The sequence below is a fragment of the Planktotalea arctica genome (genome assembly GCF_002105285.1).
Classification (GTDB): domain Bacteria; phylum Pseudomonadota; class Alphaproteobacteria; order Rhodobacterales; family Rhodobacteraceae; genus Planktotalea; species Planktotalea arctica.
This window is the reverse complement of the sequence record NZ_MUHR01000012.1, coordinates 1-57,531: the sequence shown is the minus strand read 5'-3', so window position 1 is coordinate 57,531 and position 57,531 is coordinate 1. Positions and strand designations below refer to the sequence as shown.

General features: G+C 57.9%; 52 protein-coding genes (1 of these 52 only partly in view). 27 read left to right on the top strand and 25 right to left on the bottom strand.

Going from position 1 to position 57,531, the window contains the following annotated elements; genetic code table 11:
* The 6 genes in view from B9P63_RS12685 to B9P63_RS12660 are tightly spaced (at most 9 nt apart) and all read right to left on the bottom strand, a layout consistent with a single transcriptional unit that may run on beyond the window.
* Window positions 1–720 carry the 5' portion of an SDR family NAD(P)-dependent oxidoreductase gene (locus tag B9P63_RS12685; protein ID WP_085309576.1) on the bottom strand. 531 nt of this gene lie to the left of the window's left edge, so only the first 720 of its 1,251 coding nucleotides appear in the window; it begins with the start codon at window positions 718–720; the stop codon falls past the left edge of the window.
* Window positions 717–1,886: a thiolase family protein gene (locus B9P63_RS12680; protein WP_085309373.1), complete on the bottom strand. Its 1,170-nt coding sequence runs from the start codon at window positions 1,884–1,886 to the stop codon at window positions 717–719. Before B9P63_RS12680 ends, B9P63_RS12685 begins: the two co-directional genes overlap by 4 nt.
* Window positions 1,883–3,487 (bottom strand): AMP-binding protein, encoded by a 1,605-nt coding sequence (locus B9P63_RS12675; protein WP_085309371.1) that lies wholly within the window; start codon window positions 3,485–3,487, stop codon window positions 1,883–1,885. Before B9P63_RS12675 ends, B9P63_RS12680 begins: the two co-directional genes overlap by 4 nt.
* Window positions 3,484–3,957, bottom strand: coding sequence for an aromatic-ring-hydroxylating dioxygenase subunit beta (locus B9P63_RS12670; RefSeq protein ID WP_085309369.1), 474 nt, complete (start codon window positions 3,955–3,957; stop codon window positions 3,484–3,486). Before B9P63_RS12670 ends, B9P63_RS12675 begins: the two co-directional genes overlap by 4 nt.
* Entirely contained in the window at window positions 3,954–5,285 is a 1,332-nt protein-coding gene (locus B9P63_RS12665) for an aromatic ring-hydroxylating dioxygenase subunit alpha (protein WP_085309367.1), read from the bottom strand. The genes B9P63_RS12670 and B9P63_RS12665 overlap by 4 nt, the downstream gene beginning before the upstream one ends.
* Before the next feature lie 9 nt (window positions 5,286–5,294).
* A complete protein-coding gene (locus tag B9P63_RS12660) occupies window positions 5,295–6,239 on the bottom strand; it encodes a PDR/VanB family oxidoreductase (RefSeq protein WP_085309365.1) in 945 nt (314 codons plus the stop codon).
* A gap of 152 nt (window positions 6,240–6,391) precedes the next feature.
* Here B9P63_RS12660 and B9P63_RS12655 point away from each other — a divergent pair, with 152 nt between their 5' ends.
* The 9 genes from B9P63_RS12655 (at window position 6,392) to B9P63_RS12615 (ending at window position 15,839) form a co-directional block, all read left to right on the top strand.
* Window positions 6,392–6,880 (top strand): MarR family winged helix-turn-helix transcriptional regulator, encoded by a 489-nt coding sequence (locus B9P63_RS12655; RefSeq protein ID WP_085309575.1) that lies wholly within the window; start codon window positions 6,392–6,394, stop codon window positions 6,878–6,880.
* 130 nt (window positions 6,881–7,010) lie between these two features.
* Entirely contained in the window at window positions 7,011–8,030 is a 1,020-nt protein-coding gene (locus B9P63_RS12650; protein WP_085309363.1) for a TRAP transporter substrate-binding protein, read from the top strand.
* Between the two features lie 85 nt (window positions 8,031–8,115).
* Window positions 8,116–8,622: a TRAP transporter small permease gene (locus B9P63_RS12645; RefSeq protein WP_085309361.1), complete on the top strand. Its 507-nt coding sequence runs from the start codon at window positions 8,116–8,118 to the stop codon at window positions 8,620–8,622.
* Window positions 8,615–9,928, top strand: a complete 1,314-nt coding sequence (locus tag B9P63_RS12640; RefSeq protein ID WP_085309359.1) for a TRAP transporter large permease — start codon at window positions 8,615–8,617, stop codon at window positions 9,926–9,928. Before B9P63_RS12645 ends, B9P63_RS12640 begins: the two co-directional genes overlap by 8 nt.
* A gap of 54 nt (window positions 9,929–9,982) precedes the next feature.
* A complete protein-coding gene (locus B9P63_RS12635) occupies window positions 9,983–10,444 on the top strand; it encodes a MarR family winged helix-turn-helix transcriptional regulator (protein ID WP_085309357.1) in 462 nt (153 codons plus the stop codon).
* A 9-nt stretch (window positions 10,445–10,453) separates the two neighbouring features.
* Window positions 10,454–12,604, top strand: coding sequence for a thiamine pyrophosphate-dependent enzyme (locus tag B9P63_RS12630; protein ID WP_085309355.1), 2,151 nt, complete (start codon window positions 10,454–10,456; stop codon window positions 12,602–12,604).
* Window positions 12,601–14,136, top strand: coding sequence for an indolepyruvate oxidoreductase subunit beta family protein (locus B9P63_RS12625; RefSeq protein ID WP_085309353.1), 1,536 nt, complete (start codon window positions 12,601–12,603; stop codon window positions 14,134–14,136). Before B9P63_RS12630 ends, B9P63_RS12625 begins: the two co-directional genes overlap by 4 nt.
* Before the next feature lie 18 nt (window positions 14,137–14,154).
* Complete coding sequence (locus B9P63_RS12620) at window positions 14,155–14,841, top strand: D-lyxose/D-mannose family sugar isomerase (RefSeq protein WP_085309351.1); 687 nt, start codon at window positions 14,155–14,157, stop codon at window positions 14,839–14,841.
* Window positions 14,829–15,839: a GlxA family transcriptional regulator gene (locus B9P63_RS12615; RefSeq protein WP_245830666.1), complete on the top strand. Its 1,011-nt coding sequence runs from the start codon at window positions 14,829–14,831 to the stop codon at window positions 15,837–15,839. The genes B9P63_RS12620 and B9P63_RS12615 overlap by 13 nt, the downstream gene beginning before the upstream one ends.
* Here the strand turns inward: B9P63_RS12615 and B9P63_RS12610 are convergent.
* Together B9P63_RS12610 and B9P63_RS12605 are read right to left on the bottom strand one after the other, a co-directional pair.
* A complete protein-coding gene (locus tag B9P63_RS12610) occupies window positions 15,836–17,284 on the bottom strand; it encodes a sensor histidine kinase (RefSeq protein ID WP_085309349.1) in 1,449 nt (482 codons plus the stop codon). The genes B9P63_RS12615 and B9P63_RS12610 overlap by 4 nt on opposite strands.
* Window positions 17,284–18,021, bottom strand: coding sequence for a response regulator transcription factor (locus tag B9P63_RS12605; RefSeq protein ID WP_085309347.1), 738 nt, complete (start codon window positions 18,019–18,021; stop codon window positions 17,284–17,286). The genes B9P63_RS12610 and B9P63_RS12605 overlap by 1 nt, the downstream gene beginning before the upstream one ends.
* A 234-nt stretch (window positions 18,022–18,255) precedes the next feature.
* On the opposite strand from B9P63_RS12605, the gene B9P63_RS12600 reads away from it, so the two are divergent.
* The 5 genes from B9P63_RS12600 (at window position 18,256) to B9P63_RS12580 (ending at window position 23,455) form a co-directional block, all read left to right on the top strand.
* Window positions 18,256–19,500: an ABC transporter substrate-binding protein gene (locus B9P63_RS12600; RefSeq protein WP_085309345.1), complete on the top strand. Its 1,245-nt coding sequence runs from the start codon at window positions 18,256–18,258 to the stop codon at window positions 19,498–19,500.
* Between the two features lie 60 nt (window positions 19,501–19,560).
* The gene (locus tag B9P63_RS12595) at window positions 19,561–20,433 is read left to right on the top strand and encodes a carbohydrate ABC transporter permease (RefSeq protein WP_085309343.1); all 873 of its coding nucleotides are present in this window, start codon (window positions 19,561–19,563) and stop codon (window positions 20,431–20,433) included.
* On the top strand, window positions 20,426–21,319 hold the full coding sequence (locus B9P63_RS12590) for a carbohydrate ABC transporter permease (protein ID WP_085309341.1): 894 nt from the start codon (window positions 20,426–20,428) through the stop codon (window positions 21,317–21,319). The genes B9P63_RS12595 and B9P63_RS12590 overlap by 8 nt, the downstream gene beginning before the upstream one ends.
* A gap of 6 nt (window positions 21,320–21,325) precedes the next feature.
* On the top strand, window positions 21,326–22,423 hold the full coding sequence (locus tag B9P63_RS12585) for an ABC transporter ATP-binding protein (RefSeq protein ID WP_085309339.1): 1,098 nt from the start codon (window positions 21,326–21,328) through the stop codon (window positions 22,421–22,423).
* Window positions 22,424–22,525: 102 nt separating this feature from the next.
* Window positions 22,526–23,455, top strand: a complete 930-nt coding sequence (locus B9P63_RS12580; RefSeq protein ID WP_085309337.1) for a carbohydrate kinase family protein — start codon at window positions 22,526–22,528, stop codon at window positions 23,453–23,455.
* A 4-nt stretch (window positions 23,456–23,459) separates the two neighbouring features.
* Here the strand turns inward: B9P63_RS12580 and B9P63_RS12575 are convergent, their stop codons facing one another.
* The 5 genes from B9P63_RS12575 to B9P63_RS12555 form a co-directional block, all read right to left on the bottom strand.
* Entirely contained in the window at window positions 23,460–24,806 is a 1,347-nt protein-coding gene (locus B9P63_RS12575; RefSeq protein ID WP_085309335.1) for a TRAP transporter large permease, read from the bottom strand.
* Window positions 24,806–25,444: a TRAP transporter small permease subunit gene (locus tag B9P63_RS12570; RefSeq protein ID WP_085309333.1), complete on the bottom strand. Its 639-nt coding sequence runs from the start codon at window positions 25,442–25,444 to the stop codon at window positions 24,806–24,808. Before B9P63_RS12570 ends, B9P63_RS12575 begins: the two co-directional genes overlap by 1 nt.
* Window positions 25,445–25,519: 75 nt before the next feature.
* Entirely contained in the window at window positions 25,520–26,539 is a 1,020-nt protein-coding gene (locus B9P63_RS12565; protein WP_085309331.1) for a TRAP transporter substrate-binding protein, read from the bottom strand.
* 93 nt (window positions 26,540–26,632) lie between these two features.
* Window positions 26,633–29,068 (bottom strand): GcvT family protein, encoded by a 2,436-nt coding sequence (locus B9P63_RS12560; RefSeq protein WP_085309329.1) that lies wholly within the window; start codon window positions 29,066–29,068, stop codon window positions 26,633–26,635.
* A gap of 83 nt (window positions 29,069–29,151) precedes the next feature.
* Complete coding sequence (locus tag B9P63_RS12555; RefSeq protein WP_085309327.1) at window positions 29,152–30,120, bottom strand: LysR family transcriptional regulator; 969 nt, start codon at window positions 30,118–30,120, stop codon at window positions 29,152–29,154.
* A gap of 63 nt (window positions 30,121–30,183) precedes the next feature.
* On the opposite strand from B9P63_RS12555, the gene B9P63_RS12550 reads away from it, so the two are divergent.
* Window positions 30,184–31,701, top strand: a complete 1,518-nt coding sequence (locus B9P63_RS12550) for a trimethylamine methyltransferase family protein (RefSeq protein WP_085309325.1) — start codon at window positions 30,184–30,186, stop codon at window positions 31,699–31,701.
* Here the strand turns inward: B9P63_RS12550 and B9P63_RS12545 are convergent.
* The 5 genes from B9P63_RS12545 to B9P63_RS12520 all read right to left on the bottom strand — a co-directional run bounded on the left by B9P63_RS12545 (window position 31,693) and on the right by B9P63_RS12520 (window position 37,122).
* Window positions 31,693–33,345, bottom strand: coding sequence for a thiamine pyrophosphate-dependent enzyme (locus B9P63_RS12545; RefSeq protein WP_085309323.1), 1,653 nt, complete (start codon window positions 33,343–33,345; stop codon window positions 31,693–31,695). The genes B9P63_RS12550 and B9P63_RS12545 overlap by 9 nt on opposite strands.
* A 143-nt stretch (window positions 33,346–33,488) precedes the next feature.
* Complete coding sequence (locus B9P63_RS12540; protein WP_085309321.1) at window positions 33,489–34,574, bottom strand: M24 family metallopeptidase; 1,086 nt, start codon at window positions 34,572–34,574, stop codon at window positions 33,489–33,491.
* 277 nt (window positions 34,575–34,851) lie between these two features.
* The gene (locus B9P63_RS12535) at window positions 34,852–35,148 is read right to left on the bottom strand and encodes a hypothetical protein (protein ID WP_085309319.1); all 297 of its coding nucleotides are present in this window, start codon (window positions 35,146–35,148) and stop codon (window positions 34,852–34,854) included.
* A gap of 68 nt (window positions 35,149–35,216) precedes the next feature.
* Window positions 35,217–35,444: a hypothetical protein gene (locus B9P63_RS12530; protein ID WP_085309317.1), complete on the bottom strand. Its 228-nt coding sequence runs from the start codon at window positions 35,442–35,444 to the stop codon at window positions 35,217–35,219.
* A gap of 256 nt (window positions 35,445–35,700) precedes the next feature.
* Window positions 35,701–37,122 carry a hypothetical protein gene (locus B9P63_RS12520; RefSeq protein ID WP_139816259.1) on the bottom strand — a complete coding sequence of 474 codons (1,422 nt, stop codon included), beginning with the start codon at window positions 37,120–37,122 and terminating at the stop codon, window positions 35,701–35,703.
* Window positions 37,123–37,266: 144 nt separating this feature from the next.
* Between B9P63_RS12520 and B9P63_RS12515 the strand changes: the two genes are divergently transcribed.
* Window positions 37,267–40,896 carry an ATP-binding protein gene (locus tag B9P63_RS12515; protein WP_085309311.1) on the top strand — a complete coding sequence of 1,210 codons (3,630 nt, stop codon included), beginning with the start codon at window positions 37,267–37,269 and terminating at the stop codon, window positions 40,894–40,896.
* On the opposite strand, the gene B9P63_RS12510 is transcribed toward B9P63_RS12515, so the two are convergent.
* Complete coding sequence (locus B9P63_RS12510; protein ID WP_085309571.1) at window positions 40,857–41,882, bottom strand: LacI family DNA-binding transcriptional regulator; 1,026 nt, start codon at window positions 41,880–41,882, stop codon at window positions 40,857–40,859. The genes B9P63_RS12515 and B9P63_RS12510 overlap by 40 nt on opposite strands.
* 141 nt (window positions 41,883–42,023) lie before the next feature.
* On the opposite strand from B9P63_RS12510, the gene B9P63_RS12505 reads away from it, so the two are divergent.
* From B9P63_RS12505 to B9P63_RS12455, 11 genes are all read left to right on the top strand, one after another.
* The gene (locus B9P63_RS12505) at window positions 42,024–42,209 is read left to right on the top strand and encodes a hypothetical protein (RefSeq protein ID WP_085309309.1); all 186 of its coding nucleotides are present in this window, start codon (window positions 42,024–42,026) and stop codon (window positions 42,207–42,209) included.
* Between the two features lie 33 nt (window positions 42,210–42,242).
* Window positions 42,243–43,391, top strand: coding sequence for a TRAP transporter substrate-binding protein (locus tag B9P63_RS12500; protein WP_085309307.1), 1,149 nt, complete (start codon window positions 42,243–42,245; stop codon window positions 43,389–43,391).
* Between the two features lie 124 nt (window positions 43,392–43,515).
* Window positions 43,516–44,028 carry a TRAP transporter small permease gene (locus B9P63_RS12495; protein ID WP_085309569.1) on the top strand — a complete coding sequence of 171 codons (513 nt, stop codon included), beginning with the start codon at window positions 43,516–43,518 and terminating at the stop codon, window positions 44,026–44,028.
* A gap of 12 nt (window positions 44,029–44,040) precedes the next feature.
* Window positions 44,041–45,369, top strand: coding sequence for a TRAP transporter large permease (locus tag B9P63_RS12490; RefSeq protein WP_085309305.1), 1,329 nt, complete (start codon window positions 44,041–44,043; stop codon window positions 45,367–45,369).
* A gap of 11 nt (window positions 45,370–45,380) precedes the next feature.
* On the top strand, window positions 45,381–46,688 hold the full coding sequence (gene hisD / locus B9P63_RS12485; RefSeq protein WP_085309303.1) for a histidinol dehydrogenase: 1,308 nt from the start codon (window positions 45,381–45,383) through the stop codon (window positions 46,686–46,688).
* 9 nt (window positions 46,689–46,697) lie between these two features.
* On the top strand, window positions 46,698–47,459 hold the full coding sequence (locus tag B9P63_RS12480; protein ID WP_085309301.1) for an SDR family NAD(P)-dependent oxidoreductase: 762 nt from the start codon (window positions 46,698–46,700) through the stop codon (window positions 47,457–47,459).
* The gene (locus B9P63_RS12475; RefSeq protein ID WP_085309299.1) at window positions 47,456–48,439 is read left to right on the top strand and encodes an alcohol dehydrogenase catalytic domain-containing protein; all 984 of its coding nucleotides are present in this window, start codon (window positions 47,456–47,458) and stop codon (window positions 48,437–48,439) included. The genes B9P63_RS12480 and B9P63_RS12475 overlap by 4 nt, the downstream gene beginning before the upstream one ends.
* A 13-nt stretch (window positions 48,440–48,452) precedes the next feature.
* Window positions 48,453–48,866: a universal stress protein gene (locus tag B9P63_RS12470; protein ID WP_085309297.1), complete on the top strand. Its 414-nt coding sequence runs from the start codon at window positions 48,453–48,455 to the stop codon at window positions 48,864–48,866.
* Window positions 48,867–48,920: 54 nt separating this feature from the next.
* The gene (comD, locus tag B9P63_RS12465) at window positions 48,921–49,427 is read left to right on the top strand and encodes a sulfopyruvate decarboxylase subunit alpha (RefSeq protein ID WP_085309295.1); all 507 of its coding nucleotides are present in this window, start codon (window positions 48,921–48,923) and stop codon (window positions 49,425–49,427) included.
* Entirely contained in the window at window positions 49,424–49,978 is a 555-nt protein-coding gene (gene comE, locus B9P63_RS12460) for a sulfopyruvate decarboxylase subunit beta (protein WP_085309293.1), read from the top strand. Before comD ends, comE begins: the two co-directional genes overlap by 4 nt.
* Complete coding sequence (locus B9P63_RS12455; protein WP_085309291.1) at window positions 49,978–51,084, top strand: alpha-hydroxy acid oxidase; 1,107 nt, start codon at window positions 49,978–49,980, stop codon at window positions 51,082–51,084. The genes comE and B9P63_RS12455 overlap by 1 nt, the downstream gene beginning before the upstream one ends.
* Here the strand turns inward: B9P63_RS12455 and mnhG are convergent.
* The 6 genes from mnhG to B9P63_RS12425 are packed head-to-tail and all read right to left on the bottom strand — an operon-like array spanning window position 51,081 to window position 57,040.
* Window positions 51,081–51,461 (bottom strand): monovalent cation/H(+) antiporter subunit G, encoded by a 381-nt coding sequence (mnhG, locus tag B9P63_RS12450; RefSeq protein WP_085309289.1) that lies wholly within the window; start codon window positions 51,459–51,461, stop codon window positions 51,081–51,083. The two genes, B9P63_RS12455 and mnhG, sit on opposite strands and share 4 nt — an antisense overlap.
* Entirely contained in the window at window positions 51,458–51,745 is a 288-nt protein-coding gene (locus B9P63_RS12445; protein ID WP_085309287.1) for a K+/H+ antiporter subunit F, read from the bottom strand. Before B9P63_RS12445 ends, mnhG begins: the two co-directional genes overlap by 4 nt.
* Window positions 51,742–52,242, bottom strand: a complete 501-nt coding sequence (locus B9P63_RS12440; RefSeq protein ID WP_085309567.1) for a Na+/H+ antiporter subunit E — start codon at window positions 52,240–52,242, stop codon at window positions 51,742–51,744. Before B9P63_RS12440 ends, B9P63_RS12445 begins: the two co-directional genes overlap by 4 nt.
* 4 nt (window positions 52,243–52,246) lie before the next feature.
* Entirely contained in the window at window positions 52,247–53,788 is a 1,542-nt protein-coding gene (locus B9P63_RS12435; protein ID WP_085309285.1) for a monovalent cation/H+ antiporter subunit D, read from the bottom strand.
* Entirely contained in the window at window positions 53,785–54,159 is a 375-nt protein-coding gene (locus B9P63_RS12430) for a Na+/H+ antiporter subunit C (protein WP_085309283.1), read from the bottom strand. Before B9P63_RS12430 ends, B9P63_RS12435 begins: the two co-directional genes overlap by 4 nt.
* A 1-nt stretch (window position 54,160) precedes the next feature.
* Window positions 54,161–57,040: a monovalent cation/H+ antiporter subunit A gene (locus B9P63_RS12425; RefSeq protein ID WP_085309281.1), complete on the bottom strand. Its 2,880-nt coding sequence runs from the start codon at window positions 57,038–57,040 to the stop codon at window positions 54,161–54,163.
* Window positions 57,041–57,531 lie beyond the last annotated feature (491 nt).

Genomic DNA, 57,531 nt, shown 5'->3' with positions numbered 1-57,531 from the left:
ACCAATTTCTGCGCTTAGCTTGGCGATAGAAGATGTGTCCGTCACATCAAGCGGCAGGATAGACACGTTTTCCATTCCCTCAAACGCTTTGCGCTCTGGCCAGCTAAGCCATGCTTCGGGTTCGCCCAGAAACACATGGCTCGCCCCCGCGTTCAACAGCGCATGCGTTAGCGCCAAAGCCATCGGCGCGCGCGCATTACTGATCAGGATACGTCGTCGCTTGGGATCACAGGACATGGCGCGCAGCGTTGGATCGTCTTGCATGTGTTCGCTTCCTTTAAGCGGCAGCGCGATCAACACGCCCTGCCCTGCCTTATCCAGTTTCAGCGCCATTTTAACGCTATCGCCGCGACCCACTTCGCCGTGCAAATGGCAATTCAGCGTAGGTCCTGCATCCAGCCTTACCGATCCCATGCGCCATGGCATGCGTTCACGAAAATATGGCTCGGGCGAGACACGAATGGTTGTTTCCGCTAGAATTGTGCCGCTCGGGTCAACGTCTTGCCAGGGCAAATCATCGCTTAGGCATTTGTGGCAGGCATCGCGCGGTGGATATTGCACGGCAGCGCACGCAGCGCAGATCTGCAAGCCAAAGCGCCCTTGCGCGGCCATAACGCCCAACCCCAGCGATGCACGTGAACGCGCCATGGGTGGCAAGGTCGGTACGAGCGTGCGCTTTTGCGGGTCTTTCTTTGGCGGGAACGGCAGTGCGTTTGTCATGCGCTTGCCCCCGTGATGATCGCGGCGGACGAACATAACCCGCGATCATAATTGATCACCCCGAAGCCCGACACCAACGCGCGGCGCGCCGCGTCAACCTGCGTTACACTCGCTGTGCCCGTCACTTGACGGATCGCCTCGACAAGGCCAAGATAACCACCCGCCGCGCCCGCTTGCCCGACCGAGAGCTGCCCGCCCGACGTGTTATGGGGGAAATCCCCCCCGATGGTCAGGTCATGTTTTTGCACAAATTCCGCTCCCTCGCCTTTGGCACAAAAGCCGAGGTCCTCGAATTGCATCATGCAGATTACAGGATAGTCGTCATAGGTTTGCAGCAGATCAATCGCTTCTGGGCCATGACCGGCCATTGACCAAAGATCGTCGATATCCACCGCCCAGCCGCCGCGCAGCTGGATCGGATCATCGGGAAACGCATTGGTGCGCTCGATCGTGCTGGCAATGCGCGCAAAGGGCAGGCCTTTGGCAATCGCCGCTGCCTCTCGCATCATCACAAAAGCCTCAGCGCCGGCGCAGGGCATAACGCAATCGAACAGACCGATGGGATCGGAAATCATCCGCGCATCCATGTATTGATCAAGACTTAGGGGCTTTTTCATAACAGCTTGCGGGTTGCGCAGGGCATTGGCACGCTGCGCCACGGCGATGCGCCCAAAGTCCATCCGCGTAGCGCCGAATTCGGCCATATAGGCGTCTTGCAAAAGTGCGAAACTGGCGTTGGGCCCCCCGAAACCATAGGGGAATGTCGCGTCCATTGCGAAACGCGAAAAGGCGCTCAACAAGTTGCGAAAGCTGTCGATGCGGTTGGTGTCGCCGGACACACAAGCGACGGCGTCCACATCGCCCGCTTGGATCGCACGTGCAGCGCGGCGCATGGCGATCACGCCGCAGGCCCCGCCCATGGGAACCGTGTCGAGCCAACGCGGCGAAATGCCAAGATGCTGGGTGAGGCCAACAGGCGTGTCGGGCGCGAGGGTGAAACTGGAGACGGACAGACCGTCAATTTCTCGGGGCGTCATCTGAACCTTGCCGAGCGCTTCACGCAAGGCTTTGGCGATCCACCAATGGGCAGTCTCATTCGTGTAGCGAACGTAGGGAACCGAGACTGGCGCAGTCAGAACGACCCCCTCGTAGGATTGGCGATTCATGCTTTTATCCGCTTCTTGAGATGGCGCAAATCAATGGTTGCGGGATCGCCTAGCAAAGTATTCGCAAGTGTTTTCAGCGTCGCACGTTGCAGTTTTTGCGTGGCTGTGACGGGCAATTCTTCGACGAATGCGATATAGCCCGGTGCTTTGTAGTAAGCGAGCTGGCGCAAGCACCACTGCGTAATTTCTATAGCCATTTCAGAGGTTCCAGCGCCTTTTGGCACGATACAGGCAAAGACTTCATCGCCGCGAATTCCATCAGGGACAGCAGCGACCGCGACACTTTTGATTGATGGATGCTTGGCCAACGCACTCTCGACCTCGACCGCTGCGATATTCTCGCCCGAGCGGCGGATCACGTTCTTTTTGCGATCCACAAAATACATGGTGCCATCCGCTTCGCGGCGCACGATATCACCTGTGTGGAACCAGCCGCCTTGCCACGCTTCATCTGTTGCAGCCTGATTTTTGAAGTATCCCGCGAAGAAACCTTTGCGCGGATCCGCACCTGCGGCACGCACCAGTAGCTCGCCGTGATCACTGTCCTTGCCCGCGTCATCCACAAGGCGCGCCTGCACTTTTTCATCAGGGCTACCAATTGAGCTTTTGCCAATCACACGCGGCTCGCGGTTGGCGCAGATCGTGCCGCCTGCGCCTGTTTCGGTCATGGCCCAGCCCTCGGAAAGCGGAAAGCCGAAACGCTGCTCGAAGGCGGCATGGAGCTTGGGGTCAATGCCTGCACCAAAACCAAACCGTATCGTATGGTTTATATCTTGCGCACTCGGCTCTGCCCCCATCAGCATGGAGGGCATCACGCCTAGGTAGTGCAGGCAGGTCGACTTGGATCGTCTGACGCTGTCCCACCATGTGCTCGGATGGAAGCGGTCCAGCGCTGTGAGGCAGCCACCCACGGCAACCATCGCCATGAAGGAAAACGCCATGGCGTTCATGTGGAAGATCGGGAGCGGGGTGATCATCCGTTCATGATCCGTGGTGATCGCGCAAATACCCGTTGCGGCGCTGTACCAGCGGCCTGCCTCGATGAAATATTCATTCGTCAGGATGCAGCCTTTGGGCTGGCCTGTGGTGCCCGATGTGTAGAGAAGCGCCGCCTCTGGATCGCCACCACGCGCCGCGATGCACATGTCGGTTTGGGCGTGAGGAAGAGAGCCGTGAGGCTCCATGACGGCCATGTCCACACCCGCACTTTTGGCGGCCTTGCGCAGCTCTTTGCTGCGATGTGCAATGCAGATCGCAAGCACGGGTTCCGCATGGTTGATCATGTAGGACAGTTCTGCTGCGCGCAGATCGGGATTGATCGGAACGACTGAAACTCCAATCGCATTGCACGCGAGAAACCAGAGGAAATAGTCGGGACGGTTCTCTAGCAGCAGCATGACGCGCTGGCCTTTGCGATAGCCTGCCGATTTGAGTTGCGCCACGTAGGAGCCAACCTGCACCAGTGCCCTAGCGTAGCTGATCTCACCTGCCTCGATATCATAAATCTGCGCTGTTTCAGGCATCACGTTCAGGAATGGGCGATCTGGCCACTGCGCTGCACTATCGCAGAACGCGCCGTAAACGGTGTCCGCCGTGATCATGGCAAAAGCTGGATGTTGCGAAACGCGGCATCGCTGTTCAGCAGATCAACGCGCTTGTTCGCGATGCGCAGCGCGCCGTCCACCAAGGCAAGGTCGTGCCGCGCGGTCAAGGCGAGCAATTGTTGCTCGTCCAGCCGCGTTTCGACGTAGTGCATGGAGGTGTTGGTCACAAAGGTATCGCCGTTCATTTCATCCACGAAGGGGCGCTGGATCACGTGGTGGCAGCGGCTTTTGGGCTTTTGCGAAAACGTGCGCGCACCGTTCAGGCGCTCGACCCGCAACTTGAGCATAAACATATCTTCATAGAGCAAGGAGGTCTGATTGATCGGGTCGGTTTGCTTGTATTCCAGCGGCATCCAATAGTGCCCATCTGGCAGCCAGAGCGCGAGCCATTCGCTATAGCGCCCCTCATCGAGCATGCGTGCTTCATCGTAGATAAAGTCGATAATTTGCTCCTTGGAGACACTCATGTCCTTGCCCTCCCCCCATAGGTCATGAACTTGCGCCACGCATCGAACTGGTTGCGCATTTGTCGCTCTGTCGTGCCATTCAGAACCGCCTCTTGCGAGAAATCCTCGTCCTCCTCCAGTAGGCGCTGGATATTGACCCATTCCATGCCATTCGCGTGCAAACCTTCCTGCGCGCGCTCGTACATTTCCAGATCATCATGGCCAACGATAGAGGTCGGCGCGTTGATCATGCGGTTATACATCGCCGTACGCGCGGTTAGCTCGTCCGGCGCGCCCACAAGGCGGTAGATGTAGCTTTCTACGATGGTTTTATCGGCAGCGAGCGGGATAAAATTGCGCAATTGCTGGATCGGGCCTTTGATCATGATATTGGGGAAATAGACCGTGTTGTGGCGGTTTTCGCCTAGAATTTCTTTGGCCTTTTCTTCGCCATAGGCCGCGCTCATTGCCTCGAAGTAGCCCGCAATGGCGGAATAATCCGAGTGGATCGAGTGGTTTACGCCCGTGTGCCCATGCCCGTTGGGCCATGTGCGGATGCCCATGCCCTCGAAAAACTCGTAAGGGCTCATGAAAGGCGCGATAATTTCCATCGCAGCAGGTTTTGGCGCGCCCTCTGGCAGGTCCAATTCCTCATAGAGTTTGACCGCCGTCCCCGCGCTGGACTCGTGGGCGACCATAGGGTGACAGGTGTCCGTCTGGTTCTCCACCAGCATTTTCCAGTTGCAGTGATGCAGATAGCGCAGGGGCGAGCCGACTACTTCGAGCCGACCCTCGGGCGAGCGATCGACCATGTTGTCGAGCGAGGAAAGGCTATCGCCAAAGAACTCCTCGAAGCTGATCCCCGCTTCGGCAAGGCGCGCGAAGATGAAGCCACGGTAGTTCTTGACCGCGCCGACGGCCTTCATGCCTTTGCCGCTATCGGTCTTTTCAAGCCCAGTGCCCTCATAACCCTTTTTCAGCGGAATCGCGAGCAGGCAGCCATCGGTTTTGAACGACCATGCGTGATAAGGGCAGCGGAAAAACTTACCCGTATTGCCTTGGCGATCAATGACAATCTTGGTGCCCTTATGAGGGCAGCGATTGTAGAGCACATGGATTTCATCCGCCTTGTGGCGCACTTGAATGACCGGTTGATCGCCGATCTGCGTGGCGAAGTAATCGCCTTTTGCGGGGGTCTGGCTTTCGTGGCCGACAAAGACCCAGGCGTTGGTAAAGACATGGCGCATTTCCAGCGCATAGACCTCTTGATCGATATAAACATCGCGGTGGACCTGATGGGGCTGTACCAGATTGGCGGCAGCGTTCGGATTGCCAGTGTAGATACCCATGTCGTCCCCCTAAATATCCAAGATCAAACGCGCGGATTTCGCACGGCTGACACAGATTTGCATGACCTCGCCTGAGGCGCGCTCCGCCTCGCTCAGAACGACGTCGCGGTGATCGGGCACCCCCTCAAGAACATCACATTGGCAAATGCCGCAATCGCCACGTTGGCAATCATACATCACATCCACGTCGTTTTCTTCCAGAACATCAATGATGGTTTTACCCGCCGGAATGGTGAACACGCGGCCATCGTTGATCTGCACGTCGAAGGCCGTATCGCCCGCCTCTGCGGCGACCGCCTCGAACAGTTCGAAATGGACACGCCCGGGGGCGATGCCCGCCGCCTCGGCCTTGGCGCGCACGCCATCTATCATCCCGCGCGGACCGCACACATAGAGCTGGGCCGCATCAAGCGAGGCGATGACCGCGTCCAGATCCAGAGCGCCATCGCGATCATCAAAGTGCAAACGCATCTGCGCACCCAGCAGCGCTTGCAAGTCGCGCGTATAGGCCATGTCGTGCTCGCTTCGGCCTGCGAAAATCATCGAGACTTGCTGATCAGCGGCGCTTAGTGCGCTGGCCATGGAGATCATCGGCGTGATCCCGATCCCCCCCGCGAGCAGCACCGCCGGCTGCGAAATGTCCACAGGAAAATCATTTTTCGGAGCGCTGAAACTGAGCGTGTCGCCCACCAAGAGCCCGTGCATGAAGCGCGAGCCGCCTGCGCCCCCGTCCTCGCGCTGCACGGCGATACGATAGAGTGCAGGCGCACGGTTTTGCGCATCGAAACTGATCAGCGAATAAGAGCGCGTACCGCCCTCGGGCAGATCAAATTGCACATGCGCGCCAGCCTCGAAATCCGGCAAGGCTGCGCCGTCCACAGCGCCAATCCCGAACGCGGTGATGCGATCACTGAGCGCCGTAACCTCCAAAACCTTGCCTGTAATCTTTTGCATGCTGGCTCCTCCACTGGTAAACAATATGAATTTTCATATAATATCGGTCAAGGTATTTTTATCCAATGTGCACTGCGCTCGGGCATTGACTCTAAACGCGGCGCGCCGTGTGGTGGTCTTGTAATGGCTTTGAACAATGCAAGGCGCAGCATTTGAAACACTTCAACACCACAGATCAAACGGACCAGCCGCGCAAGACTGGTTTTGTCGATGACTACCTGCTCTATCTGCTCGCGGCGGCCAGCGACGCTGCCAGCGCGCAGTTTCATGCCCATGTGCGAAAGGCAGGCCTTCGGGTACCCGAATGGCGCGTGCTGGCCTGCCTGAACGATCAGGACGGCGCAATGATCACGCATTTGGCGCAGATCGCTCTGGTCGAGCAATCACGCCTCACCCGCATCATCGTGCAAATGGAGGAGCGCGGCCTTGTGCAGCGCGCAAACGATCCATCCGACGGGCGGCGCGTGCGCATCTACCTGAGCGATGCCGGACGCAGCTTGATTACATCGGTGATTCCCGAAGCGCGCGCGCATGAGCAGGCACTTCTGGCGCAACTGGGCGAGGATGGCGGCACTGCATTGAAGCAGGCCCTGCACAGATTACTGGAAACGCTGGCACAACAGAAAGGGGGCGACAATTAACCGACCAAGCGGTCTAGAAAACAGTTTGCAAACGCCAAAAAATATGCTTGCATGAAAATACATATATTTATTTCGAGCGGTGAAACACACCGCCAGGCCACCGTAACTTGATCAATGGGAGAACGATCAGATGAGTAAATTCACCAAAATTCTAAGCAGCGCAGCGCTAGCGATCACCACCGCCACAAGCGCATTTGCCGCCGATAACATCACCATTTCCACTTGGCTGCCGCCGACACATCCCGTGAACACGGGCATGTTCGCGCAGCTCAGCGAAATGATGGCAGAGGCGAGCGGCGGCAAGATCACCACCGAGCTCAAGAGCGGCCTTGCTTCTCCGCCCGCGCAAATGGACCTTGTTCTGGACGGCGCAGCGGACATCGCAATCTTGTTCCATGGCTACACGCCGGGTCGCTTCGTCGGCACGAAGCTGGTGGAAATTCCCGGCTATACAGGCAACGCCGAAGCGGCCTCCGTCGCGCATTGGCGTGTGCATGACGCGATGCTGAAGGATCTGAACGAGCATCGCGGCGTCAAAGTTATCGCCCTTACGACGCACGGCCCGGGGCAAATCCACTCGAACAAGGCCGTGACGACGCTGGCTGATCTGAACGGTCTCAAGACGCGCCTCGGCGGCGGCGTTTCCGCCGATGTGGGCGCAGAGCTTGGCCTTGTGGGCATTCAGGTCCCAGCGCCCAAAGTCTACGAAACGCTGGACAGCGGCGCGGCGGACGCAGTCGCGATGAACCTTGGCGAGCGGATCGGCTTCAGGCTCAACGAGGTGGCCAAGAACGTCTATGAAATGCCCGGCGGTCTTTATCGCGGCTCTTTCTCGGTGATCATGAGCCAGGAGAAGTTCGACAGCCTGCCTGCCGACGTGCAGGCTGCGCTGGACGAGTCCGTCTTTGGCGAAGCAGCATCGCGCATGATGGGCGCGGTCTGGGATGAAAGCGACGATGCCGCGCGCAAGTTGACGATGGAAACGGCGGACAACACTATTGTTGAAGCCAGCGCAGAAGATCAGGCCGCCTTCGCTGCGATCGCGGATAAGGTACGCGCCAAGATCATCGCGGAAATCACCGAAGCGGGCGTCGACGGCCAAGCAGCCTACGAGATGATGGTCAAGGAAATGGCCGCCGCATCGATGTAAGCGCAGCGCTATGACCAACGCGGGCGCGCCCCTTTAATAAAGGCGCGCCCGCTTCTACATCCACCCCTTGCAAGGACGCCGCCCCATGCAGCCCGCATTCCGCTTTCTCAAGGCGCTCTCGCATGTGCCGATGATCGTCGCCTCCATCGCGCTTTTCGCGTTGATGAGCCTGACTTTTGCCGACGTGCTGATGCGCTCGATCTTCAACGCGCCGATCGAGGCTGCGACCGAATTGATCCGCATGGGCATCGCGCTGGTGGTCTTCGCCGCCCTGCCCGTTCTATCGGCGCGCAACGGTCATATCGCGGTCGATCTGCTGGACGGCCCGTTTCAACGCTGGGGGCTGGAACGCGCGCGCGACGCGGTGGTCGCCCTTGGCTGCGGCGCGATGCTGTGGTGGCCCGCAGGGCGTATCGTCGATCTGGCAGAGCGCGCGCGCGGCTACGGCGACGTCACCGAATACCTCGAAATCCCGACCTTTTACGTGGCCTATTTCATCGCAGCGATGACCTATGTCACTGCGTTCGCACTGTTGGGGCGCGGCTTGCTTCATATTTTCGCACCAGACACGTTGAGGCCTCATCATGGTTGAATCCGCAATCGGCTTTGCCGCCGTCTTTATACTCGTCCTGCTGCGCATTCCGATCGCTTTCGCGATGGGCCTCGTGGGGATGATCGGGCTTGCCTATGAAACCAGCTATCGCGCTGCGATTTCCATGGTGGGCCGCCTGCTGATCGACACCTCGCAGGATTACGGCCTCTCGGTGATCCCGCTGTTCATTCTGATGGGCCTGTTCGTCAACAAAGGCGGGATCAGCCGCGAGCTATACAATGTCTCCAACGCCTTCCTCGGACATTTTCGCGGCGGCCTCGCGATGGCGACGATCGTCGCCTGCGGCGGCTTTGCGGCAATCTGCGGATCGTCCCTTGCCACGGCGGCGACCATGTCAAAAGTCGCGATGCCGGAGATGCGCAAATATGGCTATTCCGACAGCCTTTCCACCGCCTCGATCGCAGCGGGCGGAACCCTGGGCATTCTGATCCCGCCCTCGGTCATTCTGGTGATTTACGGATTGCTGACGGAAACCTCCATCGGCCAGCTTTTCGTGGCGGGCATCATTCCCGGTATCTTGGGCATCCTTCTCTACCTCGTCGCGGTGCGCATCACAGTCGCGCGCAACCCCGAATCCGGCCCTGCGGGTCCGCGTACAAACTGGCGCGAGCGCGCAAGCGCGCTGAGCCATGTCTGGGCGGTTTTGCTGCTGTTCGGCCTTGTCATCGGCGGCCTTTACGGTGCCCTGGATTTCTGGCCGCTCCACCTCGCCTTTTCCCCGACCGAAGCGGCGGGCATGGGCGCAGCGGGTGCCTTCCTGATCGCGCTCGCGCGCGGCGGCATCAACTGGAGCGCGATGCGTGAAGTTCTGGAGGAAACCACACTGACCACGGCATCCTTGTTTGCAGTCCTCATCGGCGCTTGGATTTTCTCGAACTTCGTCAACCTTGCAGGCCTGCCCGAAGGATTGCTGGCACTCGTCACCGCGCTGGAGTTGGGGCCATGGGTCGTGATGGGCATGATCATCCTGATCTACCTGCTTTTGGGCTGCATTTTCGAGAGCATGTCGATGCTTTTGCTCACTGTTCCGATCTTTTTCCCGCTGGTGACAAGCCTTGGCTTTGATCCGGTCTGGTTCGGTATCGTCGTGGTGGTCGTCGTGGAAATCAGCCTGATCACCCCGCCTGTGGGATTGAATGTCTTTATCTTGAAAGGGGTGGTGGGCGATGTATCAACGGGAACGATTTTCCGCGGTGTAACACCCTTCTGGCTGATGGATATCGTGCGCCTGATCTTGCTGCTGATGTTCCCGATGCTAGTGCTATATCTGCCCTCACAAATGTAGTGCCGTCACACAGATTTAATTGCAAACGCATGTAAGTTGCGTTACATCGGATTTATGACATCTGATCCGGAAAACCTGAGCGCGCTTGGCTTAGAAAACTATGTGCCCTACCTGATGAACCGCATCATGGGGCGCTACAACTCAGCGCTCAGCACGGAAATCAGCGCGCTTGGCCTGAGCACACCCAAACTGCGCGCGCTGGCGGTTCTGAGCGTGCAAGACGATTTGCTGATCCGTGAATTGGCGGTCTATGCAGTAATCGAGCAATCCACCCTCAGCCGCGCGCTTGACGGATTAGAGCAAGACGGGCTGGTGCAACGCGCGCCCGATAAAAGTGATGGCCGCGCCTTTCGCGTAAAGCTGACGCAGGCGGGACACGACGCCCATGCGCGCCTCTGGCCCCACATGATGCAGGCGAGCGAGGCGATGTTCACAGGTATATCGAAGGCCGAGCGCGAGGCGTTGACTGTGACTTTGCAAAAGATGCTGCGCAACATTCGCAAGCACGATTTTTAGGGGGCCGTCATGGCAGAGAGATCATTCAAGGCCGAGGTCGAGCATCTACGCAAGGGCGACGGCGAGACCTTCACGGGCGAGGGCATTCTGGCGATCACCAAGGCGCTGCTGGAAAACGGCGTTGGCTATGTCGGCGGCTATCAGGGCGCGCCGATTTCGCATCTTATGGATGTTCTGGCCGATGCAGAGGATTTAATGGGCGAACTTGGCGTGCGTTTTGAGGCCAACGCGTCAGAGGCGGCGGCAGCGGCAATGCTTGCCGCGTCGGTGCACTACCCCATTCGCGGCGCTGTGACGTTCAAAGGACCTGTCGGGGTCAATGTCGCCTCCGATGCGATTGCCAACCTGAGCTCGTCAGGCGTGACCGGCGGCGCGCTGATTATCGTCGGCGAGGATTACGGCGAAGGCTCGTCGATCATGCAAGAACGCAGCCACGGGTTTGCGATGAAATCGCAGTTCTGGCTGCTCGATCCCCGCCCCAACCTGCCCTCGATCACCAAGGCGGTGAAGGACGGGTTCGAGCTGTCCGAGGCGAGCAACACCCCTGTGATGCTGATGGTGCGCATTCGCGCCTGCCATGTGACGGGCAGCTTTGAGACCCGCGATAACCAGCGTCCACCGCTAACCGTTAGGGACGCGCTCGCCAATCCGCAGAGCGATTTCAAACGCGTGGTTCTGCCGCCGTGGAGCTATGTGCACGAGCAGGACAAGATCAACAATCGCTGGCCGGATGCGGAACGGTTCATCGTTGAAAACAAGCTGAACGAACACTTCGGCCCGCGTGACGCCCCGCTTGGCATAGTGCTGCAAGGGGGCATGTATAACGGCGTGATCCGCGCGCTTCAGCGCCTTGGGCTGGCTGATATTCATGGTAACTCGGACATTCCTTTATATGTGCTGAACGTCACCTATCCCATTGTGCAAAGCGAATTTGATACGTTCTGCGACGGCAAAGATCATGTAATGGTCGTAGAAGAAGGCCAGCCCGATCACATCGAACAACAGCTTGGCAGCTTCCTCTATAAAGCAGGCCGCAGCGTCAAATTGCACGGCAAGGACGTGCTGCCCATGGCCGGCGAATACACAGGCGCTGTCATGCTCGACGGGGTCACGGCGTTTTTGAAACAGGCCGCACCGGACATGTTGCCGGCGCATGTGCGCGCGCCGAACATGGACGCGCCCGCGATCCCTGATCTAAGCAAAACCGTCCCGATCCGCCCGCCGGGTTTTTGCACAGGCTGCCCCGAGCGTCCGATTTTCGCAGCTATGAAACTGACACAGGAAGAACTGGGCAAGCACCAGATCACTGGCGATATCGGGTGCCACTTGTTCGGCTCGCTGCCGCCGTTCGAAATTGGCGGCGCGACCATGGGCTATGGACTAGGCCCTGCGGCGAACGCGGCCTTTGACGGGGGCGGCGAGAAGCGTGCAATCTCGATGCTCGGTGATGGCGGATTCTGGCACAATGGGCTGAGCAGCAGCATTGGCAATATGGTGTTCAACAAATCGGACTCTGTTGCCGTGATCGTGGACAATTACTATTCTGCCGCAACGGGCGGTCAGGATGTGATGTCCTCACGTGCTGAAAATGGTAGCAAGGCGACAGGCAATCCGATTTCCAAGGCCCTCGAAGGGGTCGGCGTGAAATGGGTGCGCCAGATTGATAACACCTATGACGTTGGCAAAATGCGTGAGGTTTTGCACGAGGCGCTGACGACGGACTACGACGGGCCCAAGGTGATCATCGCGAGTTCTGAGTGTATGCTGAACAAACAACGCCGCGAAAAACCTTTGCGTGCCAAGGCGATCAAAGAGGGTCGCCGCGTGGACGTGCCGCGTTTCGGCGTAGATGCGGATGTGTGCACGGGCGATCATGCCTGTATGCGGCTGTCTGGCTGCCCATCTTTGTCCCTGAAAACGCTGGATGATCCGCTGCGCGATGATCCCGTGGCGCATATTGATCAAAGCTGTGTGGGCTGCGGAAATTGCGGCGAGGTGGCTGATACGGCGGTGCTTTGTCCGTCGTTTTATCAGGCGGATGTGGTGCATAATCCAAGTCCATTCGAGACGTGGCGCGCAGGGCTGCGCGCTCGGCTGATCTGCTGGCTACAAACCCGCCGTGATGCCAAGCGATTGCGCCTGAGCGGAAGCGCAACATGAACGCGCTTTTGTCGGATCGCGGCGCAGATACGCAGACTGCAGCCATCGTGAAAATCGCGGTCATGGCCGTTGGTGGACAGGGCGGAGGAGTGCTTACGTCATGGATTGAATCCCTTGCGCGCACCCAGGGCTATGTATGCCAAGCCACCTCCGTCGCCGGGGTCGCCCAGCGCACGGGATCAACGATCTACTACATTGAAATGACGCCCGAAACAGGCGCGCAACCTGTCTTTGCCCTTGCCCCGTCCGGCGGCGATGTAGATGTTCTGATCGCCTCTGAAATGATGGAAGTGGGCCGCGCGATCCTGCGTGGGTTTGTGACGCCGGACCGCACAACGCTGATCGGCTCCACCCACCGCGCGCTTGCCGTCAGCGAGAAAACCATGCCCGGCAATGGCATGGCCGACGCCGCCGAGGTGCGCGCAGCGGCGGAAGTGGCAGCGCAAAACCTGATCCTTGCGGATATGGACAGGCTGGCGAGCGATCAAGGCTCTGTCATTTCTTCCTCGCTCTTCGGGGCGCTGGCGGGATCAGGTGCCTTGCCCTTTGCGCGCGCAGCCTACGAGGAGGCGATCCGCGCCTCTGGCAAGGGGGTCGAGGCCTCTCTGAAGGCTTTCGCGGCAGGCTATGACGCGGCCCAGCGCGGCGCAGAGCCGATGGCGAGCAAGCAGTCTGAGGCGGCGCAAGTGATTATCGGACCAGCGGCGCAGATGCGAGCGTGGAGCGCGCTTGAGGCCCGCGCGGCCCAAGTGCCGGAGACCGTGCAACCTATGGCGTTGGCAGGCCTCGCCAAAACAGTGGATTTTCAGGATTGCGCCTATGGCGCGCTCTACCTCGACCGCCTCGATCAGATCATTGCGCGCGACAGCGCGGCGAACGACTGGCGACTTTCGCAAACGGCGGCGAAATATATTGCCAATGCAATGTGTTACGACGATATCATTCGCGTTGCGGATCTGAAAACCCGCGCGCCGCGAATGCAGCGGATTCGCAGTGAAATGGGCACTCGGGATGAAAACGTTATGCAGTTGACCGAGTATTTCCATCCGCGCGCAGAGGAAGTCGCAGGCATGCTTCCCGCCAAGATGGGCGCGCGGATGCAACGCAACCCACGATCCATGGCCCGCCTTGAGCGCTGGTTCGGCAAGGGGCGGCGACTGCGCACCGACACTTTGCCCGCCTTCGCGATGCTGCATGTTCTGGGCGGGCTCAAATCCTACCGCTTGAAAACCTACCGACATGCCCTGGAAGTGGCGCATCTGGAGGAATGGCTTTCGCAAGCGCTCGCACCGCTGGAAAGCGACTATGCGCTCAGCGTCGAGCTGCTGAAGAACCGCCGCGTGATCAAGGGCTATTCGGACACGCACACGCGCGGCCTTGGCAAGTTCGACAGGCTGATGGGCGCAGCGCAGCTTTTGCAAGGGCGCGAGGATGCGGCAGAGTGGATGCACCGACTGCGCGAAGCGGCTTTGCAAGATCCCGAAGGCAAAGCGCTGGACGGTGCCCTCGAAACCGTGAAATCCTTTGCCTAAAACAAAAAGGCCATCCCCATGAAACGATCCCGCGTCAACGACATCATGCGCAGCGCAGACGAAATGATCCGCGCCTTTGGCTTCACGCTGCCGCCCTTTGCCTATTGGACGCCGGAGCAGTTTAAGGCGCGAGTGGCGGGTGCTCAACACATTATCACAACGCGCTGTGGCTGGGATATCACCGATTACGGCGAGGGACGTTTTGACGAATTGGGCCTGTTCCTGTTCACCCTGCGCAATGGCCACCTCAGCGATCTGAAGCGCGGCGGCGGCATGTGCTATGCGGAAAAACTGCTGATCTCGCGGCAAGATCAACTCAGCCCCATGCACACCCATGTGCTCAAGGCCGAAGATATCATCAATCGCGGCGGCGCGACGTTGATCGTAGAGTTGTTCGGCTCGGATGATGCAGGCGGTTTCGCACAAGATCGCGGCGGCGTGGTTTGGTGTGACGGGATCGAGCGCCGCTTCGAAGCAGGTGAAAAGCTGCGCCTGGCACCGGGGCAAAGCGTGACGCTCAGACCCGGCGATTGGCACGCCTTCTGGGGCGAGGGCGGCGATGTCCTGATAGGTGAAGTGTCCAGCGTCAATGACGACGAAAGCGATAACATCTTTCGCGAACCGATTGGACGCTTCGCGGCGATAGAAGAGGACGAAGCGCCACTGCACTTGCTGGCGAGCGATTATCCGGCATGGCTGGCGTGACACGCGCGAGCGGCACACCTATGCGCCGCCCACCGCAAGAATTGCGCCGCTTCGAGATATACGTCGGAAAAGGCTTTAGCGAATACGAGGTTGCAGCCATCGCACGCACATTGAAAGAGGCCAACGCGGTTCTAGCGCAAACGCTTTTTTCATGGCGCTACATTTCGCACACGCCCGGCCTTTTAAGCGGCGAATGCGGTATGATCCTGCGTGCGGAACCGGCGCTGGACAATCATGATCTGTCCGATGCGATGCTGGTCGTTGGGGGCAAGAGCGGCACTTCGGCAAGCTGGCTGGCGCGCCTGCGCCAGATGCAGCGTATCGGCCGCCCTGTCGCACTGCTCTCGGATGCGGCGACGGCCTATATCCGCAACACCAAGGCGCATGACGGCCCCGTCACAACCCATTGGCGCGATGCACTTGCCTTGGCCGAGGACCCGCTTCACGCAAATCTGAGCAACCGGCTTTCGGAAATCAATCGCGGCATTGTCACCGCAGGCGGCAGCGGCGCTACGGAAGAGCTGGTGATCGGCATGATCGCAGACGATCTCGGGCCGAACAATGTGACCGAGCTGGGCAACCGCCTCTTGCTCGCGCTTGTGCGAAAAAGTCATGCAGAGCAGCCCTTTGATCTGACGCATAATCCGGCGCTGCACGATTCAAGGGTGCGCGCCGCGATCACAGAAATGCAAGATACATTGGATGCACCCCTGCAAATCGCAGAACTCGCGCGTGAGATCGGGCTTTCGACGCGGCACTTGGAACGCGTGTTCAAAGAAGTTTTTAACGAAACTCCCGCAAAATTCTATAAGCGCCTGCGCACAAATCGCGCCCGCGCGATGATCGAAGAAACCCAGATGCCCATAGTGGAGATCGCAATTGCAAATGGCTTTGGCACATCCGGTTCACTCTCTGAAGCGATCAAACGCGAATACGGTATGACCGCGACACGCCTACGGGCGCGAGGCCAGGGGCAAGTCCTGTCCTATAAGCCCTAACCCCGTTCGATCATCAAGCGTGCGGACAGGCCAGAGGATGTGTCCTCAAAGGTCAATGACCCGCCATGAAGTTTGGCGATCGTTGCCACGATTGTCAGACCCAGACCATAGCCCTCGATCGTGGCTGTGTTGTTGCCGCGCCGAAAGGGCGCCATCAGCGCGGCAATGTCCTCGGCCGAGCTGTCGGAGCCTTCGTCTTCGACGATAATCGTTGCGGTATCTGCGTTGGTTTGCAGCGAGACCGTCGCGCGCCGTCCATATTTCAAAGCGTTGTCGATCAGGTTCGTCATCGCCCGTTCAAGCGATATGGGGCGCCCGATAATGGTGATCACGCGTTCCTGCGTGACAACGGTTTGACCTTGGCGCGACATGAAAACCGAGCGCCCGCCTTGCACGATCACATCCTCAGGTTGGCGATAGCTGACGGCGCGGCCCATATCCTCGTAGTTGGCCACAACCGCCTCGATCAGCGCATTTAACGAAAGCCGTCGCGGGTCCTCTGCGTTCATTTCAGCACGCGTATAGGTCAGCACGCTCTCGATCATCCCTGTCATGCTGTCGATATCCGCTTCAAGCTTGCGGCGCAGGTCCTGATCCTCGATCAGGGCTGTGCGCAAACGCAGGCGCGTGGCCGGTGTGCCAAGGTCATGGCTGACACCGGAGAGCACGGCAGCGCGCCCTTCGAGCTGGGCACGCTCGGCCATGAGGTGTTCGTTCACGGCTGCGACGATATCCTGTAGCTCTTGGGGTCCTTGGATATCATAACGCGCAGGACCGCCGATCCGGCGCCGTTTGCGCAGTTGATCGGCGAAGGTGGTAAAGTCCGACGACAGGTTCAGCGACACGGTTATCGACACCGCAAAAGCGAGCACGACTAGCAGTGCCGCAAGAAGACGGCGGTCCGCAGGGGCCATATCGCAGCCCCAGATCGGCGCGCCGTAGACCTGCACCCATGGGTTTTGCCCGACTTTGGCGATGACCATCGGATCGCTACAGAGCGAGCTTAGCAGGCGAAAGACTTCGCCTGTGGTTTCCGCCGCACTTTGCTTTTCACTCAGCGAAAGGTCCGCAATCCGGTAAAGTAGATCAGGCGATATAATGGCCAAAGTCAAAGCGGCTTCGGCGCGCCCCCTATCGACATCCGCCGTGATCGGTACAAGCGTGATGCGCGCGGCTCTGGGCGCGTTGCTCAGTTGTTGAAATTCGCCCGCACTCGCCGCAGCGCGATCATCCGGTGACAGCGGCACTGTGCGCAGCTCGTCTGAAAATGCGTTGCCGCGTTGCAAAGCATAGTAAAACGTCAGACCGGCGGTATAGGCCTTGCTTTGATGATCGCGCCAAGCCGAGTTGGACTGCATCCACAGGAAAACGCTGAGCGCACCGCTACAAAATGCGAAGAGTATCAAAGCGAGAGTGAGCGTGCGCAGGCTGTGCAAGTGGCGCATCAGATATCATCGACATGCACGTCGGCCGCGAATACATATCCTACCCCGCGCTCGGTTTTCAGGATTTGAGGCTCTTTGGGGTGGGTTTCGATCTTGGAGCGCAAACGCCCGACCAACACGTCAACAGCGCGCCCGACGGCATCCCCGCCCTGCGCCGCGACGCCTGTGGCATCCAGAGAAGCGGCTATTTCTTCGCGTGTCAGCGGAATATGTGGATTGGCCAGAAAAGTTTGCAGCAGGGCCGTTTCGCGCCTTGAGAGCGTCACCTGAACCTGCGCTGGGGACATGACTTCGTCGCGTTTGGCGTCATAGCTCCAGCCCTCAAAGCGAAATGTTTGCGTCTTGCGCCGATGCACCAGCGAAGACGAGCGGCGCGCGCGTGACAGCACCGCCTTGATCCTCGCAAGAAGCAGGTCGGGATTGAACGGCTTGGCGATATAGTCATCCGCGCCAACCTCATAGCCGGTCATCCGCTGGTGGTCCGCAGAGAGCGCCGAAACCATAATGATCGGCACATCATGCGCGTTGCGCAAACGACGGCATATGTCGAGACCGTTCTCATCGCCGAGCATCACATCGAGCAAGATCAAGTCAACGCGCCCGCCGCCAAGCTGTTTGCGCACCTCCGCTTCACTAGACGCAGGCAACGCAGCAGCCCCGTTGCGGCGCAAGAACTGCGTCATCATCTCGCGCACGTCCGGATCGTCATCCACGACCAGTATTCTTGGAATCGCCACCAAAGAATCTCCCCGATTTTCGCATCACGGCAACGCGAAGCCACGCGTGTCCGCGCCAAGTTATGTAACAACATGCAACAAAATCGAGTGCATTGTAACAACGTGTAACGGGCAGTCCAGATTTCTGCATGCAGCGCGCGAATACCGGCCTTGAGCGGATTGCATAGTGAGCGTGCACGCAGCAAGCATTTGCCCATCCTACCGCGCTTGCGGTGTATTCTGGGAGGAATCAAAATGAAATCTTATGTAACAGGTGCCGTCTCTGCGCTGGCAATCGCCGCCTCATCCGCTGCGATCGCAGGCCCCGAAGCAGAGGTTCTGCACTACTGGACATCCGGCGGCGAAGCCAAATCCGTCGCGGTTCTGCAAAAGGAATTTGCGGACAACGGCGGCACATGGACGGATATGCCCGTCGCAGGCGGCGGCGGCGATGCGGCTATGACCGCGCTGCGTGCACGCGTCTTGTCCGGCAACGCACCGACAGCGGTTCAGCTGAAAGGCCCCGCCATTCAGGAGTGGTATGAAGAGGGCGTTCTGGCCGATATTTCTGCGGTAGCTGAAGCCAATGGTTGGGCAGACGTACTGCCAGCGTCCATTGCCGGCCACATGAAGTGCGAGGGCACATGGTGCGCAGCGCCTGTGAACGTACACCGCGTTGACTGGATCTGGGCGAATGCCGAAGTTCTGAAAGCCAACGATATCGCGATGCCGACGACGTGGGACGAATTCAACGCAGCCGCGAGCACGCTGCAAGCGGCGGGCATCATTCCGCTCGCGCATGGCGGGCAATCCTGGCAGGATGCAACAGTCTTCGAGGCGGTCGCACTTGGCATTCTTGGCGCGGACGGTTTTCGCAAAGCCTTTGTCGATCTGGACAAGGACACGCTCACGTCTGATGGCATGATTGCTGTTTTCGATCAAATGCGCACGATGCGCGGTTTCGTCGATCCCAACTTCTCCGGTCGCGACTGGAATCTCGCGACAGCAATGGTGATGAACGGCGAAGCAGCGTTTCAGATCATGGGCGATTGGGCCAAAGGCGAGTTCATGGCCGCGGGCAAAGTGCCGGGCGAGGACTTCCTGTGCATGTCCACACCGGGCGAGGGTTTTCTCTATAACGTCGACAGCTTTGCAATGTTCGCAGTAGACGGCGACGAGAAAAAGCAAGGCCAAGACCTTTTGGCGAAACTTGTCGTAGGCAAGAACTTTCAAGAAGTGTTCAACCTCAACAAAGGCTCTATTCCGGCGCGTACAGACGTAGCGCTCGATAAGTTCGACAGCTGCGCAATCCTGTCCTCCGAGGATATGGCGGCCAGTTCTGCAGGCGGCTCCTTACTGCCAAGCTATGCGCACGGCATGGCACTACGCGGCGCACAAGCGGGCGCGATCACAGATGTTGTGACCGCGCATTTCAACTCTGACATGTCCTCTGCGGACGCGGTGCAGCAGTTGGCAACGGCTGTCGCCAACAGCATGTAAATGCCCCCCTTCGCCCCTGCGTTTCGTGGGGGCGAAATCTCCTTGTTAAGGATAAATCCCATGATCAAATGGCTTGAAGACAACACGCCAAAGATGGTTCTGGCCCCCTCGTTCATCGCAGTCCTGATTTTCGTCTACGGCTTCATCGCCTGGACGGCTTGGGTGTCGCTGACACGATCGCGCCTGTTGCCAAAATACGAGATCGAGGGCTTCATCCAATATGATCGCCTGTTTGCCTCTCCGCGCTGGGACACGGCATTCACCAACCTTTTTATCTTCGGTATCCTGTTTATCGTGATCGCGATGATTCTCGGCCTTTTGCTTGCGATCTTGCTGGATCAGAACATTCGCACCGAGGGCGCGTTGCGCACCATTTACCTCTATCCCATGGCCCTTTCGATGATCGTTACCGGCACCGCGTGGAAGTGGATCTTGAACCCCGGCCTTGGTCTTGAAGCAACAGTGCGCGGTTGGGGCTATGAGAATTTCACCTTCGATTGGCTGGTGAACCCCGACATGGCGATTTACACAATCGTCATTGCCGCGATCTGGCAAAGCAGCGGTTTTGTCATGGCGCTTTTCCTTGCCGGTCTGCGATCGGTGGATGGGGAAATTATCAAAGCGGCGCAGGTCGATGGTATCCCGACGTGGCGCGTTTACACTGCGATCATCATCCCCTCGATGGCACCGATCTTCCTTAGTGCATTTATCGTACTCTCGCACCTTGCCATCAAAAGCTTCGATCTGGTCATCGCCCTCACCGGCGGCGGCCCTGGCTATGCCACGGACCTGCCTGCAACCTACATGTACGCCATGGCGTTTTCACGCGGCGATATCGGGCAAGCGGCTAGTTCGGCAATGATCATGATGATGGTCGTCTTTACGATCGTGGTCCCCTACCTCTATTCAGAACTGAGGTCCAAAGATGGCTGATATTTCACCCTACACCGAAGCGCGACCCAGCCAGGCCGGCAAGATCGCCTTGCGCTGGGGCCTCTACCTGCTGCTTGGTCTTTTCGCGATATTTTACTTGATGCCGCTATTCGTGATGGTGATGACCTCGCTCAAGAGCCTTGATGAGATCCGCACGGGCGATCTCATTTCCTTGCCCCGCGAAGTGACCTTCGATGCCTGGCGCACCGCATGGTCCGGCGCGTGCACGGGCATCCAATGCGAGGGCATGCGCCCGTATTTCTGGAACTCGATGCTGATCGCCATCCCGGGCGTCGCGATCTCGACCCTTTTGGGGGCGATGAACGGCTATGTCATCTCGCAATGGAACTTTCGCGGTGCGAATATCATCTTCTCGCTCATGTTGTTTGGCTGCTTCATCCCGTTTCAGGTGGTGTTGCTGCCCATGGCGCGCATGCTTGGCATGATGGGTATTGCGGGGACAATTCCGGGATTGATCTTCGTTCATGTGATCTACGGCCTTGGCTTTACCACATTGTTCTTTCGCAACTATTACGTTTCGATCCCGTCCGAGCTTACCAAGGCGGCCAAAGTTGACGGCGCCGGGTTTTTTCGCATCTTCTGGTCGATCTTCCTGCCGCTCTCCATCCCGATCATCGTGGTGACGGTCATCTGGCAGTTCACCCAAATCTGGAACGATTTCCTCTTTGGGGTTTCCTTTAGCCAAGCAGGCACACAGCCCGTGACGGTTGCCCTGAATAACATCGTCAATTCGACCACAGGCGTCAAAGAATACAACGTGGATATGGCCGCGGCAATCATCGCCGCTCTGCCAACCCTGCTTGTCTATGTCGTTGCTGGCAAATATTTCGTCCGCGGCCTGACCGCCGGCTCCGTGAAAGGATAACCTGAAATGTCCCCCATCCTTGAAATTAACAATCTGTTCAAAAGCTACGGCTCTACGGAAATCCTCAAGGACATTAACGTGTCGATTGAAGAGGGCGATTTTCTGGTGCTTGTCGGCCCCTCCGGCTGCGGCAAGTCTACTTTGCTTAACTGCATCGCGGGTCTTGAGCCGATCAGCGGCGGTGCCCTGAGCATTGGCGGACGGGACATGACCACCGTCAGCCCCAAGGACCGCGATATTGCGATGGTGTTTCAATCCTACGCTTTGTATCCGACGATGACAGTGGCCAAGAACATCACCTTCGGCATGAAGGTACGCGGCGTGGATGCCGCAACGCAGGCGGAAAAGTTGGCCTATGTGGCGCAGCAGCTCCAGATTGAACCCTTGCTAAAGCGTAAACCCGGTCAATTGTCAGGCGGCCAGCGTCAGCGCGTTGCCATGGGCCGTGCCTTGGTGCGCGATCCAAAGCTGTTTTTGTTTGACGAGCCACTCTCAAACCTTGACGCCAAGCTACGCGTGGAGATGCGCACAGAGCTTAAAGCGCTGCACCAGCGCCTTGGCGCCTCGATGGTCTATGTGACCCACGATCAGATCGAAGCGATGACCCTTGCTACAAAGATCGTCGTGATGAAGGGTGGCGTGATCCAGCAAATCGGGACGCCCTCCGAGATTTACAACCGACCTGCGAACCTGTTCGTGGCGGATTTCATGGGCAGTCCGGCGATGAATCTGATCCCCGCCAAAACCCGTTCGAGCGATGCAGGAACGCACATCGAAATCGCACGTGAGAATGATGCCCCGATCGTTCTGAGCGACAGCAAGAACCGTGATCTGCCGCAGGACGTCATTTTGGGTGTCCGCCCCGAAGATATCGCGGACGCGGCCAAATTGGCAGGCGGCGAGGCACAGGGTGCAGAGTGTTTGATCGATATCGTCGAACCTGCCGGTGCCGATACATTTGCGGTGATGCAGCTTGGCGGCAAACATGTCACCGCGCGCCTGCACTCCGAAACCACAGCTGCCGCAGGCTTGCCCCAAAAACTGACCTTCGATCTTGGAAAGGCCTCGTATTTTTCCCCGGATACAGGCCTGAGATTGAACTAGGGGGTAAGACCTCTCTTTGATTTTGCTGGAAATGGTGCTAGCCCGCTATGCGAGCGCTAACATTTCGTGGCGCTTTACTCCTAGCAAAAGGACTTTCGCGCCATGATTTTGACCTGTGGTGAAGCCTTGATCGATATGGTCGCTGATGAAACGCACTCCGGGGCGCCCGCTTTCGTGCCCCACTGTGGCGGCGCCGTGATGAATACGGCTGTTGCTTTGGGCCGGCTCGGAGTACCCACAGGTTTCTTCGCAGGCCTGTCACGCGATCTTTTCGGCGCACAATTGAGAGCGCATCTGGACGCAAGCCACGTCAGCCACACCCTCTGCCCGTTCAGCGACGCGCCGACGACACTTGCCTTCGTACAGCTTGAGAACGGTCAGGCAAAATATGCGTTTTTTGATGAAAACACTGCGCTGCGCAGCCTTCGGCCAAGCGATATTCCAGCGCTCCCAACAAACATCGACGCATTGTTCTTCGGTGGCATCTCCTTGGCCTATGGCCCTTGCGCAGACACCTACGAGCAGATGATGCAGGCCGCAGCGCAATCTCATGTGACGATGCTCGATCCCAATATACGGCCCGGTTTCATTCGCGACGAAGCTGCATTTCGCGCACGCATGGCGCGCATGATCGCGCAGACGGATATTCTGAAACTCAGCGATGAAGATTTGGAGTGGCTCGAGGGCGAGGGCGACATTGCCGAGCTGGCGCAGGGGCTCTTGGCCAAAGGTCCAAGCCTTGTGTTGATCACCCAAGGCAGCAAAGGCGCGACAGGATATCACGCGAATTTTTCAGTCCATGTGCCGACTGTTCCCGTCGATCTCAGTAATTCCGACACGATCGGAGCGGGCGATACCTTTAACGCGGGGGTACTGGCCTCACTTCATGGTGCCCGATTGCTGACCAAGTCAGCGCTGACAGCACTGGCGCGGGACGCAGGTGAAACCGCGTTAGCCTTCGGCATGCAAACCGCGCGCATCACTGTGGCGCGCAAGGGCGCAAATCCACCTTGGGCGCACGAACTCGATTAACGCTTCAATAGAACATCCGCACAAGGCCAAGAGTGATCGACGGGAACGCCACCAAAAGCGTGATGCGAATGATATCCGAGAGCACGAAAGGCAGCGCCCCCTTGTAGGTTTCGGCGATGGATACTTTTTTAGACAGTGCATTGATGACGAAAAGGTTTAGCCCGACGGGCGGTGTGATCAGACCTATTTCCGCAGCCATCAGCACCAGTATCCCGAACCAGATACCGACTTCTGCAGGTGGAATGCCGAAATCAAGCTGGGTGACGATCGGCACGAAAATTGGCACAGTAAGAAAAATCATTGCAAGCGAGTCCATGACGGTGCCCAGAACCAGATAAAGCAGCAGCATCCCGATCAGGATGCTCCAGGGGCTAACCTGTGCCTCTAGGAAATAGGCCGCGAGGGTTTGCGGGACTTGCGCTGACGAAAGAAACGAATTGAACACGCCTGCTGCGAGGATAATGAAAAAGATCATCCCCGAGGTCTTCGCCGTCCCGAGTAGCGAATCGCGCAAAGCTGCAAGGCCCAGCGCACGATTGCAAAGCGCCACAATCGCCGTGCCCGCCACACCCACCGCAGCGGCAGCTGTTGGCGAAAACGCTCCTGTATAAATGCCGCCGATCACCAAGGCAAAGATCAGCACCACAGGCCAGACGGCCTTTAAACTGCGCAGGCGTTCACGATAGCCAAGGCGCACGCCCATGCCCGCGCTCTGCGGCGCGATGCGTGCATAAATCGAGATGGTGATCATATAGCCCAGCATCGCCAATAACCCGGGAATGAAGGCTGCGGTGAACAGCTTTTCGATATTTTCCTCGGCAAGGATCGCATAAACGACCAACACCACGGAGGGCGGTATCAAGATGCCAAGCGTGCCGCCAGCAGCCAAGGCCCCCGTCGCAAGCGCGCCGCTGTAGCCTGCGCGCTCCAACTCTGGCAGGGCCACACGCCCCATCGAGGACGCCGTTGCAAGCGACGAGCCGCAGACAGCTCCAAATCCCGCAGAAGCACCGATCGCTGCCAGCGCCAAACCGCCGCGCCGATGCCCCAGCCAGGCCTGTGCAGCTTTGAAGAGCGCCGCAGACATGCCCCCGCGTGCCGCAAATTCGCTCATCAGCAGGAAGAGCGGAATGATCGAAAGAGAATAGTTGCTGAACGTGCCATACGCGAATGTTTTCAACTGGCTGTCCATCATCCGCATATTGCCCGATAGCAGGTAAGTACCAAGCAAACCAACCCCGAACATCGCGGCCCCCAGCGGAATGCGAAGTCCGATCAGAAGCAGCACCAGAGGAAATCCGAGCATGCCGATTTGAAAAGGCGTAAGCAATTGAGAAAGCAATTCCTGCATCACTGCGCCCTTGCCGAGGTGGGCGCAGCAAGGGCGCGCGCACTGCGCAAAACGCAAAAACAGGCGACAGCAAAGAAAGCGATAACGCAAAGCTCGGCGATGATATAGGTTGGCCAGAGCGGCAATCCGAGGATTTGAGATTCCTGCGCATCTCGCAGCCGCGACGCGATCTGCTCCAGATCGCCTTGCAGCAAGATATCCACGAAAGGTTCGTTCGAGCCGCGTGCCTTTTTGAAGATCAAAAACCACTGCCGCGTCATGATCAAATAGGCAAGGATCGCAAGCGTCAGATCGCCCAGCAGATCGAGCAACTTGTTAAAACGCGCAGTGAACACAGGTTCGAACAGGTTAACCTTGATATGGCCACGCTGGATCATCACCCAAGGCAGCGCCGCAAAAAGCGCGAAGGCGACGCCGAGAGAAACCAACTCTTCTTCGCCCAGAATAGCGCGCAACCATGGCAGCGTCTCCACGACCCACTGCGCCCCAAACAGTGCCTCAAACAGGCGACCGGCGAGCTTGAAAAGAATGCTCACGCAGGTGAGCAAAACGGCGAAGATCAAACCAGCCCCACCAAGCAGAGCAAGCCCTGCTGAAAAACGTATCATCGCGCGTTCAAAGCGCATAAAAAGCGTCATGGAGGCAGGCCTCGCCCTAGCCTGCCCAGCCTTGGCTTGATGCGCGCGATACACGCTGCGGGCAGGAAATTTGTGCTACTTGTTCGCGTCGATCAACGCTTTGGCCTTAGCAATCGCGGCAGCGCCATCGAACCCTTCGTCGCTCGCTCGCGCGATCCAGCGATCATAGACCGGCTGCGCCGCTTCAACCCAGCGCTCTACCTCGCTTTGATCCAGCGTGATGATCTCATTCGAAGCGGCAAGGCTACGCCCGACTGCATCCCCTTGCGCTTGAATTCTGGCGGTCTCACCAGAGAAAGCCTTGCCGGTTTCAGCGTCAAGGATGGCGCGCAAATCATCGGGCATATCTTCATAGGCATCCCAGTTCATAGCCAGTACGAACATCGCTGTATAAAGCGCGCGCGTGCCGCCAATTTCGGTGTGATGTCCTACCAGTTCGGACAGGCGGATCGACGGCGTGACTTCCCAAGGAACAACAGCGCCGCTGATCACCCCTTTGGAGATGTTTTCGGGAATTTTTGGCAAAGGCATGCCCACAGGGGTCGCGCCCAGTTCGCCCAACAGATCAGTTACCAGGCGTGTTGGACCGCGCATTTCCTTTCCCGCAAGATCCTCGAGTGTGGCAATCGGCTCTTTGGAGTGGATAACACCCGGGCCGTGTACCCAGGCTGCCAGTATTTTTGTTTCTTCGAATTCGCCGTCCTGAAGCTCGCTCGTCACCAGATCATAGAATGCTTTGGAGGTTGCGACAGAATCTTCCATCATGAATGGCAATTCAAACACTTCCGCACGGTTGAAGCGACCGGATGTGTAACCGGGAAGCGTCAATACCGCCTCGACGGCTCCGTCAACGGCTTGGTCATACAAATCACCGGGGCGCCCGCCAAGCGACATGCTGTCGTAGAGTTCGATCTTGATGCGTCCATCGCTTGCGGCTCCAACGCGCTCGGCGAAGGGTATCAGAACCTGAGCATGCAACGTCGCTTTTTGCGACATGAAATGATGCACGCGAATGGTGACGTCCTGCGCATGCGCCCCAGCGCCCACGCCCAAAAGCATCAATGCGCCAAGTGTTGAATTGAAAAAACGGTTCATGTCAGACTCCCCTAAGTCGCTTGCAGACAAAAACCCAACCGCCGCGCCGCAGCAAGCGCAAATCAGACATAATTACAGCGAAAATCGCCAAAACTACCCCTTTACGCGGCGGTATTGCGGATCATAGAGGTTGGCATCAATGACTTCGGCATGAACCATTTGCCCCAAGGCGTCGATCAGAACGCGCGTCCCAATCGGTGCATAGGCGGGATCAACGAAAGCATAGGCAAGGTTCAGCCCCGTGCGATAGCCCCATCCGCCAGAGCAAACAGTGCCGACAACGCGCTCGCCGTCCATCAGCGATGCGCCGCCGTATGTTGGTGCGGATGTGCTGTCCACACTCAACGTCACAAGGCGCTTTTGCAGCCCTGCGGCGCGGCGCTTCTCAAGGGCCGCTTTGCCGATGAAGTCAGGCTTGTCGAGGTTAACGAAACGATCCAAACCTGTCTCGAATGGATCAAACTCTGTCAGGATATCGGCCTTCCAATGCAGGTAGCCTTTTTCAAGTCGCATCGATTCGACGGCCAAAGCCCCAAAGAGCTTCATGCCATGCACGCCCCCCGCCTGGCGCAGCGCGAGGTAGGCGGAATAGAGCGAAGCATTCGGCACGTGAATTTCATAGGCCAATTCCCCCGAAAAACTGACAGCCATAACCGTCGCAGGTGCGATGCCAATGAAACATTCACGTACAGACAACCATGGGAATGCCGCCTTGGACCAATCCGCGCGCGAGACCGCTTGCAGCACCTCACGCGCTTTTGGTCCGGCAATCACTAAAATCGTTTGATCATTGGTGAGCGAACGGATGTGCACGTCTTCATCGCTCCGCAGATGCGTTTGTAGCCAGTCCATATCATGCAATTCGGACGCCGCCGCAGAGCCATACCAGATGCGCGCAGGGCCGCGATCCGAGGCTGGGATATTGGCAATCGTCGCTTCGCTTTTCAGCATGCCGTGCTCATTGAGCAGATAAGCAAGGCCGACGCGCCCGTCTTTGCGCGGCAGGCGTCCACAGATCATACGATCGAGGAAATCCTGCGCATCGCTACCCGTGATTTCGAAGCGGTTGAAACCGTTCACTTCGGTCAGGCCAACCGCGTTTTGCACGGCGGCGACTTCGGCGCCAACAATGTCAAAACTCTCATCAAATCCGAACCCATGGGTGACGTGGAAATCAGCGTTTGGCTTGAAAAACTCAGCACGCTCCCATCCGTTCACCACTGTAAACTCTGCATTTTCAGCCGCCAGAACAGGGGTCAAAGGCGTGGTTTTGGCCATGCGGCCTGCCGGGCGATGCTCGTTCGGGAAATGGAAGCGGAATTCGTTCTGGTAATCCTCGATCGCTTTCAGCGCGGTCAATTCCACATTCGTATGTCCTGCAAAACGGCGCGGATCGATGCACCAAGTGTCATAGCATGCCTCGCCGTGCACGATCTGCTGCGCAAGCAGCCAACCATGCCCGCCGCCCTCGCCCAGCCCCGCGCGCAGGCCAATGATGCAAAACGCATTGCGCTTGTTCGGGATCGGGCCAACCAAGGGTGCGCCGTCGATTGTGTAGGTGATCGGGCCATTCACGATAGTTTTGATGCCCACCTCTGTCAGTGCGGGCATACGGGCAAAGGCGCCCTCCAGCACATCCATAACGCGGTCCAGATCATCAGGACAAAGCGCGTTGACGAAGTTGGGATCGACCCCGTCCATGCCCCAAGTTTTGCAATCCTGCTCGTAGAAACCGACGAGCAAACCACCCTTTTCCTGACGCGAATAGTAATCGGAAATCGGGCAGCGCAGCAGCGGAATGCGGTGACCTGCCTCTGCAATCGCGGGGATGTCCTCGGTGATGAAATACTGATGCTCCATCGACATGACGGGGTGATGCACGCCCATCATCGCGCCAACCTCGTTTACGCGGTATCCGCCAGCGTTCACCACGATATCGCAAGCGATGTCACCCTTATCCGTGTGGACTGTCCAGCTATCATCCTTATGCTGCGTCAGCGAAGTAACAGCCGTGTTGCGATACACCTCCGCACCTGCCTTGCGTGCGCGATACGACAGTGCGCCGCAGAGCTGCGCAGGGTCGATGTGACCGTCCTCAGCGTCCCAAAGACCACCCAAAAGATTGTCGGTCGAAATGAGCGGATGGCGGCGCGCGCACTCGGCAGCATCGAGCACTTCGTACTCAACGCCCATTCCCCGCGCCATGGACGTGAAGTGACGATAGCCGTCCATTTGCGCCTCTGTGTTGGCAAGGCGGATGCCGCCGTCGCCATGGTTGTAACCAACGGGATATTCCGGATCGTCACGCAATTCTTTATAAAGGTTGATGGAATGGGTCTTGAGGCCCACCATCGTCTGGTTCATCCCGAAGTTCGTCACCTGCGCGGCAGAGTGCCAAGTGGTGCCGGAGGTCAACTCGCCCCTCTCTACCAGAACCACATCGCTCCACCCCTCTTGGGTCAGGTGATACAGAGTTGAGCAGCCGGCAATGCCGCCACCAATGACAACAACGCGCGTTTGGGATTTCATAGTATGTCCTCCAGACCTATAGCTGCACTCCAGCAGAACAATCGCGCTTAGGCAATCGGCTCAAGCATCAAGAAATCATAGATTTAGCTTTTCTGAATGACGTGTAACTGATCCCCAAGGAAGCCAAACCGTTCGCTTGCCTCAGGCAGCACACGCTCCGCGAGGCAGGTGCGCAGATCGCTAGCTATGATCGCCGGCAACTCGCCGAGCGCCCCTGCCCTCGCGTGAAGATCCAACTGGCGCGAAAAGCGCGGCGTGTGCAGCGGGCGCGCTGTCACCAGATCACGGGCGAGAGGTGTGCCGAGATAGGCGAGCGCGGTGGTGATCGCCCAGCCACCCAGTTCCGCCGTCATAGCAAAGAGCGCCTGATTGGTCGAAAACGCGAAACCGCGCGCAGGCACAGGCCCCGCACGGCGCAAATGCGCTTCGATCTGGCGGCCAATGGGTAAAGTTTGTTCATACCGGACCATGGGCGCTGTTTGCAGATCGGGCAACGCGTCTTTCGCAGTCACCAGAATGAAGGGATCATGCAAGATCGGGTGACGTTCGACCCAATCCACCTTGGCAACGGTATCAACCGAAAGCGTCATATCCACCGCGCGCGAGTTAAGCGCATCGTGGTTTTCGTGGCTCGCCCCCGTAGTGAGCGAGAGCGCAGCGTTGGGGAAGCGCGTATTCAATTTGAGCAGCCAAGGCGCAGTCACCGTCGCGTCCAACTCCTCGATAGAGGCGATACGCAGGGCAAGCGGCGGTGCCTGATCGGCGAGCGCCAAGTGCACCTTTGCCGCGCCCACATCGTCCAGAATTGCTTTGGCCGGATCAAGGAACAATCGGCCAGCACGGGTCAGGCGAAACTGGCGCGCAGAGCGCTCGATCAGCTTTGCGCCCAAGGCCGCTTCGAGAGATGCGAGTTGTTGCGACACGGAAGACGGGCTGGTGCCCAGCATATGGGCGGCGCGGGTCACCGATTGCGCCTCTACCGCTGCCACAAAGTTTTGCAGGGCGCGAAAGGTAAAGGGGGGATCATTTTGCTGCATATCGAAATCTATCATTAAGTTATTCTGCAAGTCATCAGATTTCCTTGCCACAGACGCGCATGCAAGGGACGGTAGCCCATGAGTGACGCCCCCAAACGATCTGGCCGAAAGGCCCGCCTTGTGCAGCGCGCGGCTCCCCCTGCCGTCAATCCTGCCCCGCCCGGTCAGATCGGGGGTCTGTATCGCCCTTTGAGCGAGGCGGATTTGCAAAGCATCTATGCCACCGCGCTGCGATTGCTGGCAGAGCTTGGGATGGGCGAAGTGCCAAAGCGGCTTTGGGATGATCTGATCGCGGCTGGTGCGGTTGATCTGGGGAGTGGGCGCATTGGTCTGCCAAATGCACTGGTCGAGGATGTAATTGCACGCGCAGCGAAGGTGTTTACCTTGCATGGGCGCGACCCTGATCGATCTATCGAGGTGGGCGGCGACAAAGTCTACTTCGGCACCGGCGGCGCGGCGGTGAACACGCTTGATCTGGAAACAGAGCGCTATCGCCCTTCCACCTTGAAAGACCTGCATGATTTTACGCGACTTCAGGACACGCTTGATAACGTGGCGTGGTTCACCCGCTGCTGCATCGCGACTGACGTGCCCGATCCATATGACCTTGATGTGAACACCGCCTATGCGCTGATGAAGAACACCAGCAAGCCTGTTGCAACGGCGTTCACGTTCGCAGAACACGTTGACCCAATTGTGGAAATGTTTGACATCGTTGCGGGCGGCGCTGGTAAATTCGCGCGGCAACCCTTCCTCAAGACCCACATAAGCCCTGTAATTTCACCCATGCGCTTTGGCGAGGATGCGGTCGATGTGGTCTATAAGTGCATCGAGCATAACATCCCCATGTCCTGCATCACCGCCGCGCAAGCGGGGGCGACGGCCCCTGCGACGATGGCGGGGTTCCTCGCACAATCGCTCGCGGAAACGCTGGCGAGCCTTGTGATGGTCAACGTCATCTCGCCCGGATTTCCGATGGTATTTTCCAACTGGCCTTTGGTGATCGATCTACGCAGCGGCGCGTTTGCGGGGGGCGGCGGGGAGACAGTATTGCTCAATGCAGCCTCGGCGCAGCTGTCAAACTGGCTCGGCCTACCCTCTGGCGTGGCCTGCTCCATGACCGACGCCAAGGCGATTGACGCGCAATATGGCGTTGAAAAGGGGATGACATCGCTCGCTGCGGCTTTGGCGGGGGGCAATTTGATTTACGAGAGTTCAGGAATGACTGCCGCGCTTCTGGGGGTGAGTTTCGAGGCGTTTATTCTGGACGAAGACATGCACGCGATGACCTACCGCACGCTACGCGGGATCGAGGTGAGCGAAGAGAACCTCGGCTTTGAGGCGATCTGCGCGTCTGTGTTGGGGGACGGGCATTTCCTTGGATCGCCCCAAACGCACGCGGCGATGGAGCGGGATCATCACTACCCGAAGATGGCGGATCGCGAACAGCCACGGACCTGGGAAGAGGACGGTGCCAAGGATGCTTGGGCGCGCGCGAAAACGCGTGCACGCGAAGTGCTCGAAACGCATCACCCCGATTATCTGAGCGCAGATCAGGACGCCCGGATCAGGGCGAAGTTCAAAATCCTAAGCTAGCCATTTACCGGGGGCGAGCAGGTTCGGGTCTTGCGTGATTTCGATCAGGTTGATGCCGCCGCGCGCTCGGGCGCTCGCAAGGGCGGATTTGAAACCATCAATTTCATCGACACAAGCCGCATGTGCGCCGAAGGAGCGCGCGAAATCGCAGAAATCGGGGTTGATCATATCAGTGCCCGACACTCGCCCCGGAAATTCGCGTTCTTGATGCACGCGGATGGTGCCGTAGCGCGCGTTGTTCACGACGATCACCGTGAGGCGGAGATCATGGTGCGCGGCAGTGGCAAGTTCTTGGCAGGTCATCATAAAACAGCCATCCCCTGCAAAGGCATAGACCTCGCGCTCGGGCTTAGTGACCGCCGCACTAACGGCAGCAGGCAGGCCATATCCCATAGAGCCGGAGGTGGGGGCAAGCTGCGATCCTGCGCTACGATAGCGATAAAAACGGTGCAGCCAGCCTGCGTAATTGCCCGCACCATTGCACAGGATCGCATCGCTTGGCAGCACGTCATTGAGGTGGGCGAACATGGGAGCAAGCGGATCATCGGGAACCGCACTTGGGGAGATATAGGTCTCGAACTCGCCGCGCAAATCTGCGGTGCGCGCAATAAAGCGGTCCTGCGCAACAGGCTCCCAAGCGGCGACAGCGCAGCAGAAACTCTCCATATCGGAGGCGAGCGCGATCTCTGGCTCGTAGACGCGGCCAAGCTCTTCGGGTTGCGGGAACACATGCACCAAGGGGATATGCGCGACGGGAGGTTTCAGCCATTGATAGCCCTGCGTCGTCATCTCGCCAAGGCGCGGTCCAATGGCGATGAGCAGGTCTGAGCCGTCGAGCGCCTCTTTGAGATAAGGCGTGGGGCCGACACTGAAATGGCCCACGTAATTGGGATGATCGTTGTCGATAAGGCCCTGCGCGCGCATTGAAACGGTGACGGGGATGCCCTGCGTTTCGGCAAGTTTTGCTAGGGCGGCGATGCCCTTGTCAGTCCATCCCCCCCCGCCAATCATGATCAAGGGACGCTTTGCCTGCGCGAGGCGCTCGCGCAGCTGCTCCATCGTATCGGGGCTGGGTTGATAGCGCGGCGCGCTCCCCGCGCGCGGGGCGGCAGGCACGGTGATCTCGTCATAAAGCATATCCTCTGGCAGCACCAAAACCACGGGGCCGGGGCGTCCGGACAAAGCTGTGCGATAGGCGCGCGTGACGAACTCCTGAATGCGCGAAGGATCGTCGATCTCGCCAATCCATTTAGCGACCTGCCCGAACATGCGGCGGTAATCGAGTTCCTGAAACGCCTCGCGCTCCATCATGTCGCGCGCGACTTGGCCGATGAACATAATCATCGGCGTGCTGTCCTGATAAGCCACATGCAGGCCCGCGCTCGCGTTGGTGGCGCCCGGGCCGCGCGTGACCATGCAGATGCCGGGGCGCCCCGTCAGCTTGCCGTGCGCTTCTGCTGCCATGGCTGCCCCGCCCTCTTGGCGGCAGGTGATAAATCGGATTTCCTTGTCTCGACCGTGCAGCGCGTCGAGCACGGGCAAATAGCTTTCCCCCGGCACGCCAAACACATGGGTGCTGCCCTGCGCGATAAGAAGATCGACAATATGATCTGCAGCGCGGCGGGTGGTTTGTGCTGTGCTCATTTCCGGTCCAGACATGTTTTAAAGAGCCCGGCCCGGGCTTGTTACAATTTCATCAGTTCCAGTGAACATATCTTTGAAGCGAGGTAAATCCGGTAAATCAAGCGCCGCCAAGCCCCGCCACCAACACATCTACTGTGAATTGATCAGCCGTGGATCACACGAAGATCGCGCGGCAACTCTGACAGGATTTCAGGGCCGTCCCCGCGCAGGATTACAATATCCTCAAGGCGAATGCCAAAGCGCCCGGGCAGATAAATTCCCGGCTCGATGGAAAAGACCATTCCCTCTTCCAGCACCGTTTGCGAGGCGGCAGTGATATAGGGCGTTTCATGCACTTCGATGCCCATACCATGCCCCGTGCGGTGCACGAAATAGGCACCATAGCCCGCATCGCTGATCACCGCGCGCGCGGCATCATCGACAACATGCGCACGCACACCCGGGCGCGCAGCCTCCATCGCGGCCTGCACTGCACGCTCGACGATATCATGCACCTCGCGGTAGCCCTCAGGCGCATCGCCCATGACGGCCATGCGGGTCATATCGCTGGAATAGCCATTCATGGCGCCGCCAATATCCATAACCACCGCATCGCCCGGTTTGAGAACCGTTCCGCCCGTTTGATGATGCGGAAACGCGCCGTTGCCACCTGCGCCAACAATATAAAATAACGGCGTCGCGCCTTGTTCCTTGAAGGACGCACGCACGACATCGGCCACGTCGTTCTCTGTCATGCCGACTTTCATCGCAGCCCAAGCCGCGCGCATCGCAGTATCGGCGCTAAGCGCATTGCGCTTCAGGATCGCGTATTCATCGGCATCCTTGGACATGCGCAGCGCGCCCACTGTGGTCGCGGTAAACTGGCGCGCCGCATCCGGCAAGGCACCTTGCACGAGCGCTGCAAAATCCGCGCGCATGGTCTCGTCAAGCACGATGCTTTGCGCGCCAATGCCGCCAGAAACGCTCAAGAGTTCGGCGAACGCAGCATCCGGCCCCACATCATCGCCCCAGGAATGAAACGGCAAATCCGTGTGCTGGCGCGCGCTGTCCACTTCCAGTGCAGGCATCAAGAAACCCGCGTAGCTTTGTGTAATGCAAAGCAGCAATGGCCGCTCGTCCGCATGGGGGCGCAGTCCGGTAAGCCATGCCAAATGCGCGCCCGCACCAAGTGCGACTAAGTCAACGCTCTGCTCACGCATCACTGCGCGCAACCTTTCAATCCGTGTCATACGCCATATACCTCCGCTGCGCGTTTCACGCTCACATAATCATTCCTGATCTCCAATTGCACTGCTTCAGATACGCATTTTTTTGATCTGCGTAATCGGCTCTGCTCGAGGTGATAACGCGGATCGCATTATCCTTTTTTGCACCAAGGCCCCGGTTCGTTGGTACAAAGCAAAGTACCAAGCCCACTTGAGCAGGATGACCAAGGCGAGCCGCGCAAAAGGCGAGGAAACTTTCCCCGCCTCCCAACGTCTTTGCACCAAACTTTCTTGAAGCGGCCTAGCGCTCGGCGGGGTGCGTGAAGGTTTCACTGACAATCCTGCGCTCGCTGGGGTGCGCGATCAGGTGGACGATCCCACCATTGGGGTGGCGCGCCCAGAGCTTATGGCTTTCAGCATCAAGCACATGAACTTGACTATAGCCTGCTGCAATCAGTTTTGCGTTCAATTCGTCGTAATACCGGCTTGGCATTTCGCCGCTGTAAACTTGCGCTGCAACACTCGGGGCCTGCGCCGCAAATGCGGTAGTGCCTGCAAGAATTGCGCAAAGGGTAAGGGTGGCTTGAAAATGTGTCATTGGACTACCTTCGTGTTTGAAAAATATTGATAAAATGGAACGTGTTCTGGTGGACGGGCGAGGCTTGGTCACCAAAGTTGCTGCATGGTGCAGGTTTGGGCATGACCGAATTTGCAGCGCAGCAGACCCATGTCCAGCTTCTGCTCGACCGACAGATTGCGCAAATGGCGAGCATGGCGAAGTTTATCTTCAAACCGAGCGCAGCGGCGTAGCACGCGCTGCCAAAGCGGGGTGCGACCGCTATTCGTGCGCGGCAATTGTGCGATCGGGGCGATGATTTGAACGTGGTGCTGCATGATTTTGCTCCTGCGGGATTGGATGCGAATTCGTTTCGCTCTTCATGTCCTCACATTCGCAAGCCTGCGTAAGCTGAGCATAAGATTTCAGGCCAGAACCCGAGGGGAAAGCGTCAATAAAACGTCAAATGCGAATTTGACGGATCGCGCACCTGCTCCATCAAAGTTTTGCGCAAAAAAAGAGGCGACCACAAAAGTGGCCGCCAAGTTATCCCAGAAGAGGTAAGGCCTACGGGAACGAATGTCCGAATTTTCGTCAGGGCTCATAGCGCGCATGTACGCGCACGATGTCATCTGTCGAAAGGTGCCGGATTACGGGGTCCAATGGCTCGATACGAAACGTCCATAGACCAAGAGAAAGTGAAAGTGCCGCGCCCGTCAGGCCGACACTCGGGGCTTGGCGCAATTGATGGTCACCGACGCCCAATGCGTCCATCAGGCGGTGCAGCTTGATCCGCACCAACTCATAAGTGTCCGCGCCGTGCGCCTTAAAGCCAAGACTATCGATCTGCGCGCGGATCGCTGCCTCGTCGATCTTAGGGGCCTGCCCATCAGGCAGGCGCATTTCGGGCGCAGGGCCGCTGCTCGGTTCCGGGCAACGCATAATGGCGCGCGCTGTAAAACGGACTTGCTGGATCGGATCTTCGACGATGGCCGGTATAATGTCACTGTGGCCTTTGCTGCGAAGTTCGCTCAGATAAGCCCCATTCGCATCGGTAAAATACGCATTGCCCAAGAACATTCTGAGCGCAAACTCCGTTTTCCAACCAAGGCCAAGCCCGCTATAGTGCGGTCCACCGAGCCAATCCTGCCCCATATAAATACAATTTTCACCGCGCCAGCCGCCGCCGGGTGCACGGTTCGGGTAGTCATCCTTGTTCTGGAAATATAGATAGTCGCCAGGCACCGCGATGATTGATCCACGTGCATACTCTTGCGGCACGTCATGCACATCGCTCAGAAAACGGCGCGCCAAGGTCTGGACCTTTGATTTCGCCTTGATTCCGTCCATGCTCCAGGCACCGATAAAAGCGGGGCCATAACAGTCCGCCAAAGCATCCAGTTTTTCAGCTCCATTGCCGTTCAGGCAACCCAGCAATACCGCCAGTTCCAACGCACCAGCGCATTCGCCGCGAAACGGAGTAATGTCTTGCAACGCTTTAGAAAGCGCGACGCCGGTTTTTTGCATGAACGTGAAGCCCGACCATGACCTCGTGTCGGGAACGTGATCCCATGACGCGCTCAGCGCATTGAACGGTGCCTGCTGCGTCAGCACACCTTTGCCGCTTTGCGCGCCGGGGGTAAACAAAACTTCCAGATTGCGCAGATAGCCAAGCGTGGGCGGCACGCCGACCGTAGCTTCGACATAATCAGCGTCGATTTCTCCGGCGCAGATCGCGCGCATCGCATTTATCACGCCTTTGCGCAGCGCAATATTGTCAAACAATGCGCCGGGGTCGTCAAATTCATGGAGCGCGGTGTCCACAACCATCGCGGTCGCGATTTCGACGTCGATATCTCCGACCAGCCCCAGAACGCACGAAATATCATCGGACGCGAAGGCTTCGCGGCTTTGCAGTTCGGGGGCGACGAGCGCATACTTCAAGACGGATTGAAAATTGCCAAGAGTGTTTTCAATGCGCTCGCCGCCGATCCACAATCCGTGCTTGTCACTCAATGTCTTGTTTCCAATGTATTTTTCAATATCGCTCAAACCTAGCATAGTAACGCAACAAGCGGCGTCAGAAATGCGTCAGAAATGCCCTACGCAACGCCGAATGCAGTTTACCTAAAGGTTTCGCATGGATAACCTGCCCATATTATGGCTCTATCGATCAATCTTTTCGGGGGCCCCACCCTATCGCGAACCGATAGAGAGTTCGCACAACTTCCGACGCGCAAGTCCGAGGCGTTGTTGGCATTTCTTGTCGAACGCGGCGGTGCGCCGGTGTCGCGCGAAGCCTTGGCCGCGCTGCTTTGGCCCTACAGTGCAGAAGACCAAGCGCGCGCCAGTTTACGTCAGGAAATTTCGGTGCTGCGCAAAGCGCTTGGCGCAGACTTCTCTGCCCTCATTGTGGCGCAAGGGGACCGGATCGAAATCGCAAAAACCGGCCTGAACGTGGACATATGGAAACTGCGCGACAAAAGCGCAGAGGGCATATCCCCCGCCGCAACCGTAGAGCTTCTGGCGCTTTATACCGCACCCTTTCTTGACACTTTCCGAATTCGCAGCCAGCCTTTTTCCGATTGGGTTCGCGCGGCGCGCCAAGCCCTCGAAACGCAGGTTCTGCAGCTTGGACAAAACGCGTTGCAACAGGCTTTAGCAGAGCAGGACCATCCCACAATCGCGCAAATTTCGCAGCAACTTTACCGGATCGACCCGACATATGAGCCCGCACATCGTGCTTTGATCGCAGGGTATCTGCGAAACGGTGACACCACAGCGGCGCAGCGCCAGCTTGGATATTGCAAGGACGCTTTGAAAACCCACCTCGATATAGAGGTCTCGCAAGAAACACTTCAGCTTTTCGAAGAGAACCACTCGCACGTATCAGCCCCGTCAATCAATCGATCGACGCTAGCGAGCAGCAAGGCACCTGTGGTGCAACAAAGGCGGTTCATCAGTGTTCTAAGCATCGAGCTAGGACTGCAAATCGACGATCCTGAGGACTTTGAAAGCGCATCAGAGCACATGATCGCGCTTATCAAAACGAAGGTCAGCGCACGCAGTGGTTTTGTACTTCAAGCGTTTGGCGATCATTTTGTTGCCTGTTTCGGCTATCCGATCGGCTATGATACCGACCCTGACACTGCGGTATTCGCCGCGCGTGAAATTATCGAACACCTCTCGTCTGGCCCGCCCGCTGCGCCGCGCGTTCAAATCGGATTGGCTTGCGGGCAAGCCCTGATCTCCGAAACCCAAAGCGGCACGGGGACAATGATCAAAGTCTCCGGCGCGGTCGTCAAATCTGCCGAGAACATCGCGCGCTATGCGCCCTTTGCTGCAATCGTTGCGGATTCAGAGGCGCAAAGCGTGCTGTCGCCGGTGATCCGGTTTCAAGCGTTGGATCACCATCCAAGCATCGCAGTCCTGACCGGGCCTAACCAAATCGATGATCCACACAGGCAAATCGTGTTTCCCGTGCGCAAACACGCCCTCGTCGGCCGCGACGCGCAGTTGGATCAACTGCTCGGCCTGCTTGCACAGGCCAAAGCCGGTGTCGGCAGCGTCGCCGTCGTCTCCGGCAATCCCGGCGAGGGCAAATCAAGGTTGGCTCAAGAAGTGGCTGAACACGCGGTCGCGCTCGGGTTTGATCTTCTGATGTATCAAGGAAACCGGAGCGATCGTAATTCGACGTTTGCACCGATCCTTGATCAGATGTTGCAAAACGGTGCCTTTGCATCGCCCAGCGCCACAGCGGCGGAACTTGAGGCTTGGCTGGCGCAGCGCAGCCCCGAACTTGGCGGTGCAGCCCCCTATCTTGCATCGCTCCTGCAAATAATCGAGCCACAAGAGCTTGATGACAAAGATGTATCTGAAGCGGCAAAAGACGCGGCGTTGAATATTTTCTCTGCGCAAGCGAGCACTGCAAAACGCCCGTGCTTGATGATTTTCGAGGACATCCAATGGTTTGACCCTACAAGCTGCGAAGCGCTCACACGACTGATCGAGACGCTCGGCGCGGTGCCCGTCCTTGCGCTCGTGTTGTCACGCAAAGACGAAGCGCCCGACGTCGCGCAACATCCGCTCGCGCAGCGGATCGTGCTAGACCCCCTGCCCCGGCACAACGCCAAAGTGCTGCTGAAAGGGTTGCTTGCAAGCGCACAGGTGTCCGGCAAGACGATCGAGGACGTGGTGCAGCGCGCCGAGGGCAATCCGCTGGTTCTGGAGGAATTTGCAAAGTCGATCGTCTTTAACAGTTTACAGGCGCAAGCGCCGGGCTTGCCCACCACAGCAAAAACGGAACACGCCACGTCCGCCGACTGGGTGGAAACTCCGGCGCGGTTGTTGCCGTTCTTGTTGTCGCGTGTCGATGCGGTGCCGGGGGCGATACAAATGTTGCAATACGCCTCTGTTTTCGGACGCCGCTTCACCAACGCGCAATTGGTCCGCATGCTCGAACCGGCAAAAGCACAGAGCGCATTGTTCGAGCGCTTGGTTGATGACGACATTCTCTTTGCCACAACCCGGCTAAGCGAAACTTCCTATATTTTCAGGCACGCGCTTATCGGCGAAGCGATCTATGCGACCATTCCGAAACGGGCGCGTTCGAAGCTGCATGCAGCGGCGGCCCAAACCTTGCTCGAAGAGGTAGATCAGGCGCGCTTTTCCGAAGTTGCGCGGCACTATCGAACTGCAGGCATGCACGCCGAGGCCGCGCACTACTTTGAGCGATCAGGGGATCGGGCCGCACGCGTATCCGCCTTCGCAGAAGCGATTTCAGAATACCGTGAGGCCATCGCAATGACCGAGCGCCTTTCCCTTCAGAGCAAGCATCTTAGAACCCAGCTTACTTTGAACAGAAAAATCGTCGCCCAGATGATCGCGCTCAAAGGCATGCCAACCGTTGATATCAACGAATTTTATATAAACGCGCAAAGGCTAAGCACAGAGCTTGGCGATACCGGCGAACTGATAAATGCAAGCTGGGGCCATTGGAGCATCGATTTGATGGTTGCAAAGCTGGACCGGTGCCTTGAAACCGTAACATCGCTGAGGCCCGCATTTGAACGCCTGAACAGCCCCGCCGCTAATATGGTCGAGCATTACATGCTGGGTGTGAGCCATGCCTATCGCGGCGATTTACAGCTAGCCCGCACCCATCTGGAAGCCGCATTAGAGGTCTATTCGGACGATATCAAAGACGAGCTTCAGATGCGCTTTGGCATGGATTTGGGACTGACCAGCCATAGCTTCCTCGGTTGGATCTACGCCTTGCTCGGCCTCGAAGCGCAGGCTACGCGCGCAACGCAGCACGCTCTCAAAATGGCGCGTGCGAATGACAACGGCCTGAGCCTGGTTTTTGCACATGTCTTCAGCGCGACCAAATGCCTGTTTCTCGATCAATTGAGCGATGCGAAACATCATGCGGAGCAGGCCTTGAAAGGGGCCGAAGAAATGGGCTTTCCTCAATGGCAATCACAAGCGCAGCTGCAACTTGCGCGCGTCGCCGATTTATCCGGTGATCCGGCTGCGCTGGCCTTGATGCAAACGAACCTTCAGGACTATCTTGGCTCGGGTATGGTTCTGGCGCGCCCCTATGCGCAAACCTGGATCGCAGAGGCGCAAATACGCAATGGAGCTTATCAGGATGCTCTAGCGACGCTAGATGACCTGGATGAACATGTGCGTCTTTCAGGCGAGAGATACTTTGAAAGTGAAGCGCAAAAAGCGCGCGCGCATGCCCAGCATCACCTCTTGCTCGCAGGCCCGAGCGAGCCGCGCATTTGAAGCGAGCTTTGCAGCTCGAGCGAAACCCCGACACTTTTGCGTTCAACCATTTGCACAAGTTCGATCGCAGCCTTGCGGCCCATTTCGCGGTGCGGCACATGCACTGTTGTGAGACCGGGCGACACGATACGCGCCAGTTCGATATCATCGAAACCTGTGATCGAGATGTCCTCGGGCACGCGCAGCCCTCGCTCGCGCGCACGAAGCAGCGCGCCGACGGCTAGAACATCGTTGACGCACATGATTGCAGTCTTTTTCGCCCCGCGCTGCATGAGCGTGTCAAAGGCCGCTTGGCCATTTTCGATCTCGTAGGGGGTTTCGATGATGTCCAGATCGGCAGGGTCCAACCCGGCTTCTGTGACGGCTTCGGTGATGCCGTGGACCCGTTCGAGTGCGCGATCGTTGCCTTTGGTCATCGCCGAAATGACACCAATACTGCGATGCCCGCATTTCAGCACTTCGCGTGTCAAACTGCGCATGGCGGCACGATTATCAAAGCCGATCGCGGGCTGGGGTTTCCCCGCCGAATAGGCCCAAGCGATCAGCACAGGCACGTTTCTGCGCGCCAGATACTCGTAAACAGAGGGCGCACGCTCGTAGCCAATCAACAAAAGCCCGTCCGCACCGCGCGCGACAAGGGCGCGAATTTGCTCGTCCTCGACGTCCTGCCGGTAGGCGCTGCTGGACACCAGCAATGTATAGCCACGCGTGTGCAGTTCCTCCTGAAAGGCCTGCAAGCCTCTGGCAAAAATCGCGTTGTCCATGGTCGGAATGATCGCGCCGATCGTGAAGGTACGCTTGGCCGCCATGGCGCGTGCACCAAAGTTGGGCGTGTAGCCCAGCCGCTCGACCGCCTCCATCACACGGGTGCGCGTATCCTGCACAACAACGCCAGGCGAGTTCAAACAGCGCGAGACTGTCGCCGTCGACACGCCAGCAGCTTTTGCGACGTCTTGCAATGTTGGATTGGCGCGATCTGAAGTCATATCTGCCCTGCTCGCTCCCCGTTTATCCTCTGTTATCATAGACCTGTCGGCACAATAAGCGAAGGAAAATGTAAGCCCTTGCAAAGAATCGGTGTAAGCGCTTACACTGAGGCGATAGCAAACCGTTTGGGAGGGCGCTTTATGTATCTTGTCGCTTCTATCATCGTATTCGTTCTTTACTTCACGAACGTCGCTTTGGGTGCTTTTGCACAAGCGGCAGTTTTGGGGGACGTCGGCGAAATGCTGGTTCTGTTCGCGGCCTCGATCCTGTTCGTCGTCGCTATTTTACAAAAAGAAGCTGACCGAAAAGAAAAAAACGGCAGCTGATTGACTACCAATGGTCTACCGGGAGGAAACCAAATGAACGAAGAGAAAACACAGATTGCGTCGGTTGAACGCCGTAATTTCCTGAAGCTGGCAACGACGGGCGGCTTTACCGCAGCTCTGGTCGCCGGCGCGAGCGGGATGTTATTTTCAACCGAAGCTGCAGCGCAGACCGCCAATGAAGAGCGTGACCGCGAGAAAGCGGCAGAGCACATCATGACCATTGGCACGGCCTATGTGCTTGGTGCATCGCGCAGCTATCCAATTATGCAGCTCGACCTCAAAGAGAACATCCAGAACGCGACCAATGGCAAAGTTTACGTCAAGCTCGCACCGGGCGGTCAGCTCGGATCCGGCGGCAATCTGGTCCAGAAGGTCCAAGGCGGTACGATTCAGGCAGCGCAGCATTCACTTGCCAACTTCGCACCTTTCGCCTCCACGGTCGATCTGATCAACATGCCCTATCTGTGTGGCTCCAACCAGCGCTTCACCAATCTCGTGAATTCCGATTTCTGGAACTCCGAAGTACATCCCAAAGTTGAAGCCGCAGGCTTCAAGGCGCTGTTTTACGTCAACATCGACCCGCGCGTCGTTGCGGTGCGTAAAGGCGGCGCAGGGGCCGTTCTGTCACCCTCCGATCTGTCCGGCGTCAAGTTCCGTGTGCCCGGCTCCAAGATGCTTCAACAGTACTACCGCATGGTCGGCGCAAACCCGACGCCGGTCGCTTGGGGCGAAACACCCTCCGCGATCAAGCAGGGCGTTGCAGACGCGCTCGATCCCTCCGTGGGCGCGCTTTACGTCTTCGGCTTCAAGGACATCCTGTCCCATGTAACGTTCACGCAGGCCGTACCGGATTCTCAGGTTTACTCATGTAACCTCGAATGGTTCAATTCTATGCCTGCCGATATTCAGGAAGGCATCATGTGGGGCTCTGAAATGACCGCCCACCAGAACCTGTCCAAGGTTCCATCCGCGCGGGCCTATGCAATGGCCGAACTGGCGAAAGCCGGCGTTGAATTCCATTCCCTGAGCGAAGATCAGCTGGGCGAGTGGAAAGCAGCAGGCGGCTATCAGCGCCCGGAGTGGGACGAGTTCAAGACAGAGCTTGCCGGTTCCATGGACGCCTTCGCCAAGATGGAAGAGGCGGCTGGCACGCAGGGCAAGTACTACGTCCACGACGCCTAAACCAAATTGCGGATGCCCCTGCTGCAGGGCGTCCGCATCCTATCTCGCCGCCTTCCTTGAATTTTACAATTTTTTGCCGCCGCCCCCTTGGTTGGAGCGCAGCCGCGAAGCGATTGGATACCCTATGGATTTTCTCCGTCGAATAGACCGCAACGCCGAACTTTGGCTCTTGTTGGTGTTCTACGTGATGCTGGTGATCACGATGGCTATCGAAGTGTTGCGCCGTGAAGTCTTTGCCTATTCCTCAATTTGGGGTGAAGAGATTGTGCGCTATTCGTTCATCTATCTTGCATGGATCGGCGCCGCCGCCGCCGTCAAGGAACGCGCGCACATTCGCATCGACGTGCTGATGCACTACCTTGGGCCACGGCCCAAGGCGCTGATGTATATGTTTGGCGATCTGGTGATGTTTTTTGTGGCCATCGTGGCGCTTTATTGGTCGTTCGAGACAGTTTTGGTCTCTGCCCATTTCGGGTCAGTCTCGCATGGGCTGCGCATCTCGATGGTCTGGTTCCTGACGGCTGTGCCGCTTGGGTTTGCTCTGATCGTATGGCGGCTTTTGCAATCTTTCATGCGTGATCTGCGTGACCTGAAAAACGGCACCCCCGTTTATCAGGGCGATACATTGTTTGATTAAGGAACGCCTAAGATGCTTTGGAATACTGTAAATCAAACGGTCGAGCTGGGCTGGGATTTCTATCTGCCCGTTATTCTTTTCGTGGGCCTGATCGCGCTTGCCGTGCCGGTTTGGGCCGCGATCGGCGCCTGCGCCATCCTAATGCTGGTGATGTCGGGCGATCTGCCCCTATCCCTTGTCGGCGAGAGCCTGTTTTCCGGCATCGACGCCTTTGCACTGACGGCGATCCCACTGTTCATCCTGACGGGCGACGTTTTGGTGCGCACGGGATTGTCGCGAAAGTTTCTCGACGTGGCCGAAGCGCTGACCAACTTTGCCAAGGGCGGTTTCGGTTCTGCCACCGTGCTGGTCTGCGGTATGTTCGCGGCGATTTCAGGCTCTGACGCTGCGGGCGCAGCGGCGGTCGGGCGCATGACCATAGCGCGCCTCGTGGAAAGCGGATATCCGCGTCCCTATGCCTGCGCGCTGGTCGCGGCAGGTGCGTGTACGGGCATCCTGATCCCGCCCTCCATCGCCTATATCATCATCGGCCTTGTGCTGGGTATATCCGCCTCAACGCTGTTTCTGGCGGCGCTGATCCCCGGCCTTTCCATTCTGGCGTCGATCCTGATCACCAACCTTATCGTCAACCGCATCCACGGCTACGAGGGTGGCGGCAATCTCAGCTTTGCGGAATGGGCCACCAATCTGGTGCGCTCGCTCAAATCGGGTTGGTACGCGTTCATCGTGCCGGGCATCATCTTCTACGGTATCTTTTCGGGCCGCCTTACACCGACCGAAGCAGGCGCGACAGCCGTCATCGTCACCATCATCATGGGCTTCATGATGAAAACCCTGTCACTCGCGGATTTTCCTGCGATGCTGCTCAGCTCGGCCAAGGTGAACGGCGTGATCCTACCCATCATCGCCTTTTCAGCACCGCTGGCCGAAGCGCTGGCGATCATGGGTGTGCCCCAAGGTTTCGTGACCTCGATCACGTCGCTGACCAACGAGCCATGGATATTGATCCTGCTTATGATCGGCATTCTGATCGCCGCGGGCTGTGTAATGGAAACGACACCCAACATCGTGATCCTTGCACCGATCCTCAAGCCGCTGGCGGATAACATCGGCATGAACGAAATCCAGTTCTGCATCATGATGATCACGGCTCTCGGCGTTGGCTTCATTACGCCGCCCCTTGGCCTCAACCTGTTCGTTGTCTCAGGCATAACCGGCGAATCCATTCTAAAGATCGCAGCACGCGCCGTTCCTTTCGTCTTGTGCATGTTCATCGTCGTGTTGATGATCGCCTATATCCCTGCGATCTCGACCTCGCTCCTTCCAGAAATCTACCAATAGGACCAATGCCAATGCCCCGTGAGTATTTGAAGAAAGCGACGTTGACGTCGAGCTCTGACGCGTCTCAAGTTCATGAGACCGTTAAGACGATCCTGGCCGACATCGAAGCGGGCGGCGACGCAAAGGCGCTTGAATATGCCGCCAAGTTCGATCGCTACGAGGGCAGTGTTCTGCTCTCGCAAGACGACATCGACGCAGCGATTGCGCTGGTACCAGAAAAGCTCAAAGCGGACATTCGCTTTGCCCATGACAACGTGCGCCGCTTTGCTGAAACGCAGAAATCCACGCTCACGGATGTGGAAATGGAAATCGCGCCCGGATTTATCGCAGGTCAAAAGGCGATCCCCGTGGATGCGGCTGGCTGCTATGTGCCAGGCGGGCGCTATAGCCACATCGCGTCAGCGATCATGACGGTGACCACCGCCAAAGTCGCGGGCTGTCACAGCATCACAGCCTGCTCGCCCCCGCGCCCCGGCGTCGGCGTTGCCCCCGCGATAATCTATGCGGCGCATATTTGCGGCGCGGACAACATTCTCGCGATGGGCGGCGTGCAAGGCGTGGCGGCGATGACATTTGGCCTCTTCGGCCTGCCCAAAGCCAATATCCTTGTCGGCCCGGGCAATCAGTTCGTCGCCGAAGCCAAGCGTATCCTGTTCGGGCGTGTCGGCATCGACATGATCGCTGGACCAACCGACAGCTTGATCCTTGCCGACAAAACCGCTGATGCACATATCGTTGCGACAGACCTCGTGTCACAGGCCGAGCACGGCTACAACTCTCCCGTTTGGTTGATCACAGATGATCGCGCTTTGGCCGAAAAGGTGATGGAACTGGTGCCGGGCCTGATCGACGATCTGCCCGACGTGAACCGCGAGAACGCCTTCGCCGCGTGGCGTGATTACGCCGAAGTCATCCTCTGCGAGAACCGCGAGGACATGGCGAAATGTTCGGACGAATATGCGCCAGAGCACTTGACGGTTCAGGCGGAAGACCTCGATTGGTGGCTCGACAATCTGCTGTGCTACGGCTCGCTCTTTCTGGGCGAGGAAACCACCGTGTCCTACGGCGACAAGGCGACAGGCACGAACCATGTTCTGCCAACTTCCGGCGCGGCCAGCTACACGGGCGGCCTTTCGGTGCACAAATACATGAAGATCGTCACATGGCAACGCACCACGCGCGAAGGCTCCAAGGCCGTCGCCCAAGCGACGGCACGCATCTCGCGCCTTGAAGGAATGGAGGGCCACGCGCGCGCTGCGGACGTGCGCCTTGCAAAATATTTCCCGAACGAGACCTTCGATCTGACGGCTGACGGCTGACGGCTGAACATGAACGATCCACGCGACCTTTTCGATCTACGCGGGCGCGTCGCTTGCGTGACCGGTGCCAGTTCAGGTATCGGTCGGCGTGCGGCCATGACCCTCGCCCATGCGGGCGCGCAGGTCGTTGGCGTCGCACGTCGCCAAGAGGCGTTGGACAGCTTGCAGCATCAGATCGGCGATGCCATGGCCAGTGTGGTCGCGGATGTCGCAGATCGCAGCGCGATCCCTGCGCTGGTAGAAGCGATAAGCGCGCCCTTCGGTGCACCTGATATCCTCGTGCATGCGGCAGGCGTGAACACCCGCGAAGCAGCGGATGATGTAACGCCAGAAGGCTGGGACAAAACCCTCGCGCTCAATCTTTCTGCGCCGTTCTTTATCTCGCAGGCCATGGTGCCCGCGATGAAAGCCAAAGGCTGGGGGCGGATCGTCAATTTCGCCTCGTTGCAAACGACCCGCGCCTTTCCCGGCGGCATTGCCTACGGGGCAAGCAAAGGTGGGATCGCACAACTGACACGCGCCATGGCGGAAGCGTGGTCGCAGGGCGGCATCACAGCAAATGCAATCGGCCCGGGCTTTTTTCCGACAGAGCTGACGGCGGCGGTTTTCGATAACCCCGAGCGCGCCGCGCGCAACGCGGCCCAGACCTGCGCGGGGCGCAATGGCCGCATGGAAGATATGGACGGCCCCTTGCTATTCCTGTGCTCGGAGGCATCAAGCTATGTGACGGGGCAAGTCCTGATGGTCGACGGGGGGTTCACCGCCAAATGAAAGCACTGGTTTATGATGGCGTGGAAACGCTGGGATATCGCGATGTGCCTGATGCAGTTGCAGCTTCGGGCGAACATCTGATCCGCGTCGATGCGGTAGGGATTTGCGGCTCTGACATGCACGCCTACCTTGGTCACGATGCGCGCCGTCCTGCGCCTCTGATCCTTGGGCACGAAGCGGCAGGCGTTATCGTTGGCGGCGACATGGATGGCCGCCGCGTTACGGTCAATCCTTTGGTCACGTGCATGGCGTGCCCCGCGTGCGCAGGAGGCCGCGAGAACCTGTGCCCCAAGCGTCAAATCATCTCGATGATGCCGCGCGAGGGGGCGTTCGCGCAGTATATTGCGATGCCCGCCAGCAATCTGGTGACGGTGCCGCACGACGTTCCACTTGCAAAGGCCGCATTGGCAGAGCCGCTTGCAGTAAGTTGGCACGCTGTGCGCCTCGCGCTTGAAGCACTTCACCCGAGCATGGAAAAACGCGCGCTGGTGATCGGCGGCGGCGCGATCGGATTGGCGGCGGCGCTGGCGCTAAACGCGATGGGCGCGCAGGATGTGACGATTGCCGAGCCGAACACGGCGCGGCGCGGCTATCTGATCAAGACCTGTGGCCAGAACGCTATTGAAGAAGCCAGCGGCGACTACCCCATAGTGATCGACGCGGTCGGATATGCCGCCACACGCGCCGCCGCTTCCGCAAGAGCGGCGGCAGGCGGCGTTGTCGCCCATGTAGGCCTTGGCGAGGACGAAGGCGGGCTGGACGTGCGGCGCATGACCTTGCAGGAGATCACCTTTATCGGCACCTACACCTATACCGCACAGGATTTTCGCGACGCGGCGGCAGCAATCTTTGATGGCCGCCTCGGCGCGCTGGACTGGACTGAAACGCGCGCGCTTGCGGATGGGCAAAGCGCCTTCGCCGATCTGCGCGCGGGCAAGGTCGCGGCACCGAAAATCATTCTTGATCCTTGGCAGATATGACGGAGACGCTTTGATGTACGCTAAAATCCTTGTTCCCATGGCGCTCGATCACGGGCTATCACAGCAAACGCTCGAAATCGCGCGCGCGCTTTGCGCGAAGGGCGGCGACATCATTGCGCTGCATGTGCACGAAGCGCCCCAAGGCTCCGTCACCGCCTATCTTGACGAGGCCACGATCAAAGCCGGCTTCGAGAGATCACGCGCGCTCTTGAGTGACAAGCTGGCCGAAATCGACGGCGTCAAGCGCGAGATTGTAACAGGCCACAGCGCACGCGCGATCCTTGACTACGCCTCTGCAAACAGCATCGATTGCATCGTTATCGGATCGCACAAGCCCGGATTGAGCGACTATTTTCTCGGCTCCACCTCTGCGCGCGTCGTGCGCCATGCGGGCTGCGCGGTACATGTTCACCGCACCAACACATAACCCCAGTTTCCCGAACCACGCGCATATGCGCAAAACCTGAAAGGCCCCATCGACATGAATATCGACAAGAAGATCACCGATGATCTTGTCGCCAACAACGTTTCCTTCGTCACCACCGTGCCCTGCAAGCAGTTGGCCGGTGTGATCGAAGAAATCGACGCGCGCGACGAAATTTTCCACATCCCGTCCAACAAGGAAGACGAGGGCATGGGCCTGTGCGCGGGCGCGCATATGGGCGGCAAACGTCCTGCGATCATCATGCAGAACACAGCCATTGGTGTCACGATCAACACGCTTGCGACATTAATCCAGTATTACCGCATGCCCTTGCCGATGCTGATTTCCTATCGCGGCGAGCTGCGCGAACCTGTGGCTTGTCAGGTCGAAATGGCCGTGCACACCAAGGCGCTGCTGGACGAGATGAAAATCCCGACCTACCACTTCCACCACCAGTCCGATGTGGAAGAGTTCGACGCGATCCTGAAATACACATTCATGTGCAACAAGCCAGTCGCGATCCTGACCGACGCTAACTTCTGGGGAGGCTACGGGGACCAATGATCAGATCTGAAATCCTGAAAGAAATCGCCCCGATCATCCGTGATCAGCTCGTGGTCTGCAACATCGGTCTGCCCAGCCAAGAGCTGCATATGATCGACGACCAGCCCACAAATTTCTACATGCTCGGCACCATGGGCCTGTCGTCCTCCATCGGTCTCGGCCTTGCCTTGTCGCAAGATAAAACCGTGATCTCCATCGACGGTGACGGCTCGGTTCTTACGAACCTTGGCACGCTGCCGACAATCGCCAACAATGTGGCCGATAACTACATTTTGCTGATCATCGACAATGGCTCTTACGGCTCTACGGGCGATCAGCCGACCTATGCCGGCATGAAAACCTCACTGACGGCCGTTGCAAAAGCCTGTGGCTGCGAGAACGTGATCGAAGTGCAAGACAAGGACCTCGGGCCTGTTTTGCAAGGCGCGATCGATAGCAAGAAGATGACCGTAATCGTGTGCAAATGCGACAGCGGCAACATCAAGCTGCCTGTAATCACGATGGATCCCGTGGTGATCAAGCACCGCTTCATGACCGCCGTCGCGTCCTGATGACCAGGGCCGCCGCGCATATCCACTCTGCGAGTGATGCGCGGCGGCTTGCCAAGAAACGCCTGCCTTGGATGATCTTTGACTATATCGACGGCGCTGCGGGCGAAGAAACTGGTGCGATGCGCAATCGCGCCGCTATGGACGCGACGACGCTGCGCCCCCGTATTCTGCACAATGTGAGCGAGCGCGCGCTTGGCGCAAGCCTCTTTGGGCAACCCGCGCAGCGCCCGTTCGGCATCGCGCCCATGGGCATGTGCAACCTCTCTGGCCCCGGCGCCGATTTGATGCTGGCGCGCCTTGCCGCAAAGTACCAAGTGCCGCACGGCGTCTCTACCGTAGCCTCGACCCCGATGGAGAAGATAATCGAAGTGGCCGACGGACACGCGTGGTTCCAGCTTTATTTCAGCGGTGATGGCACTGGCACTTTCAAGCTGGTCGAGCGCGCAAAAGCGGCGGGCTACGAGACACTGGTTCTCACCGCTGATGTGCCCGAAGTGGGGCGCCGCCCACGCGAATTACGCCACGGTTTCAAAATGCCGTTTCGCATCGGTCCGAAGCAATTCATCGACTTTGCGCTGCATCCTCATTGGTCTTTATCGGCCCTCTTCGCAGGCAAACCGCAAATGGCAAATTTTGAAATGGAGGGCTATGCTTTCGATCGCACCGAAAGCCGCGCGCGCGCTGATTGGGATACGCTCAAACGCCTGCGCGACGCGTGGCGCGGCAATCTGGTGGTCAAAGGCGTGCTCGATGTCGAGGACGCGCTCGCACTGCAAGCAGCGGGCGTGGACGCGATTCAGGTCTCCAGCCACGGTGCGCGCCAACTTGAAAGCGCGCCCTCACCCTTTAGCCTGCTGCCGGCCATGCGCGCAGCGCTCGGGCCAGATTATCCGATCTTTTTCGACAGTGGACTGCGCTCGGGCGAGGACGTGCTCAAAGCACTGCACGCGGGCGCCGATTACGTCTTTTTTGGGCGAATCCTGCAGTTCGCCATCGCCGCAGCCGGCGAAGCGGGCCTTGAGCGGCTTTGGGACGTTCTAAGCGACGAGCTAAGCATTGCTATGGCGCAAACGGGGCTGACCCAATTGCCCCCGCAACGCGTTTAAGCAGAGCCTGGTTCGGGATCTTCGTCGGGTGATTTCAACGTCGACCAGGTATCATCCTGCGATGGCTTGGGGGGTGTTTCGCACACGCCTTTGTGAATGTTCACTTTGGCAATGAAATTTGCCGAAATCGGTGCAGTGACGAACAGGAAACCCATAATCAAAAGCTCATGCACGGAGGTCTCTGCGAGCATGAAGGAATGGGTCATCGAAGCCAAAAGCAACATGCCGATCCCAACTGTGCCGACTTTTGTCGGGGCGTGAAGACGGGTCATCGGGTCTTTGAATTTCAACAGACCGATGACGCCCACGGCAACGAAGAAAGCACCGATCAACAAAAAGGCCGCCGTCGCATATGTACCGATAATTTCTGCACTCATTCGATGATGTCCCCCCTCAGGATGAAGCGCGCCAAAGCGACCGTTGAGACGAAGCCCAGCATTGCGATCAGCAAAGAGACTTCGAAATAGATTTGCACGCCCTGATGGATGCCAAGCAGCACTACAAGGCCAAGCGCGTTAATGACCATTGTATCAAGGGCCAGAATACGATCCCCCGTCGTTGGACCGATCACAAGGCGCGCCATCGACAGGAGTTGGCCAAGCGCGAGCGTGACAAATGCAACAGTTATCGCGACATCTAAAAGTGAAGTGGCTGATATCATGAGAATATCTCCTTCAGGCGGCGCTCGTAGCGTGTCTTGATCTCGTCGCGCACAGCATCCGGGTCATCCGTGTGCAGCACATGTACCAAAAGGTTGTGGCCTTCGTCAGACAGATCAGCCGACACGGTGCCGGGCGTCAAGGTGATCGTCCCGGCCAACATCGTAATCGCCTCCGGCTCGAGCAAATCAAGGGGCACGACAATCCACGCCGGCTTGAGCTTGGCATTGGGGACGGTCAACACAATCCATGCAACCTCTACATTCGCAATGACAATGTCCCACACGACGACAAGGCTGTAGGACAGCATCTTGCCCAAGCGGAACCCTTTCGGGCGATCGGGCCACCAAACCGAAGTGCTCCACGGAATGATGATGCCGAGGATCACACCAAAAACAGCCATCCCAGCAGAAAATTCATTCTGTAGCAGAATCCAGACCACAGCCAAAAGCAGGGTAAGATAGGGGTGCGGCAAGAACCAATAGAAAACGGTGCGCATCATGTCAGTGATCCCCCTTTGGCTTGCTGAGTTTACCGGGCGTGTCGATCACCGTCGACACATATGGCTCGGGAGCGAACAACTGCGCGGCCATGGTTGTTGTGTAACCATGGACAAATCCGGCAAAGACCGTGTGGGCCGCAAGCAGCGCAATCAATCCACCAACAGCAATGTAGGACAAGGTGGCAGGACGCTTGGCTTCAGCTGCGCCTGGCACAGGTGAAGCGCCATGCGCCTTCCAAAAAAGGATACTGCCTGCACGCGCAAAGCCCAAAATGCTGACCAGACTGGAGGTCAGCACGATTGCCCAAATCCAGACCATGAAGGGCGATGAGTAGGCCGCGTCCAGAACCAGCAATTTCCCTAGAAAGCCCGAAAGCGGCGGCAGGCCTGCCATCGCTATCGCGCCTGCGAAGAACAGCGCCGCCGTCAACGGCGCACCGGCCACAGGTGGCTGCGGCGTCAACTCAAGGTTCGCCCGAGCGCTGCGCACGAGATCACTGATCAGGAACAATGCCGCACCTGCAAGGGTGGAGTGCACAATGTAATACAACGCCGCTGCAATGCTTTGCGGTGTGAAGAGCGAAATCGCGACCATCACCATGCCCATTGATCCGATGACCGAGAACGCCACAAGGCGATCCAATCGCTTAGCCCCCAAAACACCCGTCATGCCAACGGCGACGGAAATCAAAGCCGCAGGCAAAAGCCAGACCTCATGCAATCCGGATGTCACCTCCAGATCGGGCGGGAAGATCATCGTGTAGACACGGATGATCGCATATGCGCCAACCTTGGTCATGATCGCAAAAAGCGCCGCCACGGGCGCGGGCGCTTCGGCATAGCTCGAGGGTAGCCAGAAATGCAGCGGCACCAGCGCCGCCTTGATCGCGAAGACCAGCAACAACAGAACCGCAGCGACGCGGATGCCGACGGTTTCTTCGGCACCGATCAGTGCTGCACGATTGGCAAGGTCCGCCATATTCAGCGTGCCCGTTTCTGCATAGATCGCACCGAGCGCAAACAGGAACAAGGTCGAGCCGATCAGATTGAACAACACATATTGCACGCCCGCGCGCAGCCGCGCGTTGCCACCCGCGTGGATCATCAATCCGTAGGATGCAATCAGCAACACTTCAAAGAAGACGAACAGGTTGAACAAATCACCCGTCAGGAATGCGCCCATGATGCCCATAACCTGAAATTGAAAAAGCGCATGGAAATGCCGCCCCCGATCATCCCAGCCAGAACCGATGGCGTAAAGCAGCACGAAAAGCGCAAGCACCGCTGTGAGCAGAACCATCATCGTCGACAGCCTGTCCCCGACCAGAACGATGCCAAATGGCGCAGCCCAATCGCCCAGTTGATACAGCAGAACCGAACCATCAGAGGTCTGAAAGACCAGGCTCAGAGCAATACCGATAAGGGCAAGCACGCCCGCCACGGAAAAGGCACGTTGAATACCGATGTGATAGCGCGCAGCCAGCACGATGAACGGTGCAAGCAAGGCAGGCAAAATGACGGGCGCAATGATCCAGTGGGTCATGTTCGGCTCTCCGTCGCTGGTGCTTTGTCGCTGGTGGCATCCGGATCATCGGGTTGATCATCTACATGATCGTCGTCCGAACCCAGATAGGCCCCGAGTGCGATCATCACGACAACAGCCGTCATACCAAAGGAAATAACGATCGCCGTCAGGACAAGCGCTTGTGGCAAGGGATCTGCATAAACGTCAATCCCATCGCGCAGGATTGGCGGTGCCCCAGTCGTCAAGCGCCCCGAAGCAAAGAGAAACACATTCACCGCATAGGTCAGCAGCGAAATCCCCAGAATGACCGGAAATGTGCGCAAACGCAGCAAAAGATACAGACCGGCAGCAGTCAAAATGCCAATGGCAGATGCAACAAGCAGTTCCATGCTACACTCCCTCTTTTAGTGGTGCGGTGTCACCTTGCGGCGTGTTTTCACGTGACGGATCTATATCCATCGGATGTTCGCTATCCTCGACATGGGCACGTCGCGCAAGCCGCGAAAAGCTCTCAAGCGAGAGCATCACAGCCCCGACGACAGACAGGAAAACACCCAGGTCGAACAAGGCCGCGGTCGCCAGTTCAAATTCCTCAAACGGCGGAATGCGCACGTAGGTGAAATCCGAGGTCAGGAAAGGCTTGCCGACGAACCACGATCCGATGCCCGTCAGTCCGGCGATCAAAACACCTGCGCCAATAACGCCATGATAGGGATAACGCAGACGTGCAGAGGCCCAGCCGAATCCACTGGCCATATATTGCATCACCACCGCGATCGACACGATCAATCCGGCAATGAACCCGCCGCCCGGCTCGTTATGGCCGCGCAGGAAGATGTAAAAGCCAACCATCAGGACGAAGGGCATGATGCCACGCGTCAGGACAACCATCATCATCGGGTGCATATTACCTGCGCGCTTCATATCAGGTTTGCGGTTCAAAAGACGCGCGCGTACAGGTCCGTTGAGCAAGGTTTCCGTCAACGCATAGATCAGCAAGGCTGCGATGCCCAAAACGATGATCTCGCCGTAGGTGTCAAAGCCGCGGAAATCGACGAGGATCACGTTGACCACATTGGTTCCGCCACCGCCTTTGTAAGAGTTTGCCAGATGGAACTGCGAAATCGGAGCCGTGACTGCATCGCGCAAAAGGTAGTGATAGGCGAGGGCAAAACTGGCCAGACCGCCGATCACTGCAACGACGCTGTCGCGTGTGCGATGCCAAAGCGTGCTTTCTACAGGCGTGTCGTTGGGCAGGAAATTGAGCGCGAGTAAAAGCAGAATGATCGTGACCACCTCAACAGTGAACTGCGTCATCGCCAGATCAGGCGCACTGAAGAAGACGAAACCGATCGACACCATAAGGCCGACGATCCCGATCAACATCAGTGACAAAAAGCGGTTACGGTGCAATAGAACCATTCCGAGGGCCGCAGCGACCAGCATGGCCCAACCCGCAATCGCGACCGGGCTCGCGGCCTGCACTTCGCGCGTTGGGGCACCGACGGTACCCGTGACCCAAGCGTGATATCCGGCAGCGACGATCGCAACCGCGCCGATGGCCGCGTAACGCGAAAACGCGCCGTTATGCACTGCGCCAATTCCTTTTTGCGCCAACATAGCGACACTATGCACGATCGCTTCGAAAATCACCTTTGCCTCCGGACGCGGCAAGGCATCCCAAACACGCAAGGACGGCTTGAAAATGGCCAGCATGATCAAACCACCGACGACAGCGACCATGGACATATAGAGCGCGGGAACAAGGCCGTGCCAGATCTTGAAATATGCCTTTGGCACTTCGGCAGCATCGCCGAGCACCGAAGCGGTCACCAACTTGACGAAGGGTTCCGCAAGGAAAGGCGCAATCCCGATCACAACAACCAGAACGACCAGAATGGCCGGAGGCAGCCACAGGCCCGCGCCCGGATCATGAGGCTTGGCTGGATAATCGTCGCGCACCGGACCAAGGAAGACATGCCCGATCAGACGGAAACAGTAAGCGGCGGAAAAGAGAGATCCAAACGTTGCCAGCGCAGGCACCAACCAAGGAGAGTTGAACAAGACCGTTTGTGTCGCTTCCTCCAACATCATTTCCTTGGAAAGGAAACCGTTGAGCAACGGAATACCTGCCATCGATAACGCTGCCAGAGATGCAATCATAAAGGTGATTGGCATCAATTTTCGCAGCCCGCCAAGACGGCGAATATCGCGTGTGTGCGCCTCGTGATCAATGATGCCCGCCGACATAAACAGCGCCGCCTTGAACGTCGCGTGATTAAGAATATGAAACATTGCGGCCATTGCACCAAAGGCTGTGCCGGTGCCGAGAAGCATGGTGATCAAGCCAAGATGGCTTACCGTGGAAAAGGCAAGCAGCGCCTTGAGATCATGTTTGAACAGCGCAATCACCGCGCCAAGCACCATGGTAATCAAGCCCGCTGTCGTCACGATTACGAACCATTCAGGCGTGCCCGACAAAACAGGCCACATGCGCGCCATCAGGAAAATCCCCGCCTTCACCATCGTGGCAGAGTGCAGATAGGCCGAGACAGGCGTCGGCGCGGCCATCGCGTGAGGCAGCCAGAAGTGAAACGGGAATTGCGCCGATTTGGTGAAACATCCGAGCAGGATCAGGATCAATGCAGGTACATAGAGCGGGTCGGCCTGGATGAGATCGCGGTTTTGCAGGATCACGCTTAAATCGTAGCTTCCGGCGATCTGGCCAAGGATCAGCATGCCGCCGATCATCGCAAGTCCGCCCATACCCGTGACCGTCAACGCCATGCGCGCGCCTTGTCGCCCCTCTGGCAGATGCTTCCAATACCCGATCAAAAGGAAGGACGATAGCGACGTCAACTCCCAGAAAACCAGCAAAAGCAAAATGTTATCGCTTAGAACAATTCCAACCATCGCACCTTGAAACAGCAGCAGGTAGGTAAAAAACTGCCCCATATTGTCGTCGCGGCTAAGGTACTGGCGCGCATAGGCGATGATCAAAAGGCCGATACCAAGGATCAAAAGAGCGAAGAAAAAGCCAAGCCCGTCCAGCATCAGGGTGAAATTAAGGCCCAGCGCAGGCATCCAATCCACACGCGCCATCACGACATCGCCCGCCAAAATTGTCGGCAAATGACTAAGCAGTCCGACGAATGCAGCAAGGGAAACCGAAAAGGTCACCCCCGCGCAGGCCGATCGACCTGCAGAATTCATTAAACCGGGCAAAAGAGCACCGAAGAACGGCAAGGCGACGATAAAAAAGAGTGACACGCGAGCTCCTGATCCGGTTAAGAATGTGACGTCTAAACTGCACTGGACAGGCGAAATCTCAAGAGTAATCGACAATTTCAGTCAAAAATCTCGCGCCAGCTCGTTTTTACTGTCGGACTTGCTCTCCCATATGCGTTGGCCGACGGCAAATTGTAAGTGAGCCTGATTGATTTTCCGTGCGAATTTCGGTTTTCTTCGAAAAATTAATGCCGAAGCCTGGCTTCAACATGCAAGGCGTTAAACTTCGTTTTTGGGTTTGTCCAAAGCACTATTTGGCTCCCAATTCGATCGCTAATGGATCAGACAGACTGTCCTCACGCGTGCTGAGCTTGTTGCAAGTCGTGAGATTTGGCTTGCTGGGCATGCCGCTTGTTTTGGGAGGATTAGTATTCGTGTTGTCTTCCCCACATACCACATAGCCGATCTCGGGCTTGCCGTTTTACTGTGCGGCCCCCTAGCTGCTACTCTTGGGCTGTGGAGCTGTGGAGCTG

What these genes read in the sequence shown, in the direction of transcription:
- B9P63_RS12680 (WP_085309373.1), bottom strand. Translation starts at nt 1,886, where the DNA reads ATGAATCGCCAATCCTACGAGGGGGTCGTTCTGACTGCGCCAGTCTCG.
- B9P63_RS12675 (WP_085309371.1), bottom strand. Translation starts at nt 3,487, where the DNA reads ATGATCACGGCGGACACCGTTTACGGCGCGTTCTGCGATAGTGCAGCG.
- B9P63_RS12670 (WP_085309369.1), bottom strand. Translation starts at nt 3,957, where the DNA reads ATGAGTGTCTCCAAGGAGCAAATTATCGACTTTATCTACGATGAAGCA.
- B9P63_RS12665 (WP_085309367.1), bottom strand. Translation starts at nt 5,285, where the DNA reads ATGGGTATCTACACTGGCAATCCGAACGCTGCCGCCAATCTGGTACAG.
- B9P63_RS12660 (WP_085309365.1), bottom strand. Translation starts at nt 6,239, where the DNA reads ATGCAAAAGATTACAGGCAAGGTTTTGGAGGTTACGGCGCTCAGTGAT.
- B9P63_RS12650 (WP_085309363.1), top strand. Translation starts at nt 7,011, where the DNA reads ATGAGTAAATTCACCAAAATTCTAAGCAGCGCAGCGCTAGCGATCACC.
- B9P63_RS12645 (WP_085309361.1), top strand. Translation starts at nt 8,116, where the DNA reads ATGCAGCCCGCATTCCGCTTTCTCAAGGCGCTCTCGCATGTGCCGATG.
- B9P63_RS12640 (WP_085309359.1), top strand. Translation starts at nt 8,615, where the DNA reads ATGGTTGAATCCGCAATCGGCTTTGCCGCCGTCTTTATACTCGTCCTG.
- B9P63_RS12635 (WP_085309357.1), top strand. Translation starts at nt 9,983, where the DNA reads ATGACATCTGATCCGGAAAACCTGAGCGCGCTTGGCTTAGAAAACTAT.
- B9P63_RS12630 (WP_085309355.1), top strand. Translation starts at nt 10,454, where the DNA reads ATGGCAGAGAGATCATTCAAGGCCGAGGTCGAGCATCTACGCAAGGGC.
- B9P63_RS12625 (WP_085309353.1), top strand. Translation starts at nt 12,601, where the DNA reads ATGAACGCGCTTTTGTCGGATCGCGGCGCAGATACGCAGACTGCAGCC.
- B9P63_RS12620 (WP_085309351.1), top strand. Translation starts at nt 14,155, where the DNA reads ATGAAACGATCCCGCGTCAACGACATCATGCGCAGCGCAGACGAAATG.
- B9P63_RS12615 (WP_245830666.1), top strand. Translation starts at nt 14,829, where the DNA reads ATGGCTGGCGTGACACGCGCGAGCGGCACACCTATGCGCCGCCCACCG.
- B9P63_RS12610 (WP_085309349.1), bottom strand. Translation starts at nt 17,284, where the DNA reads ATGCGCCACTTGCACAGCCTGCGCACGCTCACTCTCGCTTTGATACTC.
- B9P63_RS12600 (WP_085309345.1), top strand. Translation starts at nt 18,256, where the DNA reads ATGAAATCTTATGTAACAGGTGCCGTCTCTGCGCTGGCAATCGCCGCC.
- B9P63_RS12595 (WP_085309343.1), top strand. Translation starts at nt 19,561, where the DNA reads ATGATCAAATGGCTTGAAGACAACACGCCAAAGATGGTTCTGGCCCCC.
- B9P63_RS12590 (WP_085309341.1), top strand. Translation starts at nt 20,426, where the DNA reads ATGGCTGATATTTCACCCTACACCGAAGCGCGACCCAGCCAGGCCGGC.
- B9P63_RS12585 (WP_085309339.1), top strand. Translation starts at nt 21,326, where the DNA reads ATGTCCCCCATCCTTGAAATTAACAATCTGTTCAAAAGCTACGGCTCT.
- B9P63_RS12580 (WP_085309337.1), top strand. Translation starts at nt 22,526, where the DNA reads ATGATTTTGACCTGTGGTGAAGCCTTGATCGATATGGTCGCTGATGAA.
- B9P63_RS12575 (WP_085309335.1), bottom strand. Translation starts at nt 24,806, where the DNA reads ATGCAGGAATTGCTTTCTCAATTGCTTACGCCTTTTCAAATCGGCATG.
- B9P63_RS12570 (WP_085309333.1), bottom strand. Translation starts at nt 25,444, where the DNA reads ATGACGCTTTTTATGCGCTTTGAACGCGCGATGATACGTTTTTCAGCA.
- B9P63_RS12565 (WP_085309331.1), bottom strand. Translation starts at nt 26,539, where the DNA reads ATGAACCGTTTTTTCAATTCAACACTTGGCGCATTGATGCTTTTGGGC.
- B9P63_RS12560 (WP_085309329.1), bottom strand. Translation starts at nt 29,068, where the DNA reads ATGAAATCCCAAACGCGCGTTGTTGTCATTGGTGGCGGCATTGCCGGC.
- B9P63_RS12555 (WP_085309327.1), bottom strand. Translation starts at nt 30,120, where the DNA reads ATGATAGATTTCGATATGCAGCAAAATGATCCCCCCTTTACCTTTCGC.
- B9P63_RS12550 (WP_085309325.1), top strand. Translation starts at nt 30,184, where the DNA reads ATGAGTGACGCCCCCAAACGATCTGGCCGAAAGGCCCGCCTTGTGCAG.
- B9P63_RS12545 (WP_085309323.1), bottom strand. Translation starts at nt 33,345, where the DNA reads ATGAGCACAGCACAAACCACCCGCCGCGCTGCAGATCATATTGTCGAT.
- B9P63_RS12540 (WP_085309321.1), bottom strand. Translation starts at nt 34,574, where the DNA reads ATGACACGGATTGAAAGGTTGCGCGCAGTGATGCGTGAGCAGAGCGTT.
- B9P63_RS12535 (WP_085309319.1), bottom strand. Translation starts at nt 35,148, where the DNA reads ATGACACATTTTCAAGCCACCCTTACCCTTTGCGCAATTCTTGCAGGC.
- B9P63_RS12530 (WP_085309317.1), bottom strand. Translation starts at nt 35,444, where the DNA reads ATGCAGCACCACGTTCAAATCATCGCCCCGATCGCACAATTGCCGCGC.
- B9P63_RS12515 (WP_085309311.1), top strand. Translation starts at nt 37,267, where the DNA reads ATGGCTCTATCGATCAATCTTTTCGGGGGCCCCACCCTATCGCGAACC.
- B9P63_RS12510 (WP_085309571.1), bottom strand. Translation starts at nt 41,882, where the DNA reads ATGACTTCAGATCGCGCCAATCCAACATTGCAAGACGTCGCAAAAGCT.
- B9P63_RS12505 (WP_085309309.1), top strand. Translation starts at nt 42,024, where the DNA reads ATGTATCTTGTCGCTTCTATCATCGTATTCGTTCTTTACTTCACGAAC.
- B9P63_RS12500 (WP_085309307.1), top strand. Translation starts at nt 42,243, where the DNA reads ATGAACGAAGAGAAAACACAGATTGCGTCGGTTGAACGCCGTAATTTC.
- B9P63_RS12495 (WP_085309569.1), top strand. Translation starts at nt 43,516, where the DNA reads ATGGATTTTCTCCGTCGAATAGACCGCAACGCCGAACTTTGGCTCTTG.
- B9P63_RS12490 (WP_085309305.1), top strand. Translation starts at nt 44,041, where the DNA reads ATGCTTTGGAATACTGTAAATCAAACGGTCGAGCTGGGCTGGGATTTC.
- hisD (WP_085309303.1), top strand. Translation starts at nt 45,381, where the DNA reads ATGCCCCGTGAGTATTTGAAGAAAGCGACGTTGACGTCGAGCTCTGAC.
- B9P63_RS12480 (WP_085309301.1), top strand. Translation starts at nt 46,698, where the DNA reads ATGAACGATCCACGCGACCTTTTCGATCTACGCGGGCGCGTCGCTTGC.
- B9P63_RS12475 (WP_085309299.1), top strand. Translation starts at nt 47,456, where the DNA reads ATGAAAGCACTGGTTTATGATGGCGTGGAAACGCTGGGATATCGCGAT.
- B9P63_RS12470 (WP_085309297.1), top strand. Translation starts at nt 48,453, where the DNA reads ATGTACGCTAAAATCCTTGTTCCCATGGCGCTCGATCACGGGCTATCA.
- comD (WP_085309295.1), top strand. Translation starts at nt 48,921, where the DNA reads ATGAATATCGACAAGAAGATCACCGATGATCTTGTCGCCAACAACGTT.
- comE (WP_085309293.1), top strand. Translation starts at nt 49,424, where the DNA reads ATGATCAGATCTGAAATCCTGAAAGAAATCGCCCCGATCATCCGTGAT.
- B9P63_RS12455 (WP_085309291.1), top strand. Translation starts at nt 49,978, where the DNA reads ATGACCAGGGCCGCCGCGCATATCCACTCTGCGAGTGATGCGCGGCGG.
- mnhG (WP_085309289.1), bottom strand. Translation starts at nt 51,461, where the DNA reads ATGAGTGCAGAAATTATCGGTACATATGCGACGGCGGCCTTTTTGTTG.
- B9P63_RS12445 (WP_085309287.1), bottom strand. Translation starts at nt 51,745, where the DNA reads ATGATATCAGCCACTTCACTTTTAGATGTCGCGATAACTGTTGCATTT.
- B9P63_RS12440 (WP_085309567.1), bottom strand. Translation starts at nt 52,242, where the DNA reads ATGCGCACCGTTTTCTATTGGTTCTTGCCGCACCCCTATCTTACCCTG.
- B9P63_RS12435 (WP_085309285.1), bottom strand. Translation starts at nt 53,788, where the DNA reads ATGACCCACTGGATCATTGCGCCCGTCATTTTGCCTGCCTTGCTTGCA.
- B9P63_RS12430 (WP_085309283.1), bottom strand. Translation starts at nt 54,159, where the DNA reads ATGGAACTGCTTGTTGCATCTGCCATTGGCATTTTGACTGCTGCCGGT.